56 protein-coding genes (2 of these 56 cut by a window edge) are annotated in these 57,671 nt (G+C 34.7%); 15 read left to right on the top strand and 41 right to left on the bottom strand.

Going from position 1 to position 57,671, the window contains the following annotated elements; translation table 11 throughout:
* The 4 genes from NSU17_RS09245 to NSU17_RS09230 all read right to left on the bottom strand — a co-directional run.
* Positions 1–623 carry the 5' portion of an alpha/beta hydrolase gene (locus tag NSU17_RS09245; protein WP_168412639.1) on the bottom strand. 73 nt of this gene lie to the left of the window's left edge, so the window shows 623 of its 696 coding nt (coding positions 1–623); it begins with the start codon at positions 621–623; its stop codon lies beyond the left edge, outside the window.
* A 117-nt stretch (positions 624–740) separates the two neighbouring features.
* Positions 741–2,105 (bottom strand): UDP-N-acetylmuramoyl-tripeptide--D-alanyl-D-alanine ligase, encoded by a 1,365-nt coding sequence (locus tag NSU17_RS09240; RefSeq protein ID WP_340704852.1) that lies wholly within the window; start codon positions 2,103–2,105, stop codon positions 741–743.
* A gap of 12 nt (positions 2,106–2,117) precedes the next feature.
* Positions 2,118–3,191: a D-alanine--D-alanine ligase gene (locus NSU17_RS09235; protein ID WP_016838318.1), complete on the bottom strand. Its 1,074-nt coding sequence runs from the start codon at positions 3,189–3,191 to the stop codon at positions 2,118–2,120.
* Positions 3,192–3,303: 112 nt separating this feature from the next.
* On the bottom strand, positions 3,304–4,053 hold the full coding sequence (locus NSU17_RS09230) for a hypothetical protein (RefSeq protein ID WP_340704851.1): 750 nt from the start codon (positions 4,051–4,053) through the stop codon (positions 3,304–3,306).
* A 204-nt stretch (positions 4,054–4,257) separates the two neighbouring features.
* On the opposite strand from NSU17_RS09230, the gene NSU17_RS09225 reads away from it, so the two are divergent.
* Positions 4,258–5,454, top strand: coding sequence for an FtsW/RodA/SpoVE family cell cycle protein (locus NSU17_RS09225; RefSeq protein ID WP_340704850.1), 1,197 nt, complete (start codon positions 4,258–4,260; stop codon positions 5,452–5,454).
* Between the two features lie 41 nt (positions 5,455–5,495).
* On the opposite strand, the gene NSU17_RS09220 is transcribed toward NSU17_RS09225, so the two are convergent.
* Positions 5,496–5,627 (bottom strand): Lmo0850 family protein, encoded by a 132-nt coding sequence (locus NSU17_RS09220; protein ID WP_340704849.1) that lies wholly within the window; start codon positions 5,625–5,627, stop codon positions 5,496–5,498.
* Positions 5,628–5,875: 248 nt separating this feature from the next.
* On the opposite strand from NSU17_RS09220, the gene NSU17_RS09215 reads away from it, so the two are divergent.
* The 3 genes from NSU17_RS09215 to cls all read left to right on the top strand — a co-directional run bounded on the left by NSU17_RS09215 (position 5,876) and on the right by cls (position 9,542).
* Positions 5,876–7,042 carry an MFS transporter gene (locus NSU17_RS09215; protein ID WP_340705498.1) on the top strand — a complete coding sequence of 389 codons (1,167 nt, stop codon included), beginning with the start codon at positions 5,876–5,878 and terminating at the stop codon, positions 7,040–7,042.
* A 143-nt stretch (positions 7,043–7,185) separates the two neighbouring features.
* A complete protein-coding gene (locus NSU17_RS09210; protein WP_340704848.1) occupies positions 7,186–7,977 on the top strand; it encodes a YwqG family protein in 792 nt (263 codons plus the stop codon).
* 110 nt (positions 7,978–8,087) lie between these two features.
* Positions 8,088–9,542 (top strand): cardiolipin synthase, encoded by a 1,455-nt coding sequence (gene cls / locus NSU17_RS09205; RefSeq protein ID WP_340704847.1) that lies wholly within the window; start codon positions 8,088–8,090, stop codon positions 9,540–9,542.
* Positions 9,543–9,586: 44 nt separating this feature from the next.
* Here the strand turns inward: cls and NSU17_RS09200 are convergent, their stop codons facing one another.
* From NSU17_RS09200 to NSU17_RS09190, 3 genes are all read right to left on the bottom strand, one after another.
* Complete coding sequence (locus tag NSU17_RS09200) at positions 9,587–10,447, bottom strand: M15 family metallopeptidase (protein WP_340704846.1); 861 nt, start codon at positions 10,445–10,447, stop codon at positions 9,587–9,589.
* A gap of 110 nt (positions 10,448–10,557) precedes the next feature.
* On the bottom strand, positions 10,558–11,316 hold the full coding sequence (gene yidC, locus NSU17_RS09195; protein WP_340704845.1) for a membrane protein insertase YidC: 759 nt from the start codon (positions 11,314–11,316) through the stop codon (positions 10,558–10,560).
* 90 nt (positions 11,317–11,406) lie between these two features.
* Positions 11,407–12,210, bottom strand: coding sequence for a helix-turn-helix transcriptional regulator (locus NSU17_RS09190; protein ID WP_340704844.1), 804 nt, complete (start codon positions 12,208–12,210; stop codon positions 11,407–11,409).
* A gap of 487 nt (positions 12,211–12,697) precedes the next feature.
* Between NSU17_RS09190 and NSU17_RS09185 the strand changes: the two genes are divergently transcribed.
* Entirely contained in the window at positions 12,698–13,348 is a 651-nt protein-coding gene (locus tag NSU17_RS09185; RefSeq protein ID WP_016838328.1) for a LytTR family DNA-binding domain-containing protein, read from the top strand.
* Positions 13,349–13,695: 347 nt separating this feature from the next.
* Positions 13,696–15,216 (top strand): succinate CoA transferase, encoded by a 1,521-nt coding sequence (locus NSU17_RS09180; RefSeq protein WP_340704843.1) that lies wholly within the window; start codon positions 13,696–13,698, stop codon positions 15,214–15,216.
* 346 nt (positions 15,217–15,562) lie between these two features.
* Here the strand turns inward: NSU17_RS09180 and ltrA are convergent, their stop codons facing one another.
* From ltrA to murB, 9 genes are all read right to left on the bottom strand, one after another.
* Entirely contained in the window at positions 15,563–16,825 is a 1,263-nt protein-coding gene (gene ltrA / locus NSU17_RS09175; RefSeq protein WP_340704842.1) for a group II intron reverse transcriptase/maturase, read from the bottom strand.
* 929 nt (positions 16,826–17,754) lie between these two features.
* Positions 17,755–18,057, bottom strand: coding sequence for a hypothetical protein (locus NSU17_RS09170; RefSeq protein WP_340704841.1), 303 nt, complete (start codon positions 18,055–18,057; stop codon positions 17,755–17,757).
* A gap of 82 nt (positions 18,058–18,139) precedes the next feature.
* Positions 18,140–18,418, bottom strand: coding sequence for a GNAT family N-acetyltransferase (locus NSU17_RS09165; protein ID WP_096549804.1), 279 nt, complete (start codon positions 18,416–18,418; stop codon positions 18,140–18,142).
* 53 nt (positions 18,419–18,471) lie between these two features.
* Positions 18,472–19,395 carry a DUF1002 domain-containing protein gene (locus tag NSU17_RS09160; RefSeq protein WP_340704840.1) on the bottom strand — a complete coding sequence of 308 codons (924 nt, stop codon included), beginning with the start codon at positions 19,393–19,395 and terminating at the stop codon, positions 18,472–18,474.
* A gap of 106 nt (positions 19,396–19,501) precedes the next feature.
* Positions 19,502–20,356, bottom strand: coding sequence for a CvfB family protein (locus tag NSU17_RS09155; RefSeq protein WP_340704839.1), 855 nt, complete (start codon positions 20,354–20,356; stop codon positions 19,502–19,504).
* Positions 20,357–20,380: 24 nt separating this feature from the next.
* A complete protein-coding gene (mntR, locus tag NSU17_RS09150) occupies positions 20,381–20,794 on the bottom strand; it encodes a transcriptional regulator MntR (RefSeq protein ID WP_016838335.1) in 414 nt (137 codons plus the stop codon).
* Between the two features lie 128 nt (positions 20,795–20,922).
* On the bottom strand, positions 20,923–21,207 hold the full coding sequence (locus NSU17_RS09145; RefSeq protein ID WP_096549807.1) for a late competence development ComFB family protein: 285 nt from the start codon (positions 21,205–21,207) through the stop codon (positions 20,923–20,925).
* A 214-nt stretch (positions 21,208–21,421) separates the two neighbouring features.
* The gene (locus tag NSU17_RS09140) at positions 21,422–22,195 is read right to left on the bottom strand and encodes an exodeoxyribonuclease III (protein ID WP_340704838.1); all 774 of its coding nucleotides are present in this window, start codon (positions 22,193–22,195) and stop codon (positions 21,422–21,424) included.
* Positions 22,196–22,329: 134 nt separating this feature from the next.
* On the bottom strand, positions 22,330–23,241 hold the full coding sequence (gene murB / locus NSU17_RS09135) for a UDP-N-acetylmuramate dehydrogenase (protein ID WP_340704837.1): 912 nt from the start codon (positions 23,239–23,241) through the stop codon (positions 22,330–22,332).
* A 252-nt stretch (positions 23,242–23,493) separates the two neighbouring features.
* Between murB and NSU17_RS09130 the strand changes: the two genes are divergently transcribed.
* Positions 23,494–24,024, top strand: a complete 531-nt coding sequence (locus NSU17_RS09130) for a YceI family protein (RefSeq protein ID WP_340432474.1) — start codon at positions 23,494–23,496, stop codon at positions 24,022–24,024.
* Between the two features lie 136 nt (positions 24,025–24,160).
* On the opposite strand, the gene NSU17_RS09125 is transcribed toward NSU17_RS09130, so the two are convergent.
* Positions 24,161–24,799 (bottom strand): FMN-dependent NADH-azoreductase, encoded by a 639-nt coding sequence (locus tag NSU17_RS09125; protein ID WP_340704836.1) that lies wholly within the window; start codon positions 24,797–24,799, stop codon positions 24,161–24,163.
* A 119-nt stretch (positions 24,800–24,918) separates the two neighbouring features.
* Positions 24,919–25,623 (bottom strand): DsbA family oxidoreductase, encoded by a 705-nt coding sequence (locus NSU17_RS09120; RefSeq protein WP_340704835.1) that lies wholly within the window; start codon positions 25,621–25,623, stop codon positions 24,919–24,921.
* A gap of 125 nt (positions 25,624–25,748) precedes the next feature.
* Here NSU17_RS09120 and NSU17_RS09115 point away from each other — a divergent pair, with 125 nt between their 5' ends.
* On the top strand, positions 25,749–27,125 hold the full coding sequence (locus NSU17_RS09115) for an FAD-dependent oxidoreductase (protein WP_340704834.1): 1,377 nt from the start codon (positions 25,749–25,751) through the stop codon (positions 27,123–27,125).
* 38 nt (positions 27,126–27,163) lie between these two features.
* On the opposite strand, the gene NSU17_RS09110 is transcribed toward NSU17_RS09115, so the two are convergent.
* From NSU17_RS09110 to NSU17_RS09100, 3 genes are all read right to left on the bottom strand, one after another.
* Positions 27,164–28,090 carry a manganese-dependent inorganic pyrophosphatase gene (locus NSU17_RS09110; protein ID WP_096549811.1) on the bottom strand — a complete coding sequence of 309 codons (927 nt, stop codon included), beginning with the start codon at positions 28,088–28,090 and terminating at the stop codon, positions 27,164–27,166.
* Positions 28,091–28,238: 148 nt separating this feature from the next.
* The gene (locus NSU17_RS09105) at positions 28,239–29,099 is read right to left on the bottom strand and encodes a MurR/RpiR family transcriptional regulator (RefSeq protein ID WP_340704833.1); all 861 of its coding nucleotides are present in this window, start codon (positions 29,097–29,099) and stop codon (positions 28,239–28,241) included.
* Positions 29,100–29,290: 191 nt separating this feature from the next.
* Entirely contained in the window at positions 29,291–30,532 is a 1,242-nt protein-coding gene (locus NSU17_RS09100) for an MFS transporter (RefSeq protein WP_340704832.1), read from the bottom strand.
* Between the two features lie 229 nt (positions 30,533–30,761).
* On the opposite strand from NSU17_RS09100, the gene NSU17_RS09095 reads away from it, so the two are divergent.
* From NSU17_RS09095 to thrB, 3 genes are all read left to right on the top strand, one after another.
* Positions 30,762–31,886 (top strand): IS4 family transposase, encoded by a 1,125-nt coding sequence (locus NSU17_RS09095; protein ID WP_340704487.1) that lies wholly within the window; start codon positions 30,762–30,764, stop codon positions 31,884–31,886.
* Positions 31,887–32,198: 312 nt separating this feature from the next.
* Positions 32,199–33,251 carry a threonine synthase gene (thrC, locus tag NSU17_RS09090; protein ID WP_340704831.1) on the top strand — a complete coding sequence of 351 codons (1,053 nt, stop codon included), beginning with the start codon at positions 32,199–32,201 and terminating at the stop codon, positions 33,249–33,251.
* Positions 33,248–34,165: a homoserine kinase gene (gene thrB / locus NSU17_RS09085; protein WP_340704830.1), complete on the top strand. Its 918-nt coding sequence runs from the start codon at positions 33,248–33,250 to the stop codon at positions 34,163–34,165. Before thrC ends, thrB begins: the two co-directional genes overlap by 4 nt.
* 54 nt (positions 34,166–34,219) lie before the next feature.
* Here the strand turns inward: thrB and zupT are convergent, their stop codons facing one another.
* The 9 genes from zupT to putP form a co-directional block, all read right to left on the bottom strand.
* A complete protein-coding gene (zupT, locus tag NSU17_RS09080; RefSeq protein ID WP_340704829.1) occupies positions 34,220–35,035 on the bottom strand; it encodes a zinc transporter ZupT in 816 nt (271 codons plus the stop codon).
* A gap of 179 nt (positions 35,036–35,214) precedes the next feature.
* A complete protein-coding gene (locus NSU17_RS09075) occupies positions 35,215–35,508 on the bottom strand; it encodes a phosphatase PAP2 family protein (RefSeq protein ID WP_340704828.1) in 294 nt (97 codons plus the stop codon).
* A 477-nt stretch (positions 35,509–35,985) separates the two neighbouring features.
* Positions 35,986–37,014 carry a siderophore ABC transporter substrate-binding protein gene (locus NSU17_RS09070; RefSeq protein ID WP_340704827.1) on the bottom strand — a complete coding sequence of 343 codons (1,029 nt, stop codon included), beginning with the start codon at positions 37,012–37,014 and terminating at the stop codon, positions 35,986–35,988.
* Positions 37,015–37,212: 198 nt separating this feature from the next.
* Positions 37,213–37,980 carry an iron ABC transporter ATP-binding protein gene (locus NSU17_RS09065; protein WP_096549819.1) on the bottom strand — a complete coding sequence of 256 codons (768 nt, stop codon included), beginning with the start codon at positions 37,978–37,980 and terminating at the stop codon, positions 37,213–37,215.
* The gene (locus NSU17_RS09060) at positions 37,977–38,933 is read right to left on the bottom strand and encodes an iron chelate uptake ABC transporter family permease subunit (RefSeq protein WP_096549820.1); all 957 of its coding nucleotides are present in this window, start codon (positions 38,931–38,933) and stop codon (positions 37,977–37,979) included. Before NSU17_RS09060 ends, NSU17_RS09065 begins: the two co-directional genes overlap by 4 nt.
* On the bottom strand, positions 38,923–39,876 hold the full coding sequence (locus NSU17_RS09055; protein WP_096549821.1) for an ABC transporter permease: 954 nt from the start codon (positions 39,874–39,876) through the stop codon (positions 38,923–38,925). Before NSU17_RS09055 ends, NSU17_RS09060 begins: the two co-directional genes overlap by 11 nt.
* A gap of 351 nt (positions 39,877–40,227) precedes the next feature.
* A complete protein-coding gene (locus NSU17_RS09050) occupies positions 40,228–41,715 on the bottom strand; it encodes a peptide MFS transporter (protein WP_340704826.1) in 1,488 nt (495 codons plus the stop codon).
* Positions 41,716–42,060: 345 nt separating this feature from the next.
* Entirely contained in the window at positions 42,061–43,344 is a 1,284-nt protein-coding gene (hflX, locus tag NSU17_RS09045) for a GTPase HflX (RefSeq protein WP_340704825.1), read from the bottom strand.
* A gap of 108 nt (positions 43,345–43,452) precedes the next feature.
* Positions 43,453–44,943, bottom strand: coding sequence for a sodium/proline symporter PutP (gene putP, locus NSU17_RS09040; protein ID WP_340704824.1), 1,491 nt, complete (start codon positions 44,941–44,943; stop codon positions 43,453–43,455).
* Positions 44,944–45,198: 255 nt separating this feature from the next.
* On the opposite strand from putP, the gene NSU17_RS09035 reads away from it, so the two are divergent.
* The 3 genes from NSU17_RS09035 to NSU17_RS09025 all read left to right on the top strand — a co-directional run bounded on the left by NSU17_RS09035 (position 45,199) and on the right by NSU17_RS09025 (position 48,235).
* Entirely contained in the window at positions 45,199–46,362 is a 1,164-nt protein-coding gene (locus NSU17_RS09035) for a class I SAM-dependent methyltransferase (protein WP_340704823.1), read from the top strand.
* 214 nt (positions 46,363–46,576) lie between these two features.
* Positions 46,577–47,197 (top strand): DUF47 domain-containing protein, encoded by a 621-nt coding sequence (locus tag NSU17_RS09030; protein WP_016838358.1) that lies wholly within the window; start codon positions 46,577–46,579, stop codon positions 47,195–47,197.
* 21 nt (positions 47,198–47,218) lie between these two features.
* The gene (locus NSU17_RS09025; protein WP_340433547.1) at positions 47,219–48,235 is read left to right on the top strand and encodes an inorganic phosphate transporter; all 1,017 of its coding nucleotides are present in this window, start codon (positions 47,219–47,221) and stop codon (positions 48,233–48,235) included.
* Positions 48,236–48,268: 33 nt separating this feature from the next.
* Here the strand turns inward: NSU17_RS09025 and NSU17_RS09020 are convergent, their stop codons facing one another.
* The 8 genes from NSU17_RS09020 to NSU17_RS08985 form a co-directional block, all read right to left on the bottom strand.
* Entirely contained in the window at positions 48,269–48,427 is a 159-nt protein-coding gene (locus tag NSU17_RS09020) for a hypothetical protein (protein WP_016838360.1), read from the bottom strand.
* Positions 48,428–48,536: 109 nt separating this feature from the next.
* A complete protein-coding gene (locus NSU17_RS09015) occupies positions 48,537–49,616 on the bottom strand; it encodes an AI-2E family transporter (protein ID WP_340704822.1) in 1,080 nt (359 codons plus the stop codon).
* A gap of 133 nt (positions 49,617–49,749) precedes the next feature.
* Entirely contained in the window at positions 49,750–50,283 is a 534-nt protein-coding gene (locus tag NSU17_RS09010) for a YdcF family protein (RefSeq protein ID WP_340704821.1), read from the bottom strand.
* A 206-nt stretch (positions 50,284–50,489) separates the two neighbouring features.
* A complete protein-coding gene (locus NSU17_RS09005; RefSeq protein WP_016838363.1) occupies positions 50,490–51,209 on the bottom strand; it encodes a YebC/PmpR family DNA-binding transcriptional regulator in 720 nt (239 codons plus the stop codon).
* 141 nt (positions 51,210–51,350) lie between these two features.
* On the bottom strand, positions 51,351–51,815 hold the full coding sequence (locus tag NSU17_RS09000; RefSeq protein WP_016838364.1) for a low molecular weight protein-tyrosine-phosphatase: 465 nt from the start codon (positions 51,813–51,815) through the stop codon (positions 51,351–51,353).
* 49 nt (positions 51,816–51,864) lie between these two features.
* Entirely contained in the window at positions 51,865–52,464 is a 600-nt protein-coding gene (locus NSU17_RS08995) for a lysophospholipid acyltransferase family protein (RefSeq protein WP_340704820.1), read from the bottom strand.
* A 79-nt stretch (positions 52,465–52,543) separates the two neighbouring features.
* Positions 52,544–53,380 carry a putative RNA methyltransferase gene (locus tag NSU17_RS08990; RefSeq protein ID WP_340704819.1) on the bottom strand — a complete coding sequence of 279 codons (837 nt, stop codon included), beginning with the start codon at positions 53,378–53,380 and terminating at the stop codon, positions 52,544–52,546.
* A gap of 28 nt (positions 53,381–53,408) precedes the next feature.
* Positions 53,409–53,594 carry a hypothetical protein gene (locus NSU17_RS08985; RefSeq protein WP_126434383.1) on the bottom strand — a complete coding sequence of 62 codons (186 nt, stop codon included), beginning with the start codon at positions 53,592–53,594 and terminating at the stop codon, positions 53,409–53,411.
* 971 nt (positions 53,595–54,565) lie between these two features.
* On the opposite strand from NSU17_RS08985, the gene NSU17_RS08980 reads away from it, so the two are divergent.
* Positions 54,566–55,498, top strand: coding sequence for an aldo/keto reductase (locus NSU17_RS08980; protein WP_096549833.1), 933 nt, complete (start codon positions 54,566–54,568; stop codon positions 55,496–55,498).
* Positions 55,499–56,145: 647 nt separating this feature from the next.
* Here NSU17_RS08980 and NSU17_RS08975 read toward each other — a convergent pair.
* Together NSU17_RS08975 and NSU17_RS08970 are read right to left on the bottom strand one after the other, a co-directional pair.
* On the bottom strand, positions 56,146–57,069 hold the full coding sequence (locus NSU17_RS08975) for a 1,4-dihydroxy-2-naphthoate polyprenyltransferase (protein WP_340704818.1): 924 nt from the start codon (positions 57,067–57,069) through the stop codon (positions 56,146–56,148).
* A gap of 116 nt (positions 57,070–57,185) precedes the next feature.
* Positions 57,186–57,671, bottom strand: the 3' portion of a protein-coding gene (locus tag NSU17_RS08970) for a GNAT family N-acetyltransferase (protein ID WP_340704817.1). It continues 393 nt past the right edge of the window; the window shows 486 of its 879 coding nt (coding positions 394–879); its start codon lies beyond the right edge, outside the window; the stop codon is at positions 57,186–57,188.

Below are 57,671 nucleotides of genomic sequence, written 5' to 3'. Positions count from 1 at the left end.
TGTTTACCACAAGATGAAAAGTAAATATATTTTTCCTTTGATGAAAGTTTATCGTATAAATATTGAGCGGTTGTATACGGAACGATTCCATCACATTTTCCTTGAACAATAAAGGTTGGTATATTGATTGACTCAATATATGGTTCAACCTGCCGGACGATTTTCATAAATTGTATTGCTGCACTAACAGGTACATTTTTTAGTTTATACTCATATCGCTTAAATAATTCATTATTTTTTAAATGTCCTTCAATGGCTTCTTTTGCAAACTTTTGTAAATCGCTTAATAACTGCTTTGGAGCAATATATTTCACAGCCGCACTAAGCAAAACGATTTTCTTTATAGGATATCGTTTTCCTAAGTATAAAGCGATGACTCCTCCCATGGAAAAACCTACAACATAAACCTTGTCGACTTTTTTAGCTAATCTTTTATAAGCAAGCTCAGCATCAATCAGCCAATGCTCAGCTGTGAAACCTTTTAATGAAAGTGTTTCACCATGACCACAAAATGTGGGGATTTCCACAATCCAATCGGTTTGATTTCGTATGTATTCTGCTAAAGGTTGCACCTCATACGGTCCTCCAGAAAATCCGTGCAACATCAATACACCAACAGACATAAGAAAACACTCCTGTTGCAGAAGAATTCTTAAAAAAAGTGAAATTCACTTCGAACACCATTCGTCCCGTTCTTTTCTGCCGGAGTCTCCATGAATTCCACTTTAATGGCGAATTCTTTATTTATTGAAAGTATTAATTATCGTCTCTAATTTCATACCTCGAGATCCTTTAATTAAAATTAACGAGTCTTTATCGGCATGTTGTTTTATATAATCAACGATTTTCCCGTAGTCATCTTTCGTGTGCAATATTCGCCCAGAAAATCTTGGTGCTATTTTGTGATATAACCATTCCATACGAGGCCCAAATAAACATATTCTTGAAATACGATTTTCATCAATGTATTTAGCTAATTCTTCATGGAATTGTTGCTCTTGATCTCCTAACTCCAACATATCTCCTAAAACTAGCCATTTATCTTTTCGCATCGATGTGGATTGGAGGAATTCAATTGCCGCTTTCATTGATGTTGGTGCTGCGTTGTAAGCATCATTTATAAACAAAACATCTCCAACAGGAACAAGTTGCATCCGCATATCTGTAAGAGATACTTGTTCCAACCCTTTGCGAATTTGTTCATCTGACATTCCTAAAGATTTTGCGACAAGCATAGCACCTAACGCATTTTTCACTTGATGTTTTCCTAATATCGGAATAAAAAATTCGCCGTTTAATTCACCATCAACAATAAAGCGGCTGCCCTTTTCCGTCGTCTCTATTTCTCGAATCATTAAATCATTTCCTTGTTGAAAACCGAATGATTTCGATCTTAATTGGGGAGTAATTTCAATTAATGCTCTCAATAGAGGCTCATCACCGTCATAACATAATACACCTTCTGAATCGAATCCCTTAATAATTTCAAATTTCGCCTTCGCTATACCTTCTCTTGATCCCAAATCTTGCATATGAGCTTCGCCAATATTCGTAATAACAGCATAATGCGGTTTAGCTAATGTGGATAAAAACTCAATCTCGCCAAACCCGCTCATTCCCATTTCTAAAACTGCAATTTCTGTATCTTCATCAAGAGACAATATTGTAAGAGGCAAACCTAGTTCATTATTAAAGTTACCAATCGTTTTTTGCACTTTATAAAATGGTGAAAGCAAACTTGCTAAAATATCTTTTGAAGATGTTTTTCCGTTCGAACCTGTGATTCCAATGAATTTTGCCTTCAGCTCATTGCGGTACATACGCGCCATTTGTTGCAACGCGAGCCCAGAATCCTCTACAAAAAGAAGCGGTACATCTTTTGGTGGATTCGGTTCATCTTTTAACCAAAGGGAACAACTTGCTCCTTTTTCAAAAGCTTGAAGCACATATTTATGTCCATTCGTTTTTTCCCCGCGAAAAGGGATAAATAAATCTCCTTCTTTAATTGTTCTTGTATCAATGGATACGCCGGTTACGATTTTTTCACCATGTTCACCAGCTTCGATATTTAACCAATTTGCAATGTCTTGAATACTTTTTCTCATCATTCATCCCACTTATTCTCTATTAAATTGAAGTTGTTGTTTTTCTTTATGTCGCTCAAGTGCTAATTCGATTAGCTGATCAATTAATTCAGAATAGTTTAACCCACTGTTTTGCCAAAGAAGTGGATACATGCTGACAGGAGTGAAGCCTGGCATCGTATTTACTTCATTTATAAATACTTCATCTCCACATACGAAGAAATCAGCTCTTACTAAGCCGGAACAATCTAAAACTTTAAAGGCACGAATGGCCATATCTTTCATTTTCTCTTCCACTTCTTTTGTAATTTCTGCCGGAATAATTAATTTTGTTGATCCGTCCTTATATTTTGATTCGTAATCATAAAACTCAGTTGTTGGCTTTATTTCTCCTGCTACGGATACTTTCGGTTCATTATGTCCAAGCACAGCCATTTCAATTTCACGGGCTTCAATTCCTTGCTCTACAACTACTTTCCGATCATATTTAAAAGCGATATTAATCGATTTCTCTAATTCTTCTCTGTTCGATGCTTTGCTTATTCCTACGCTAGAACCTAGGTTTGCCGGTTTAACAAACATCGGATAAGTTAATTCACGTTCACACTTTGAAAGCAATGCCTCTTTGTTTTGGTCCCATTCATATCGAATAAAATAAACGAATGGTACTTGATTTAGTCCTGCAATGCTAAACAATTGCTTCATGACAACCTTATCCATTCCAGCTGAAGAGGATAGAACACCATTTCCAACATAAGGAAGGTTCAATAATTCAAGCAATCCTTGTACTGTGCCATCCTCACCATAAGTACCGTGGAGCAATGGAAAAATCACATCAAATTTTGCTTGTTCCTGATTCTCATCCAAAATAAATTCAAGAATGTAGTTTGGTTTACTTTCTTTCTTTGTAAATTGTAATTCTTCAATAGATTCAGCTGGTTTCGTTAACTGAGGACCTCTGCACCATTCGCCATCAATGGTAATATAAATCGGAATTACTTCATATTTATCAAAATCGATAGCTTTGGTTACCGCTGTAGCCGTTATTAGTGATACTTCATGCTCCGCGGATTTCCCCCCATATAATAATCCGATTCGTTTTTTCATTTTTCGACCTCCAACTTTTGAGTAATACTAGTTTATCATGAAAAGATTTAATTCATGAATGCTAAAAAGAAAAAACTCCCTGTCATTTGGCAATACCCTTGGACAGGGAAGTTTACTTCAGTTTAATAAATTCATCATGTTCTTGTTTTAAAATCATTTTTAAATCATTCCATACTTCATCAGGATAATCATAATCGGAGAGTGTGCGAATTTCTAAGCCAAAGTGGTTGTCTGGTTTATCCACTTTATAAAGTGAAATCAAGGCACCTTCTTTAAAATAATTGCGATATGCTTTTAATAATGAGACGTCAATCGTTGGAATTGTTTCCTTCGACTTTCTTCGCCAAAAACCCCCATTTCCTCCGTTTTCTTTTATAATATTATTGATAAGTGTTGAAATGAGAGTCTCAAAATCTTCTAAGTAGCGAAAATAAATTTTCGTTGTTTGATCAGCTGCGGATGAACAATACACATAACGATTTTGCAGGTTCACAAAAAACGGTGTTGTAACAGGTTCCTTTTTATGAGCTAAATATAATAATTCTGCTTGCTCAATGGGAGTAAGCTGATTTACATGCCTTTCGTCAGCAAAATCAACCCAGCACAAATCTTGATTTGTATCATCCACTTTTTTAACAAAGTTTTTTATTTCATCGCTTGGAATATAATCTAGCTGGGTATGCATATTAAATAAACCATCTTCGTAATTGTGTTTTAACAGTAAAACATTTTTGATTGAATCGATTGCTCCAATAAATTGTTTTAATGACAAACCACTAAAAATAACAAAGCGATCAACATCGTTCATATGTATAAACAAATGGTAAAAATAATCATCAACCGTCTTATGTTTTTTAGCCATTCGATCACTCTCCAATACCGCAACAGTTAAGTTTATTATATGATGTAATTATATTTTTTGAAACAATTTCACAAAGGTTTCGTCTTATTGTTGTGTTTTAATCGGATAAAATCATATTTTCGCTATAATACCATATAGAATATGATACAGTATATTGATGAAGAGCTTTGTTGATTGCAATATTATAGAACATAGGTGGACAAAATGGAGAATAACAGAAATTTTGCAGAAAGATTCGATTGGAAACTTGCTGCCATACTCGTCATGTTTTTAATTATTAGTTTAGTAGCTATTTCTTCCGCTCAAACGACAGGGCAATATGGTCAAATAAATTTTGTTTTTAAACAATTACAATGGTACGTGATTGGTTCCTTCATCGTTGCTTTTGTCATGTATTTCGAGCCGGAGCAATATAAAAAAATGTCTTGGTATTTATATGGTTTTGGAATTTTACTCTTATTTGTACTTATTTTTATGCCAGAAGGTCAAGGCCAAATAGGGGAGCCAAAAAACGGAGCAAAAAGCTGGTATCATATACCAGGTATCGGAAGTATTCAACCTTCTGAATTTATGAAAACTTTTTTTATTCTTGCAACCGCAAGACTGATTAGCACTCACCATGAAAAGTATGTAAGTAAAACACTTAAAACAGACTTTTTACTTTTAGGAAAAATTGGTTTGTCATTATTCATTCCGCTTGCTCTTATCATGCAGCAACCTGATTTAGGTTCATCACTAGTATTTATTGCCATTACTGCTGCACTCATTGTTGTTGCAGGAATTTCATGGAAGATTATTCTACCTATTTTTATCAGTGGTATGAGCATTGCCGGATTAATTTTATGGATGGCTTTATATATGCAAGATTTTCTTGCAGAATATTTAGGAGTAAAACCTTACCATTTCGGACGAATATATTCATGGATTGATCCATACTCATATGCAGATAAAGCTGGTTATCATTTAATCACTTCACTCAATGCCATTGGTTCAGGAGAAATTTTCGGCAAAGGATATATGAACCGTGAAGTATATGTAGCAGAAAACCATACCGATTTTATCTTTGCCGTAATCGGCGAGGAATGGGGATTTATAGGTGCTAGTTTCGTCATTTGTCTTTATTTCCTATTAATTTACCATTTAACAAAAATCACACTCACATTAAAAGATCCATTCTGTACATATGTGTGTGCTGGTATTATCGCAATGATTACCTTCCATGTTTTTGAAAACATCGGAATGACAATACAACTACTTCCGATTACCGGAATCCCTTTACCGTTTATTAGTTACGGTGGAAGTTCACTTATGGGAAATGCCCTTGCTATTGGTCTTGTATTTAGCATGAAGTTCCATTACAAAAAATACATGTTCTCAGCAAATGAAGATGATGAATTATAAAAAAATTCCCGCCGATGCGGGAATTTTTTCGTTCAACCAAATCAATATTGAGAAGTAGTTTTTGGTGGTGCTAATACTTTTAACAATTCCAGTCGTGACTTTGTTACAGTTGCAGTTACCCCTAATTTTGATAATTTTGAAGCAATCTTTCTCAAATCCATTTCCTTGCCCATTCCAACCACCTATCCTCACATTATATTATTTACAACGTACAAATAGTGAAAAAAGTTTCGTACAAATATCCTCAAAAAATTTTACCATGATTCTATTCCGTTTAATTTTTCAAAAATGTTACAACTACAATTTTGTCAAATAAAATGCCTTAAAAATTTATGGCATATTGAATTTACTTGTTTTCAAAAATCGGTAAAGTTACAATGTACAGTGTTCATACTAATTTAAAATTTATAAAGGCAGGAACATTATGAAAAAGATTGTTCTATTATTAGCTATACAATTTCTCGTTTATTTGGGATTCGGAATTATTATTCCTGTTTTGCCTGAAGTAATTGTGCAAAACCAATGGGATGAAGTTCATGTTGGCGGGTTATTAACGGTTTACGCATTAGCCAGCTTCTTTACAGCACCTTTTTGGGGACAATTATCTGATAAATTTGGCAGAAAACATTTAATCTTAGTAGGTCTTGTTGGTTTTTGTTTAAGTTTTCTTATTTTCAGCTTATTTATCGATCATTTATTTATGCTATATTTTTCACGCATCGTTGGTGGATTGTTTTCTGGGGCTTTATATACATCTGTCACAGGATATATCAGTGATATATCCACAAACGAGAATCGCAATAAATATATGGGCTTAATGGGCATGTCGATTGGTCTAGGGTTCATTTTTGGTCCTGCGATTGGCGGAGTGCTCGGTGAAAAGAGTTTGCATCTTCCTTTCACTGCGTCAGCAGCTCTAATTGCCATTCTCTTTGTTATCGCACTTATTGGATTAAAAGAACCTGAAAGAAAAGGAGAAGCAAACAAGCGGCAAATCATACCAAAAGGTGCATCCACGCTTTTCCAATATCGCGTTCGATATTTATTTCTCTTTTCATTTTTCGTTACATTTACGTTAGCGGGAGTAGAAGCAACATTTCAATTGTTCCAAATTAATCGCATCAGCATCACTCCCCTTCAACTAGGATATTTATTTATGTTTAGTGGATTTGTCGATGCTTTCATTCAAGGAGGAGTCATTCGACAAATAAAAGATGGTACAGAAACAAAATGGCTGTTTGCAGCTCAAATCGTGACTGCTATCGGGCTACTATTCATTGCTCTAACATCTAGCCTGGTAACGGCCGGCATTGCTCTATGCGTGTTTACAGCAGGTAATGCATTAGCTAGAACATGTGTTGTTTCGCTAACAACTAAAGAATCCGGAGGAAAATACGGTCTCGCTGCTGGACTTTCTTACTCAATGGATAACTTAGGCCGAATTATCGGACCGTTATTTTTCACTGTTTTATTTAAAGTTGGAATGTCTCTAACTTATTACATCTCGTTCATCATTAGTTTGATTATCATCGTATTCATTTTCATTTTCAGTCGTTCAAAAAAATCCCTTCGCACTGAATTTGAATAAATAGCTAATTATCAATAAAAAGGGAGCGTTAAATCCTTCAAGCGCGCCTTTTTCATATTTTAGAAAAGGTAACAACATATTTTTATGCATATATTTACTACAAACGGTTATAAGAATAATAAAAATGTGTTGGAGGATAGAACTTGGACTTTTCATATTTGTTACGATTGCCGTCCCAATTTGAAGGGATTCGTACAAGACTAGAAGCATCATTATTAAAAGCAATAAATATTTTACCTACCATTCAACAAACCAATATCACTGATAGTAAATTTGCTGGTTATCCATATTTACCAAAAACTATGAAGTATCCAAAAGATATAGATGGGAATTATTTAATACTTCTTGCTCAAATAAATTTTGAACAATGTCACTCGTTTCATCCATTTCCGTCACGAGGAATATTGCAATTTTTCATTTCACCTTCATTAGCGAAGTATCAACTGACCGAAGAGATTTTTCAACATTATTTTAAAGTTCGCTATTATCCCAATATATTACCTGAACATGAACTAGTCACAGATTTTTCATTTCTGCCAAACTTTGCATACTCCCCGATAAGAAATGAGATGGCACTCCGATTTAACTATACGATCGAACCAGTTTCTGCAATGGATTATCGATTAACAAAATATATCAGTCACTCAGATTTAAATAAACAGCTTCATGATGGACGTACACTTGAGGAACATTATTTTGAACATTTTTTAGGAGCAGAGCATAAAATCGGAGGATATCCCTACTTCATTCACCAAGATACTAGAACTCATTCAACCCTGTTAAAACGTTATGATACGCTACTATTGCAAATGGTTTCAGATGATGAGCAAAATATAATGTGGGGAGACTCTGGAATCATCAAATTTTTTATTAATAGCAAAAAACTCGCCCATTGTGATTTTACTGATATATATTTGCAGGCTGAACAGTACTAGCTAATGGGCAACCAATCAAGAGGTTGCCTTTTTATATGCCAATAATTTCTATCTAATCAATAAATACGTTATAATAATATATAATTACTGGGGGAGTAGGTGGGTATGGAATGAGCATCATCATTAATTCAATCCCTTTCATTCCTATCTTATTTGCTTTAAATATTATTCTAGCCATTACAATTATCTTTTTAGAAAGAAGAGATGCATCTTCCACTTGGGCATGGATTCTTGTTTTATTTTTCCTACCCTTAATTGGCTTTATTTTATATTTATTACTTGGCAGACAACTACGAAAAAAACATTTATTTCGCTGGGATGGACAAAAAGATATTGGCATCGACAATTTAATCAAATATCAAATCGAAGCCCTTGAAAATGATACGTTTCAGTTTAATGAAAACTACGTTAAAAATTATAAAAATCTTATTCAAATGAATTTAAATACGGGAGATGCCATTCTTACGCAGGATAATCAAGTACGAATTTTTGATGACGGAGTTGAAAAATTCCAATCATTAATCAATGACATATTGAATGCAAAAGATCATGTTCATATTCAATATTACATTTTCAAGCTCGATAATTTAGGGCAAAGAATTTATGAAGTATTAAAGAAAAAAGCAAAACAAGGTGTCAAAATTAGAATCTTATACGATGAAATGGGTTCAAGAAGCATAAAAAAAAGGCACTTTAGAGAATTGATTAAATTAGGTGGAGAAGTTGAAGTATTTTTCCCTTCGATTTTCCCGCTTATTAATCCGCGTTTGAATTTTAGAAACCACCGAAAAATCGTCGTGATTGATGGTCGAATTGGTTACATTGGTGGCTTTAATGTCGGTGATGAATATATAGGTTTAAACAATAAATTTGGCTACTGGAGAGATACCCATTTACGCATAGAAGGCAGTTCAGTTCTTCCAATCCAAACTCGCTTTATTTTAGATTGGAATCAAGCTAGCGAACACAAAATAGAATATTCAGAACGTTATTTCCCTGCCATCCCTAAAAAAGGGGATGTGGCTATGCAAATTATCTCCAGTGGTCCTGATACAGACTGGCCAACAATTAAAAACGCATATTTAAAATTACTCATGGAAGCAAAACGGTATATTTATATTCAAACACCTTACTTTATTCCGGATAACAGCTTCTTAAATGCAATTGAAGTGGCTAGCCTATCTGGAATCGATGTACGCATTATGATTCCAAATAAACCTGACCATTTGTTTGTTTATTGGGCTACCTATTCTTATATTGGGGAATTATTGAAGGCTGGCGCGAAAGTGTATATATACGATAAAGGATTTATCCATGCGAAAACCATCGTAATTGATGATGAAGCAGCTTCAGTAGGAACTGCTAATATTGACGTTCGAAGTTTTAAATTAAACTTTGAGGTGAATGCATTTATTTATGATAAACTTGTTTGCCATGAATTAGCCGAAATCTTTGAAAAAGATATTTTAGATTCTAGAGAATTAACACTGGAACAATACGAAACTCGTTCAGTCATAATCAAATTTAAAGAGTCAATTTCTAGACTGTTAACTCCAATATTATAAAGAATTCGTTTTTCCAAAAAAACCTTTGGAAAAACGAATTCTTTTTATTTATCAATTCCCAAATATTCTTCTAAAGTCACTCCTGAATCTTTTACTTTAGTTGCAAGCTCCACGCCTAAATAACGAAAATGCCAAGATTCATACATATAACCTGTAATGTGCTCTTTCCCTTTCGGATATCTTAATATAAAGCCGTATCTATGTGCATTCTCTGCTAACCATTTACCAGCTTCCGATTGTCCAAACGCTTCTGTAAGCCATAAATCTTCACGGCCTTTTTCACCAATATCAAAGGCTAAGCCTGTTTGGTGTTCGGAATAACCAGGACGTGCACTGTAGCGATCTGCATTCTCTTTGCCATCTCGTTCTACATATTTGTTATAAAGTAATTCCTGATATTCATAAGAACGATATGTACTAAATGCTACTAATTCAAAACCTAATGTTTTTGCTTCTTGGGCCATTAATTCAAAAGCGGCACGAGCTTCTACGTTTTCACCCGGAGCATAATCTTTTGGAAGTGGATATTTTTTATTCGCAATCAGTACTCCTTTAATATAAGTAGGCTCACTAGGCAATGTTTGCCCTTCAATATAACCATTATTCTCTTTGTATTTCTTATCTTCTGGTTGTTGCTGTTGTTGTTTTTGCTGAGGTTCTTCCCCTGCAACTTTTCCTTCATCTTGTAATTCACTGGAATTTTCCAACTCATCTTGTAATGCTTCTGAATCTTCCTTTTCTTCTTTAAGCTCATTTTCTTTCTCTTCGGAAATAGCCTGATCTTCCGTTTTAATTGTTTCACTCACATCGTTCGGATTGCTATTAATCAAAATGATGGAGACAATAGCAATCATCATTATCAACAACATGCCAAGTAGTATATAATTCTTTTTTCTGTTTTTCATAAAATCACCTAATCCCGTCTCATTTCAAAACACGCTCTATTATTTTAACACTATTTTCTCATATTTACTGCAAAAAATAAGTCGAGCCCATTTAGACTCGACTAAACTACTTATTTTGCTTCTTCAACTGGATGCTCAGAATAATATTTTCTTCCTATATAGGTTTGTAAAATTAGCAATATCCCGCTGACGGACCAATATAATGGTAATGCCGCCATGGACGAAATAGAGATGATTACAATCATAATCGGCGAGATATAAATCATCATTTTCATTTGTTGCTTTTGAGCTTCTGGAACTGTCCATAATGAAACTTTTGCTTGTATGAAATAAACAATTCCAGCAATTGCCGTTATAATGAGATCCGGTGTTCCTAAATTAAACCATAAAAATTCGTGAGTTTTTACCTCGTCTGAATAAAGAATAGCAAAGTATAGACCCATGATGACCGGCATTTGAATTAAAATCGGCAAGCATCCTAAATTTAACGGGTTGATATTATGCTCACGGTATAAGGCTAACATTTCCTGTTGAATTTTCATCTGTTCTTCTTTTGTTGTTGCCTTTTTTAATCTTTCTTGGATTTCATCCATTTTAGGCTTAATAACATCCATTTTGGATTTCATAATCGATTGTTGACGATAATTACGCAACATAAAAGGCATCAAAATAAGACGAATGAGAACTGTAATCGCAATAATCGCTAAACCATAACTACCGCCAAACCATTCGCCAAGCGTATTCAACAACCAATCCATTGGCTTGACAAAGGTATGATAAAAGAATCCTTCTTGATTTTCAACTGCTTGGCATCCTGATAACACCAATAACATGATGCCGAAAAGTGAAAACAGCATTAGTTTTTTCATTTTTCCACCTACTATTAAATTCTAACTAAATTGAAGTATACGGAATATACTTTATAATTTCAAACAGCAGGTGTCAAAATAAAAAACATCTTATAATTTTTCTTTTTCAACATTTGCTGTTTCTGGAAGTTCGAATCTAAAAAACTCATGATGCAATTCATCTCTGAAGTGTTTCGGCGTAACTCCGGTATACTTTTTAAAAATTCGAGTAAAATAACTTTGGTTGCAAAAATGGAATTGTTCTGAAATGGATGTAATGCTTTTATTTGTATGTCTTAAATAGTATTGGGATTCTTCTACTCTTCTTACATTTAAGTATTCTACCAATGTAATTCCTACATGTTCGCGGAAAATGCGGGATAAGTGGCTTGTACTAATATGAAATTTTTGCGCAATACTTTCTACTGTTAAATCATTTTCTAATTCATCATTTATGTACATGATTACCTTATTGACAGTTTGATGGCGGAATGTAGGTTGTTTTCGATCCGCAATAAAACTTACATAAAAGTCTATTAACTCATCAGCAAACTGTAAGAACTCTGCATCTTTCATTTTATTTTGAATCATGTCTATACAAGCAACATTAAAGGCAAAAGCTTTCTTTGAAGGCACTTGATTCTCCATAAGTTTTCTTGCAACAATCGAGGAAAGTGTCATAAAATAATTTCTAACTTCTTTAATAACTTGCTTTCCAAAACGAATTGATAAGATATCAATTAGCTCGTGCAATGATTTTTTCGCCTTATCTGCCTCCAAATGGAATATTTCAAATAACAAACGTGATTCAATGGTAAAAAATTCTTCAATCCCGGTGTATTGATTAATACTGTCAATTTCTTGAAAATACCTCTTCGAAATCGTTTCAGAAATTGATTGTTGGTGTAGTTGCATAAAATACCCCATCTTTCTTCAGAATGAAATTTGCATCAAATGTATATATGTCAATAGTTACTATACTAATATAACCAATCATAAAAATGCTATAAATAAAAATTTTTTAATAAGAAATAGGTGCCATTTTGATTAGTTTCATGCTAAAAATCTGTCCTAAAGACCGAAAAAAATTGAAAATTTAAATAAATATTTATAACTAAAGTGAATATTACCATAATTTTCGTTTTTTTTTCAACTACCATTTCCTAATTAAATTACCGATGAATATTATCTTTGATTCACACTATGCAAATGTGATTTCTGTTTTTCAATAATATATATTTCCTAATAAAATAGAACTAGATTTTTCAACAAAATTTTTCATTTACTCAGATGTAAAATGTTCTTATTATGTTATTACATTCTTCTCTATTTCTTTTCTAAAAATATGTAGTAAAATAGAAATTATTAAAATTATAATTGTGGACAAACGAGGTGTTTTAGAGTGGATCCAAAAGAAATCGAAGAAATTATGGATGTCATTAAAGAATTCTTCCCTGAAAATACATCTATCGCTATTTCAGATACTAAAGAATATATATATTACCAGCCAAGTAAACATGTGGACTTAAAAATTAAACCTGGCGACCCAATCAAAGAAGGTTCTGCTGCATATAAAGCAATACAATATGGTAAAAAAATCAACACTTACATTGAATCCGATGTTTTTGGCGTTCCTTACTATGGTATGAGTATCCCTTTAATTACTGAAGGAGAAATTAAAGGGGCTGTCACTGCAATTTTCCCTCAAAAGCCATCACCTTTTTTAACAAACTACATTACAATCAAAGTTGATGATTGCTGGTATCCAATTAAACATAATGAAGTTGTTTATTTAGAAACTCAACTTCGCAAAACTTTCGTAAAAACAATGGATAAAGAAGGATTCCATCGTTTAAATCTAAGCGATCTTGAACTGTTCCTATCCAACGACCATTTTATTCGTTGCCATCGTTCATATATCGTAAACATCGATTATATTGATGAAATTCAACCTGATTCCCATTCAACATTCCTTTTAGTTATGAAAGATGGGACTAGAATTCCTGTAAGCCAAAGATATGCAAGCTACTTCCGTCGTTCATTAGGTTTCTAATATTTCGCTAATGAAAGTGTTTTGCCACATACTTTGCAACATTTTCATCATATAAATTTTTTAAATAATATCGCCGTTTTCCTTTAAGAAAGCGGCGTTTTTTTTATATTAACCTACATATTTATATAGTTTTTAATTTTCTAAAATAATTTTTTGTCGAAAAATCTTGTATTTTCTCGTTCAAACGATAATTAAGCATTTTCATGCAACTTTTGAAGATTGTGTGACAAAGAAGTGCTATTATTAATGTATTCTTGAGCATGGCAACGTTACTCGCTCAATATACTGAAAATTCTTACAAGCTTTTTTCTCTGTTCAACACGAACAACAATAAAGGGGAGGATTATATGAATTCAAACATTGAAAAAAGAATTGGTATACCACAATTAAAAGAACGTATTGTATCTGCCGAAGAAGCAGCTGCCCTTATCCCAGATGGTGCAGTAGTCGGCATGAGTGGTTTTACACGTGCAGGGGATGCGAAAGTTGTTCCAATGGCTCTTGTTGAACGAGCAAAAAAAGAACAATTCAAAATTGATGTATATACTGGTGCTTCGCTTGGACCTGAAGTAGACCATTACCTTGCAGAAGCTGGCGTTATTCGTAAACGTGGACCTTACCAAGGCGAAAGAGCAATGCGTAATTTGATCAACAAAGGTGACATTCTATATGTAGATGCACACCTTTCACACAATGCTGAGTTAGTACGTCAAGGAATTATCGGTCCAATTCAATATGCAATTATTGAAGTTTGTGCAATTACTGAAGATGGATTACTTATTCCAACTACATCTGTAGGTAACACACCAATTTTTGCACAATACGCTGAAAATATCATTCTTGAATTAAATATTTCCCATCCAGAAACTTTAATTGGTATTCATGATATTTATGTTCCCGGTCCTCAAGGTGAGCGTGAACCAATTCCTTTAACAAATGCAAACCAACGAATCGGTGAAAAAGGAATTCGCGTTAACCCAGAGAAAATTAAAGCAATTGTCATTTCTGAAGAACCAGATGCTCCTTCATTAATCGTTGATCCAGATGAAGAAACACAAAGAATGGCAGATTTATTATTAGACTTCTTCCGTTCTGAAATTAAAGCTGGACGTTTAACAAACCAATTAATGCCGATTCAATCTGGAGTTGGATCTGTAGCAAATGCTGTTTTAGACGGCTTTAAAGAATCTGAATTTGAAAATTTACAAGTTTACTCTGAATGTTTACAAGATGCTGTATTTAATTTGATCGACGCTGGAAAAGTAAACTTTGCATCTGCAACATCCATTACTTTAACCGCTGAAGCACAGCAAAAAGTATATGGCAACATTGAAAAATATATAGATAAAATTTGCTTGCGTCCTCAAGAAATTTCTAACCACCCAGAAATCGTTCGTCGCCTCGGATTAATTTCTATTAACGCTGCACTTGAAGTGGATATTTACGGTAACGTGAACTCTACTCACGTAGCTGGAACAAAAATGATGAACGGTATCGGTGGTTCTGGAGACTTTGCTCGTAACGCTCGTCTAACTATTTTCGTAACAAAATCTTATGCAAAAGGTGGAGCAGTTTCATCCATCGTTCCAATGGTTTCACACCATGACCACACTGAACATGATGTGGACATCATCGTAACTGAACAAGGTATCGCTGACTTACGTGGTCTAGCGCCAAAAGAACGCGTGCCGTTAATCATTGAAAACTGTGCGCATCCAGATTTCAAAGATCAACTTTGGGATTATTATCATCGAGCAGTAGAAAAATACGGAAATGTTCAAACTCCTCATATTTTAGAGGAAGCATTAAGCTGGCACGTGAACCTATTGAAAAACAACACGATGAAAAAAGAAGTAGAAATAAAATAATGTTTGATTTTATTAATGAGGCTGGGACATAACTAATAAAGTGAACGAGCTGCAAAAAGATTTTTTGTAAAAAATTGATTGGAGTGACGGGGCGAGTTTCTGTCGCGCACGCTTAGTCGCAAAGCGGAGCAAGTTCAAGGAAGTAAATTCAAAGCTTTCCTGCGACGAGCCCTCTCGAGACCCCGCAGGAACGAAGGATTGAATCAGAGAAGGCTCGAGCCGGGCCCGCGGAAAGCGTCCCTGGAACGGAAATCAATTTTCTTCAATTATCAATCGAGTAGGAGGGAGCGATTAACTCCCGTCCTCTCACACCACCGTACGTACGGTTCCGTATACGGCGGTTCAATTAAGATAATTGACGCAAGTTTTCATAACGAGCTTCAAGACTTTTCAGCCCTTGGTTTCTCCAATAGGAGTTACCAAGGGTTCTGTGTAATATTGGACTATTTGAAATACGCCAATAACTCTTCCGAGTATTTCCCCATTCATACGCTTGCCATTGTGGTACGCCAAGTTGAATAAGGTTGCGTATCTTTGTTTTCGGTTTCTTCCAGTTCTTCCATAGACACATTCGAAGTCTTCTACGAATCCATTTATCTAATCCAAGGAATATAGATTTGGTGTCTGCTAACGCAAAATATCCACACCATCCCATTAGATATTGATTCAGTTTCTGAATGCGGTATTCCATCGGGTAGGGCATCTTGCGTGATGTGATTTCACGAACTTTATTCTTCATTCGTTTAAGGCTTTCTTTTGCGATACGAACCTTTGGCTCTTTATGATAGGTAAAGCTAAATCCTAGAAACTTACGTTTCCATGGACGGTCGACCGCTGATTTCTTTTCATTTACTTTCAGTCGTAGTTTTCCTTCAATAAATCGCTGGATACTTGCCATTGTGCGAAGTCCTGCTCGTTTACTTTTCACGTAAATGTTACAGTCATCCGCATATCGAACGAATTTGTGTCCTCTTCTTTCCAATTCTTTATCTAGTTCATCTAGTACAATGTTAGATAGTAGCGGACTTAATGGTCCTCCTTGTGGAGTTCCTTCTAATGTGCTTGACACCACACCATTAATCATGACTCCCGATTGTAAATACTTACGAATCAATTTCAGTAATGGTTTATCTTGGATTCTCTTCGCGAGTGTACCCATTAATCTGTCATGGTTGACCTTATCAAAGAATTTCTCCAAGTCCATATCTACGACCCATCGATGTCCATCTCTTATATATTCTTTCGCTTTCCTCACCGCATCATGAGCACTTCGGTTTGGTCGAAATCCGTAGCTGTTTTCAGAGAATGTAGGGTCATACACTTTTGAAAGTACTTGGGCGATTGCTTGTTGAATCAAACGGTCTGTTACGGTAGGGATTCCTAGTAAACGAACACCGCCGTCAGGTTTCGGGATTTCGACTCTGCGGACTGGCATTGGTTCATAAGTTCCCTTGAGAATTGCCTCCTTAATAGATAGCCAGTTTTCGACTATGTGCTGTCGTAGGTTTTGTACGGGCATCATATCTACTCCGTGGCTTCCTTTATTCTGTTCTACACGTTTTAGTGCTTGAAGCATGTTCTCCCGTGACAGGATTTGATTCAAAAGCATCGTTATTCTCCTTCCGTGAATAGCTGTTCTCTTTATGCCAGTGGTCACTCCACCCTCCAAGAGGTCCCCCACGGGATTCACCGCTTCCTTCCTCAAGTGAGGTACTACGTTTTCTGTGTTCATCATGACTCACTGAATGCCAAGGGCTATTCTCTCTTAATTGTTCGGTCCTTCTTAGTAGTTCTAAACCAACTAATACTATGACCTCTGCTGACTTCTGACGGTTCAGCTACTTATCACTAAGTAGGTTATGAAGAGTACTTCACATATCCGCCAGACCTCCCCGGGTAAGTACATGCACTTTCACACCATCTATCCGCCTCATTTACTCGATATGACCTTCGACAGAAAGAGCTTTGTTTTGTTTCGCAAACTCACTCAATCATACCTAGCCTTATATGAGGTTCGTGTTCCTCGGACCGGTGTTTTGCCTCCAGCTTCCTTCAGATTCCGCGTCACCACGGACACCCTTGCTCTTGGCTAACCTCTACTTCTGTCTTCGGGGTTCGGGACTTACACCCTATAGTTCATGTACATGCCGGGCGCACAAAAAACACCATTTTCTCCCGTGAGAAAATGGTGTTTTTTATCTTTTGTCCCAAGCTCATTTTTTTAGAACATTACATCAATCGAATACGTTCAAAGCTTCCACATATTAAGAAAATTTCCAAACTATCAATATGTATTATGATGGGCTTTAAAGAAAACAGATTGATAATAAAGCCTAAACAATTGCAAGGTTGGGACAATAACACCGCGCTAAATAAAATGGCCGATTGGGGGGTGTCTAGAAAGCCGAAAATATTCTAGACATCCTCAAATTATTTATGATTTGCTCCTGTGGTAGTCAAAATAAGTTTCCACAATTCTCGTCGCTACTACGACCATTTTTCTTTTGAGTTCGTTATCCCAACCTTGCACTAAAATAGTTATCTAACTTCTTGATTGTTTTCGTTATAATAAATAACCGCCGTTTGTAGTCCACTTTCTGCAATCATATTGTTTTCTCTAATTTTTGTTTCAGTATCATCTGCAGCCGTTTCAGCAATTTCTTTTAAATCATTATGATTATTTTTGCTATAACGCTTTTCACCAAAGTCCGTTTCCTTCGAAAATGTTGTCCTCATATTTTTTATCATCTTCTTCGTTTTATCTCGATTTTCTTTTTTGCTGAGAAATGCTGCTACACCTGCTACAAATGCAGTCAATACAACACCTTTCCCTTTTGCCATGGAAATAACTCCTTTCATTTTCTTTTCTTACTGACAATAAAAAAGTGACATAAAAACATAATGTTCTTATGTCACTTATCTTTTACGCTTTTACATCATCATATACACCGCTACGAAACTCATTCACGACGTATGAGCATATAGGATTCATTTTATATTGATGTTCCCTCGCATATTCCACTGCCCGTTCTAATAATTTTTTCGCGACACCTTGCCCGCGAAGCTCTGGCGAAACGAAGGTATGCGTCATATCCATTACTCCATCATGCTGATTCCACGTAATTTCCGCTAACATTTTCCCATCTTTTTCATACTCAAAAGCAAAGTAGTTCGTCCCTCTTTCAACAAGTTTGAATTCCATAAACATTCCACCCCTTTTTGAATTAGTATATCATAGGGAACATGCATTGTAATTTAGTTTGCTTCCTGTTCTTCAGAAGAAGAGAACCATGAGGAAATTGTTTCGATTAATTTGCTAAAGAAGTTTTTCACTTTTTCCCAAAATCCTTCATCATGCAGAAGATTTCCAAACTTTTCTTCAATCTTTGAACTGATGTTTGACAATTGATCAGCCCATTTTGAAAAATCAATATCCAGCTGTCGAATTCGGTCCATTAAATCAATCAACATTTGTCTATCGGCATCACTTAGCTCAATTTGTAATTTTGATAATTGATCAGTTACAATTTGCTCCACTTCTTCTCTCGTTTGTGGATCGATTTCAGCAATTTGCTTTTTAATCTCCGTTAATAACTGCGCAACTTGTTCATCGCTAATATTTGTGTTATCAGCAAGTTCTGTTGCGACATATAATTCTTCGTTTGCAACATCTGTTCTTTCAATATCTAATGTTTCTCCTGTTTTTACTTCATATGCTTTGTAAATTCCAACAAGGGCTGAATGTCCCGTTACTGGCTTTGGAGCGGCTACTTCCACCATTGCATCTTCTAGGCCCGCCGTCAACATGGCATTCGCATACATTTCAGATGTCACTTCTGTTATATTTTCCGGCGTTACGATGCTGACAGTAAGACCTTTCCCATCCTCTTCACGAGTAATTTTGGCTGAAGAATACATGCGAGCATTTGGATTACTATTACTAATGTATTTTACTAAGTCTTGACCCGAAACGATGATTTCATCTACTTCTTGTTCTTCATCTACTCTTAATACTTCCCGTATCATTTCTTTTTCGGATTCAGAAAGATTGGCTCCATATACAACAATTGGAACACCAAGTTTTTCATTAATCGCTTTAGGTGCTGCAAATGCTTGTCCGGGTATTAGCGTTATGAACCCTAATAATACCGCAGCAATAATCGACATCCATTTCTTCATTCATCATTCTCCTTTCAAACCCAGCTTTCAGGTTTGCTAATAATTAGTACGAATAAAAAACACAAAAGGTTTCTGTACTGTCCTTTTGTGTCTATTCATAGAAGCATTAAATGATTTCTGTCCAACCATCTTCTTGTTTTACTTTTTTTTGTTTCATGAGCACACCTAAAGCTCGTTTAAATGCACCTTTACTCATATCAAACATTGCATAAATCTCTTCCGGAGTCGACTTATCGCTAAAAGGCATCTTTCCTCCTACACTTTGTAGGTACTCATAAATCTTCTCAGCATCATTGCTGAGTCTTTCGTGACTGCGAGGTAGCATGGAACCATTCATTGTTCCATCTTCCTTGACAGCAATAATCCGAACTTCTACGTCTTGCCCTAGCCTTGGTTCAGATTCCATTTCACTATGGTGTACAAATATTCGATAAGGATAATCTATACCTAATAAAAACGAACCTACTGGCAATAGCCGATAAGCTCGAGCCATTATATTTTTATTAAACAATTTTTCAGAAGCCTCTTCGTACAACTCACTTACCTTTTCTTCTGTTATGAGACGCCCAAACAATTCGCCCTTTCGATTTGTATACAACGTAATAAATAAATGATCTCCTGCCTTAGGCCATAAAGAACGAATTTTTGGTAAATCTTCTGCTTTCACAAGGGCTTCCCGAGTTGAGCCGATATCTACAACAGCACCTTCATTCGAGATTTTTAATACCTTTGCCCATCCATATTCTCCTTGAATAATATGCGGTACCATTGTTGTCGCTAATAACTCCCCACGGCGATTCGCATATAAAAATACCTTTATACGATCTCCTACTGTGAGAGGGGTAGCTGCTTCAGAACTATTAAGTGGGATTTCTAGTTCACCATTTGTCAGTATCCACCTTGAACCAGCTTTCTCTAGGACTGTTAGCTCTACTACTTGACCAGCTTTTAAATCTTTCATTATTGCTTCCCTTCCGCCAATAAATTATGGTTGTTGTTTCATTTTTTCAAGCTTTTTTACAATTTCCTCATCTTCTTCTAACAATTGAACTAAATCTGCGATGCGATCGATTGAATTCCAACTTAAATGATGTTCAATCCCTTCCACATCTTCATAAATCTTATCTTCATCAACACCAATGAGTCTTAAAAATTGCTCAAGAAGTTCATGTCGTTTAACAAGTCGCTTCCCAAGCTTTTCTCCCTTTGGTGTAAGTGTTAACCCTCTGTATTTTTCATATACCAAATAACCGTCTTTATCTAGTTTCTGCACCATTTTTGTTACGGAGGAAGGTAAAACCGATAAAGCTTCAGCTATGTCAGACACCCGGGCATATCCTTTTGTTTCAATTAATAAATATATTTGTTCGATATGATCTTCCATACTAGGTGTTGGCATAACACGACCCCTCACTTTCGTCTATCATATTCAGTTTACTACAATGTAACTAAAAAATGTAACTTTTAACGGCAAAAGAATCAAACAAAAATGTCCAAAAAGTTTAGTTTTCAACTTTTTGGACATCATTACTCTACATGGCCACTTCTTTTGCCCACAGCATGAATGGCACGTATGATTTCCTTATTAATGTTTTCTATATTTCTTGAGTCCTTTAATTCTTTAAACGCTTCTTCTCGAGCATTTAAAGAAACTACATAATATGTAGGCAAATTATTTAACACATTTGCCACTATATTTAATTCGCATTCTTCACAATTACAGAATGTTTGATATTCCACACTTCGTAAAAAATAACGAACAAGTCCGCTTACTATCTCTTCCATTACATTTACTAATCTAAGTTGTGACATACATTTGTTTCCCTCCGTTCACTTTTATTAAGTAATACTATAAACGGATAGGACTAAATACTCAATAGTATCAAGTTATTTTTTTCATAGAAATCCCTATAAATACAATTTCATCTTGTAGAATTGTTTCAAAATTTGCTATTTTTATTAACATTTTTACATCCCCCTTGATGTTATATCTTTAGTAGGACTATTTATTATTAATAATTTCCTATTATTTACGAACTAATAAATTTTCATTTAATTCCAAAATAATTGGACAGTGGTCACTTCCTAAAATTTCAGAATGTATTTCACTATTTATGATCGCATCGACAATCAAATCTGAAACGATAAAATAATCGATACGCCATCCAATATTCCGTTCTCTTACTTTATTCATATAGGACCACCAAGTATATGCATCTGTTCGGTTTGGATATAAATATCGAAACGTATCAGTAAAACCTTCTGATAATAATCTTGTCATTTTTTCCCTTTCTTCAAAGGTAAATCCAGAATTTCCGATATTGGATTTGGCATTTTTTAAATCAATTTCTTGATGAGCGACATTTAAATCTCCACAATAAATAACAGGCTTCTTACAATCTAACGCTTTCAAATAATCGAATAAATCATCTTCCCATTGCAATCGTTTATCCAATCTTGCTAAATCCCTCTGTGAATTTGGTGTATACACATTTACTAAATAAAATGAATCGTATTCTAATGTAATAATTCTGCCTTCTGATTCAGAATCCATTTCTCCGACTCCATATTTTACTGAGAGAGGTTTATACTTCGTAAAAACTGCTGTTCCTGAATATCCCTTTTTCTCTGCATAGTTCCAATACTGATAATATCCTTTTAGCGGCAGCTCTACTTGTCCCACTTGACATTTCGTTTCTTGAATACAAAAAAAATCTGCATCCATTCTATTAAAGTAGTCTAAAAACCCTTTCTTTAAACAAGCTCGTATTCCATTAACATTCCACGAAATAAATTTCACTTTCCCACCTACTACGTATGAAAAATTTAAAGAAAAACAAAATAAGGGAGAAGCAACCTTTTTAATGAAGGTTGCTGCCTCCCTATGAATAATAAAGATTCAATTGGGAAATTTCCAATGATTTATCTTGGACATTAATCTTCTCCAACAATTTTCACTTCAAGTTCTAGCTCAACACCAAATTTTTCTTTTACAACTTTTTGGACCATTTTGATTGTTTCTATATAATCCGTCGCAGTTGCGTTTCCTTTATTAATAATAAACCCGGCATGTTTTGTAGAAACTTCTGCTCCGCCAATCCCTTTTCCTTGAAGACCGCAATCTTGAATTAATTTTCCAGCAAAATAACCTGGTGGGCGTTTAAATACGCTTCCTGCTGAAGGATATTCTAACGGCTGTTTAGATTGTCGTTTATAAGTCAAATCTGCAATTTTTGCATCAATTTCTTCTTTATTACCTTTTTCTAGTCGGAATAATGATGAAAGCACAATATAGTTCTTCTGAGCTATAATGCTTTTTCGATAACCTAATTCTAATTCTTCTTTTGATAATACAAGACGCTTTCCTTCCTTAGTTAGTACTGTGGAATGAACGATGATGTCATTGATTTCTCCACCGTAAGCACCGGCGTTCATCGCCATTGCTCCACCTACTGAACCTGGAATTCCGCAAGCAAATTCTAAGCCTGTTAAACTTGCTTCTGCTGCTTTTTTGGAAACATCCATAATAAGTGCTCCACTTTGTGCGTACACTTCGGTTCCTTCAATTTTTATTTGATTGAGTTTCGATAAATTCATCACAATTCCACGAACGCCACCGTCACGAACAATCATGTTAGAACCATTTCCTAAAATTAACAACGGAATTTGATGGCTATACGTATACTGTACAATTGCCTCAACTTCCTCTTCCGTCTCCGGCATGACTAATATATCAGCATTTCCTCCAAGTTTTGTCATTGTATATTTTTTTAACGATTCGTTTATTTTTATATTTTCTTTATTTGTAACCCCAGATAAATCCTTAACCCATTGTTCAATTGTCATAAAAGCATATTCCTTTCCTGTATTAAACCTTGTATCTGTAATTGTATACTTTTTGACAAGCAAATATATGCTTTAATTGCAAGAATTTTACGATTATTTTCCAACTTTTCAAAACATAAATCTTTCCTCGATAAGTGTACCATGTTTTTCATTAGTTATAAAAGTTTAGACTATAAATATTACTTCCAAGTATTGTCTCTAACATTATAATAAACTATTATGAAAATAAGAATGTTGAAAGCAGGTGAAAAAATGAAAAAGTTTGCTGTAGATTTTTCCCACTCTTCCATCACTTTTTCTGTAAAACATATGATGATAGCAAATGTAATAGGCCATTTTAATTCTTATCATGCGGAAATCGAAGCAGATTCAATTGAGGATTTAACAAATGCAAACATTAGTATAGAAATTGATGTAGCCAGTATTTCAACAAACGATTTATTGAGAGATCAACATTTAACTTCAAACGATTTTTTTTATGCGGATAAATATCCAAAAATCACTTATAACGTAACAAGCATAGAACAAATCGATCATAATAAATTTTACATACATGGTGATATGACAATAAAAGAAGTAACAAAACCTGTGATCTTTGAAACGACTTATAAAGGACATGTTAAAAGCCCTTGGGGACAAGATACGTATGGATTTTCAGCAGCAGCGAAAATCAACAGAAAGGATTTTAACTTAACTTATAATGCAAGGTTAGAATCTGGAGGACTTCTAATTGGAGAATTAGTAGATGTTAATGCGGAATTTGAAATTTATCCAATACTATAGTGTTTTATAAATCTAAATCTATTTAAGAAACATAGTGGATTAGATAACCATTTTTAATAAATTCATATTGAAGCGTCCATACATTTATATGCAATAAAGGGGTGCCTTGAAATCACTCCAGGCACCACTTTTTCTATTAAACTACTACTGGTACTAGTTTTTGAACAGAAGCTTTTACTTGTTCTAAACCTGCTTCAATTATTTCATTTGCTCGATTTGGTTCAGCGTTATGGCCTTCAATAATCACTTCATCAAGAAGCTCCATTCCCGCAATATTACCAAGAACATTTTTAATATAATTTACACTCATTTCCATCGGTTGAGCTTCTGGTGATGAGTAATATCCACCTCGTGCGTTCAAAATGACGAATTTTTTATCTGTTAATAACTGTACTAGTTGCCCTTTTTCATTATATTTAAACATAAATCCTGCTTGATAAATATAGTCAATGAATGTGTGTAAAGGTGCAGGAATTGTTAAATTCCATAATGGGAAAGCAACAACGATTACTTCTGCTTCTTTTACTAAATCCATCGCTTTTTTCTTCGCAGCTAGTAAACGAGACTCTGATTCCGTCAATTCTTTACCTTCATTTTGTTTTGCCAATGCATCGAATAATTGTTGACCGAAATATGGCATATCTTCTTCGAAAACATCGTATATTTTTAGATTAATATTTTCAATTTTCTTCGCTTCTTCAATATATGTTTCAAACATTTTTGTTGAAATCCCGTCTGGACGGTTATTTGCTTTAATTACTAACACATTTTTCATGATGTATATATGCTCCCTTTCTTTAATTTAAAACATCTCAAATTCAAGATTCACAAAATCAAGTATAAAAGGGGGGATTCATTTTATCAAGCAAATAACACTCATACTTTTGACTGAAATTAAATATCGCAATGTCCGTCCGAGCAAATATCTCCGTCTCCGCCGAGCATTTGTAATGATGGTTTTAATCCTTTTTCTTCAGCTACTTTCTTTACTGTCTGATTAAATAACTCTTGAGGTTGTGCTCCTGAGATTGCATATTTGTTTTCAAATACAAAAAATGGAACACCCCGAATACCGTACATTTGAGCTTGTTGAATATCTTTTTCGACTTCTTCAGAAAATCGATTGCTCTTCAATATTTCTTCTACTTCTTTACTCTCAAGTCCAACTTCTTCTGCCAATTTGATTAACACATCTTCTTTTCCAATAGCTTTCCCTTCAATGAAATACGCATGGAATACCCGTTCACTGAACTCTATACCTTTTCCTTTTGAATAAGCCCATTTTGACAATCGATGAGCCTTTAAAGTATTTGCTGTTTTTAGTTCATCAAAATTATATTGAAGTCCTACTTCATTCGCCCGCTGTACAACACTGTTTGTCATTTTCTTTACTTCATCAATCGGCATCCCATATTTTTTTGATAGATGCTCATAAATGGACTCATCCGAATCTTCTAATGTTGTAGGATCTAATAAAAAGCTTTTTAATTCTACTTCCACTTGTCCAATATACCCTGTATCTTGAATTGCTTTCTCCAACTGCTTCTTTCCGATATAACAAAATGGACAAACGAAATCTGACCAAACTTCTACTTTCATTTCTTTTCCTCCTTTTTCGCTATTTTACTTGTATCATCTTAAAACAACAAAATATATGCTCCTACTGAATAATGTAATGATTTTTTTTACATACTCGTAAAAAACACATTTTTAGGGGGATTTTCATGCAGAATTCGCTTTGGTTACATAATGTAACCCCTTTATCTTTAACATCATTATCCACTTCCCTGAACTGCGATGTATGTATAGTTGGCGGTGGATTAACGGGGGTCTATACTGCCTATCTTCTTGCAAACAAAGGGATAGATGTTGTTTTGCTAGAAGCGAAATCTTCTGTTGCGTATGGTACAACAGGTCACTCTACGGGAAAACTAACTCCCCAACATGGTGCAGTTTATGATTTATTACTAAACACTTTTAATGAAGAAGAAGTGCGCACCTATTATGATGCCAATGCAACGGCTATTGAAAACGCACTTCATGATGCAATAGCGGATACATTCCAACGAGTTGATTCTTATTTATATGCAACAACAGAACAGGGTGCGGAAAAAATCCAGAAAGAAATAGAGGCTTACAAGAAAATAGGTATACAAGGAATCGAAACAACTGATACTGAACTGCCTTTTGATGTGATCACTGCATTAAAAATGGAAAATACCTATCAAATCCATCCGATGAAATTTACGAATCATTTTGCAAAATTAGCATTAAAAGCGGGAGCAAAACTATTTGTAAATACAAGGGTAACAAAATTAATTATTGATGAAAATCGCCTTTTAACGGAGAATCATTTTGAAGTAAACTTCAAATCCATAGTGCTTGCAACCCATTATCCAATCGAGGCGATAAAGGGGCTGCAAATTGCAAAATTATCCATTGACCGTTCTTATTTAATGGCAACGAAAACTTCGGAGATATTGAAAGGGCAATATTTATCTACCGATCAATCTTCTCGAACAATTCGAACAGCTTTAATTAATCATCAACCATACTTTATTTTCGGCGGCAGCTCCCATGTTGCAGGTGCTGTTCAAAACACACAATTTTATTATGACATGTTAGAAAAAGAGCTTATGTCTACTTTCGATTTGCCTAAACCTGAATATTTATGGAGTGCTCAAGATCCAAATACGGCTGATTATATTCCATACGTAGGTCGCATTTCAGAAAGTGAACCGAGTATATATATTGCTACTGGTTATCGGAAATGGGGGCTTTCCAACTCGCTTGTTGCAGGTGAAATTATTTCAACACAAATTACTGAGGGACAGCACCCTGCCCAATATCTTTATAGTCCTTCGAGAAATATGTTCGGGAAAACTTTTATGCGAATGTTAAAGGAAATTGGCTTTACAGTATCGAATCTCGCAGAAGGATATTTAATGCGAATAGAAGCTCCAAAATGCACCCATTTAGGTTGTAAAACACAATGGAATGAAGCGGATGAAACTTGGGATTGCCCTTGCCATGGTTCACGATTCGATAAGTTGGGTAACGTCATTGAAGGTCCAGCAGTATATCCACTATCATTGGAATAAAAAATGGTGTCAAGGATTTCCTTGAACACCGTCTTTTTTTAACTTAATGCATCTGTTAACACAGGAACTACTTGTTTTTTACGTGAAACTACTCCTGGTAAATCGAATTGGTTATCCACTAATTCCTTACCGAATGCTTTTGCTGCATCTAGAGCAGCATTTCCTGCAACTATCGCTACGGAATCGTTGTTTAAAATATCAGTAATAAAGAAGAAGAATAAGTTTAAACCTTTTTCTTCAACATTCTTATTCAGTAAACTTACTAATTCTTCTTTACGGTTTAACACATCATTCACATCAACTGCGTTCACTTGAGCAACAACGGATTTCACTGTACCAAACGTAAATTCTTTCGCATCTAAAGAAAGTAAATCTTCTAAAGATTTATCTGAAAGATCCGCACCAGCCTTTAGCATCGAAAGACCGTATTCTTCCGCATTCACTCCTGCAATTTCAGCCAACTCTTTACCTGCTTGTACATCTTCTTCCGTGCAAGTAGGAGATTTGAATAAAAGCGTATCAGAAATGATGGCAGAAAGCATTAATCCAGCAATGTTTGAAGGAATTTCAACATTTTTTTCTTTGAAGATTTTATTTAAAATCGTTGCCGTACATCCAACTGGTTCTGCGCGATAATATAACGGATCAGCTGTTTCAAAATTTGCAATACGGTGATGGTCAATAACTTCTAAAATTTTTACGTTTTCAATTCCGTCTGCAGATTGTTGGCGCTCATTGTGGTCAACTAAAATAACTACACCAGTTTCTTCTGCAACATTTGAAATAAGTCTTGGTGGCTCGAAACCGAACTTTTCTAAAGCATATTTTGTTTCATTATTAATTTCACCAAGTCTTACCGCTTCTGCATCTACTCCGAGTTGCTGTTTTAAATAAGCATAAACGATTGCGGATGTAATCGAATCTGTATCAGGGTTTTTATGTCCGAAAACTACTACTTTGCTCATTCAAATAGTTCCTCCTAAATTTGTGTATAGTCCGTGTCTATTTTATCATAACTTCCTTATAATAGAAAAACGTAACATATAACATAAAATTTATGAAAAACAAAAAAGTTTTTGAAAAATTCAAAGTTTTACGAATATTTAAGTATCACTATTTCATTGTTAACGTTCTTTTTTCTAAAAAATGGAGACGATCATCTAATTGAGCATTTAAATTTAAAAACTTTTTATAATAATTTCTATTATGTAGAGTCATACCTTCGACGAGAGCGTGTACAAGGGAATTAGCTGCGGTATTTGCTTCGAAAGCAATTTGTTTTTGAGCCCCTGCAACAAAACTGATATTTGCATAATCACGTACAGGGGATATGGAAGAATTTGTTATAGCAATAATTTTGACCTTTTTATTTTTCGCTAATTTAACAATTGTTAATATATCTTCTACTACCGAATCTAAAGCGATTACAAACAATACTGAATCTGTATCCATTCTATTTATTTGATTTACAATATCTTCAACATTAAATTTGATTTGAGTAACCTTTTTTCCGAAATTTTCTAACATTGAAGTTAAATAACATGTAGATGGAGCACACTGTCTATAACCCAACGTATAAATGATCCCTGCTTCATGTAAATAAATTGTGGCTTTTTCAAAGCTTTCTGCATCAATGCATTGTATTGTATTTAAAATACTTGTTACATCCCGATTCATTATTTCACTGAATAAATATTCATGTTTTTTTCCAATGGATAATTGTTCGCCAGCCGAAACATGTTTCGATTCTAATAAATCCTTTCGAATTCTATCTTGCAGTTCACTATAGCCAGATAAATCCATTGCATAACAAAACCGAATCACTGTTGACTCACTTACACCGATAATTTTTCCTACTTCAGAGGCAATATGAGTAGCGACTACATTCGGATTTTCTATAACAAATTGCGCTACTTTACGTTGTCCCCTTGAAAGTCGGATAAAGCGTTTCTTCACTTCATCACAAAAGCCCATTTTCTTAATGAATTCCTCCTTCATGAAATTACTATAATGTATGCAATATTATAAAGAGTAGGTTAGCATGTATAATAAGTGAATACAATGAGTTTTCAGAAAAATTTTTAAGAGTAACTATGCAAATATTCATTAAATTGTCAAATTTATGAAGGAAGCTTTTTGTTCTCGAAAAGCTTCCTTCATGAAATTTACTCTAGTTCTATTTGTTTTGTTTCTTTTCCTAAAAAAACAACTGCCGCTACTCCAATTACAATCGAAATGCAAAATACAGCAAAAATAAATCCGAAATCAAATCCTGCCGTACGCAACCACCCTACAAGCAAAGGACCAAAAATGCCTCCAATCCGTCCAATTGCTGCTGCCATCCCTGCGCCAGTTCCACGAATTACTAATGGATATTGTTCCGGTGTATAAGCATACAAAGCTCCCCAAGCACCTAAGTTAAAGAAGGATAAAAGAATACCTGAAATTAAAAGCACTGTAATGGATTCTGCTTGTCCAAATACATATGCACTTGCAGCTGTTCCTAATAAATAAGTAACTAATACAAATTTTCGCCCAATCTTTTCTACAAACCATGCAGCAGTAAAATAACCTGGCAGTTGAGCTAGGGTCATAATCAAGACATATTTAAAACTAGAGATTAAGCTGAATCCTTTTCCTACCATAACACTTGGAAGCCATAAAAACATTCCATAGTAAGAAAACACAACGGAAAACCACAGAACCCAAAGCATAAGGGTAGACTTCGCATATTTTTTTGACCATACACCACTAATATTTTGAAAAATAGTGCGTTTTTTCGCCTCAGGTTTTGCGGCAAATTGAGGAGAGTCAGGTAAATGCAAACGAATAAATACCGCGTATAATGCTGGTATAGCTGTTATGATTAATGCCACTCTCCAACCGGCAATTGGCCATATATCACTTGGAATAACAAAGTAAGCAATGATTGCAGCTAACAACCATCCAAATGCCCAAAAACTTTCTAACAATACAACTACCCGGCCACGTTCTTTAGCTGGTACACTTTCTGAAACCAATGTAGAAGCAACAGGAAGTTCACCACCAAGTCCCATACCAATAATAAATCGTAAAATTAAAAACGCAGCTAATGTCGTTGTAAATGCCGATATACCACTTGCAATGGAGAAAACCAATAGTGTTACAATAAAAATGGTTTTTCTTCCTATTTTATCTGCCATCAATCCGAATAGAAAAGCTCCTACGGCCATCCCAATAGAATTGACACTTCCAATCCAGCCCATTTCATTGGAGGAAAGACCCCAATCTACCGCTAGCGCTGCAATAATAAATGAAAGTATTCCGACATCCATTGCATCGAATAACCATCCGACACCAGCAACCCCCAACAATTTATTGCGAGAGATGGTCCGGGTTTTCTTGGATTGCAACAACTTATTATCCATCTGTTATTTCACCTGTCTTTACAATTTAGATGATACTATTACATTAAACCCATTCACTATTATTAGCAAGTATTATATTTAATTTATTTTTGTACACTAGCGTCGCATTAAAATAATTTAACACCTTCAAACAAACCGAATTTTCTGAAATATAATCCAAACAAAAAAAAATCCTTTATAATGGTTGGGTGGTAGTAAACCATCCAAATCCAAAATAAAGGACAATCGCATGGATAAGTCTACACGAAAAACATCATTTGAACAATGGTTTTCACCGATTAATCGTCCATTATTTGACGACCTAGTGAAAACACATCAATTAAATCACTATACCAAGAAGCTTTATATGGCTTCATTTATGAAACTGCTTTTGTATGCCCAACTCCATGAAACCGAGAGTTTACGGGCGTTGAGTGACGCTGTCTTTTTAGAAGAATTACAACGAGCAACGGGATTGGAATCGATTAGTTTTTCACAGTTAGGGAGACGAATCAACGCCATTCCAACGGTTTTCTTTCAATCGATTTTTCTTGATTTAGTGGCTCAAATTCATGAGAAAACACATTTTCAAAAGCGAAGAAAGCTGACAACGCCTTTGAAAATCATTGATTCGAGTACATTACCGCTTAATTTGACCAATCATAAGTGGGCAGAGTTTCGAAAAACAAAATCAGGAGTAAAGCTTCACTTACGACTTGTTTTTATGGAAAAAGGACTCTCCTATCCAGATAAAGCCGTACTCACGAATGCCAACGAACATGATCGTGGTCAACTAGAAGTATTCGTGGATGACAAAGAATGCATGTACGTGTTTGATCGTGGTTACTTGGATTATGGGCGCTTTGATCAAATGACGGAAGATGGCTATTTCTTTGTGACCCGTTTGCGTAAAAACGCTGTTGTCCGAGTGTTAGAATCCTTTTCGTTACCAGAAGATTCACCCGTATTCTCTGATGAAATGGTTGTCATTGGAACACCACAAAATCGTTCTGAAAACGTGTTTCGCTTACTCAAATTGCATGACACAAAAGGAAATGAGCTTCATTTACTGACAAATCGTTTAGATTTAAGTGCAGTTGAAATCGCTGAAATCTACAAGTCACGCTGGGCGATTGAACTGTTCTTCAAATGGATGAAGCAGCACCTGAACATTAAAAAATTCTACGGTCACAGTGAACAAGCCGTCCACAACCAAGTGTACGTTGCGATGATTGTGTATTGTTTAAATGTATTAGCACAGCTGAACGTAAATAGTGACCGAAGTTATTTACAAATTAGTCGTTATCTAAAGGCATCTTTATGGAAATCGGCTCACATTTGGTTACGAAAAATCGAAGGAAACGGCGTCCCATAAAGGTTTGCCAGTCGTTGTTGCACAAGTCATAGGTTATAGTAAAAAAATGGATGTTTACTACCCTCGCTTAGGTGTTTTCGTTTTTTCTCTAAAGTCCAGAAAAAATAAAACTGAAAATTCAGACATCATTTATGCGACGGTAGTGATTTTTGTAATTATTTATCTTATTGTTTAATAAAAATGATAAAATAATTTGTGTATATAATATTTTAAATTTTTCGTTTTCTATTGAAATATACTATTATTGTGCGCTAAAATGTCTTTTATATAAAAACAGATGTTCATCTAGCGAAAACAAAAGGAGATATTACTATGTGGAAAGGTCTTATCGAAGAATATAAAGAATTTTTACCTGTGACAGAAAAAACACCTACATTAACTTTGAATGAAGGAAATACTCCTTTAATTTATTTAGCAAATTTATCTAAAAAACTAGGCATAGAATTATACGGAAAATATGAAGGATTAAATCCTACTGGCTCTTTCAAAGATCGTGGAATGGTCGTTGCAGTAGCAAAAGCTGTGGAAGAAGGAGCAAAATGTGTTATTTGCGCATCTACTGGTAATACATCTGCTGCTGCTAGCGCTTATGCTGCTCGCGCAGGTATTCAATCCATTGTCGTTATTCCAAAAGGAAAAGTCGCTCTTGGGAAATTAGCACAAGCTTGTATGTATGGTGCAAAAATCATTGAAATTGATGGAAATTTCGATGATGCTCTTTCAATCGTTCGTAAAATTGGTGAAGAAGGAAAAGTAACGCTCGTAAACTCTGTCAATCCGTACCGTATCGAAGGACAAAAAACTGCTGCCTTTGAAATTGTCGATGCTTTAGGAAAAGCCCCTGATTATTTATGTATTCCTGTTGGTAACGCAGGTAACATCACTGCCTATTGGAAAGGCTTTAAAGAATATAATGAAGCAAAAAACAGTGGTTTACCTAAAATGTATGGCTTCGAAGCGGAAGGAGCAGCAGCCATTGTAAAAGGTCAACCAATAGACAATCCTGAAACAGTTGCGACAGCTATTCGCATTGGTAATCCTGCGAGTTGGAAATTCGCTGAAGCGGCTCGCGATGAATCAAATGGAATAATCGACTCCGTTACTGATGAAGAAATCATTGCTGCATATAAAGAAATCGCAAAAAGTGAAGGAATTTTTGTCGAACCAGGTTCAGCTGCTTCCCTTGCTGGTGTAGTCAAATCCGTAAATAACGGAAAAATTGAAAAAGGTAGTACAGTGGTCACTGTATTTACGGGGAACGGGCTAAAAGACCCTGATACTGCTATGAATGTATCGACTGTGGAAGTCGTTTCTTTGAAAAATAACATGGAAGAAATTCGAAACTACATTGAGGGTTTAGTATGAGTAAAAAATGGCAAGTTACAGTTCCAGGAAGCACTGCAAATTTAGGCCCGGGATTTGATTCTATAGGGCTTAGCCTATCACTTTATTTAAAGTTAACTGTTTCTCCTCAAGACGAATGGGAAATTGTCCATTTATCAGAAGGATTACCTAAAAAATTTGAAATAAAAGATCACTTAATTTATAAAATTGCTCATGAAACTGCAAAACAATATAATAGAGAAATGCCTAGCTGTCGTATCGAAATCACAAGTGAACTGCCTTTTGCTCGAGGAATTGGCAGTAGTGCAGCAGCAATTGTAGCAGGAATTGAAATTGCAAACCTCCTTTGTGACCTTCAATTATCTGTGCAAGATAAATTAAATCTATCTTCACAGTTTGAAGGCCATCCAGACAATGCCACTGCTTCTGTATTAGGTGGATTAACCATTTCAACAATGGATGAAGCAGGCAATGTTGATACAATTCACATCCATGACCTTGAAGCATCATTTGTATTATTTATTCCGAATGTAAAGTTAAAAACTTCTGAAGCAAGAGATGTGTTGCCAAAAACATTCCAAAGACCATATGCCGTCCAAGCAAGTGCTGGTGCAAATATGCTCGCAGCAGCATTAGTATTAAAGGATTATGAACGCATCGGAAAATATATGGAATCTGATTTATTCCATGAGCCATTCCGTGCAGAACTTATCCCTTATTACCATGAAATTCGCAAGGAAGCAAAAAAAGCTGGAGCGTATGGTACTGCATTAAGTGGTGCTGGACCAACAATGATTTCAATAATTCCAAATTCCATAGGTCAACAATTTGTTGCAAAAATGGAGGAATTATTCCCGACACATAAAATCATTCTGACAAAACCAGATCAATGTGGCGTTTATGTTGAAGAAATATCAAGCGTTTCTAAAGCATAATAAAACAGGAGTTGTTCGAAAGTTCCCTACTTCAGAACAACTCCTGTTATACTTTTATGACAACAAAATTAAACTTATCGCCATTACCGCCATTCCCACAACCACCCCGTATATAGATGAGTGGGTCTCATCATATTTTTTCGCAGCTGGCAATAGTTCATCAAGAGAAATAAACACCATAATTCCTGCAACTGCTGCAAAAATTATTCCAAACATAATGTCATTTAGAAACGGCATCAATATTAAAAAGGCAACGAGTGCACCAATCGGCTCTGCAAGTCCTGAAAAAAAGGAAAGTTTAAAAGCTTTCTTCTTCTTACCAGTTGCATAAAATATCGGTATAGCTACAGCAATCCCTTCAGGTATATTATGGATAGCAATGGCAATGGCAATAGCAATTCCCACACTCGGATCGTGTATTGCTGACATAAAAGTCGCAATCCCTTCAGGAAAATTATGAATACCGATAGCAAGTGCCGTAAATATTCCTACCTTCATTAAATTAGCTTCATCTAATTCCTTAGGTGATAATTCTGCTTGCATAACATCCTCTACTGTTTTTACTTCATGAGGATTTGTTTTTTTCGGAATCAACTTATCTATCATAGCGATAAATAGCATTCCTCCAAAAAATCCGATCACCGTCATCCAATACCCTTTCGACTCTCCTAAAGCAACCGTTAATGCATCTTTCGCTTTAAAAAAAATTTCAATTAATGATACATATATCATTACGCCAGCTGAAAAACCTAAAGCAGCAGATAAAAACTTTTTATTCGTTCTCTCGGTAAAAAATGCTATAAGCGCACCAAGTCCAGTTGCTAACCCTGCAAATAAGGTCAGACTAAATGCTAATATGATGTTACTCATTCGAACATCCTTTCTTTTAATATCCTAATATTATTATATACGCAGAACTTTCCTTCGTGCAACTTTTTTTACCTTATCTATATTTTGTGGATTTAGAAAACTTATTTCAAAAAAATAAACGCTATATCAGCGTTTAATACTTTCAGACAAAAAAATACCAATACAAAACCATGTAAATCCTAAACTCCAGCCATTACATCTGTTGCAAAATGATTTTTCTCCGCCACTCTTGCTAATCCTGTCAATATAGCTAACACCAATCCTCCAATCCAATACCACAACTTACTTTTATGATTTTTTGTAAATTCAGACAATAAATAAGCTATGGTGAATAAATACAATAACCCCATCATAGCATGACCAGATGGAAAGCTATACGATGCCATTTGATCTGCTATTTCTGGTCGTGGACGTGCTACCCATTCTTTTACGAAATGATTGATCAATCGGCCAATCGGAATCGTAAGAATCACAAAAAGCATTCCTCTGTAATTTTTGAACTTTAACCATAAAATGAATAATACAATAATAGCGATTAAATCTATTAGTGAAATTTCACCAAAATAGTGGAAAAAGCTGAAAAACTTATTACCTTTTAATAATAATTCCATGTTTTGATCAAATGAAACGATAGTAGAAGTGTCATTAGTATAGCGTAAAATAATAAAGGGAATAAATGAAACAGTCCACTAATGTAAAGTAATACACGATTATTCATCAACTTCTCCACCTTAAAATATTAAAAATCACCCTTATGAAAGCTTAATAATAACAATAAATTTACTTATTAACATATTGTGCAATTTAGATGTTATTCAGTCGAAAGTATATTATACAATAATAACAGTAATAATGGATTCATTTCATCACATTTGCAAAATCAATGTTAACAGACAAAAAAATGATCACCCAAAGATGTATTGGGTGACCATGACTGGACAAACGATTTATTATTTTAATTCATTTAAAATTTCATCAATTTTCGCAAGTTCAGATTGTAAGCCTCCACCGCTTAAATACCAAAGCGCACCATCTAAGTATACGATTTTACCGTTTTTATAAGCTTGTGTTTTTTGGATAATTGCGTTTTCCATGTCAGCTTCGATGTTTGATTGTCCACCTACAGCTGCAGTACGGTCAACTACAAATAATACTTCTGGATCGAATTCTAAAATCGCTTCGAAACCAAAGTTTGAACCGTGAGATGAAGCTTCGATATCTTCAGTTACTGGAGTAAATCCATAAATATCATATACATAACCGAATCGTGAATTTGTAGCAAAGCCAGATAATTTACCTTCGTTATACATTGTAACTAATGAAGTTTTGTATTGGCTTGCTAATTGTTTAATTTCTTCAAGTTTTGAATCGAATTTCGCTAAAAATTCTTTCGCTTCTTCTTCTTTATCGAAAATTTGTGCTGCAATATCTACTGATTTTAAGAATGTGTTCCAGTAATCATCTTGAGAAGTACCAACGAAAATTACGTTTGGAGTAATCTCTTTTAATTGGTCATAGAAAGTTGCTTGACGACCAGAAATGAAGATTACGTCTGGTTGTAATTCAGCAATATCTTCAAGTAATGGGCTTTTTAATGAACCAACACTTGCATATTCGTCAGCAGCAAATTTAGAAAGATGTTCTGGTAATGTACCATCTTTTGCAACACCAACAATTCCTTCAACACCGAGAGCATCAAGTGTATCTAGGAAACCATAGTCAAATACAACAATTTTTTCAGGCATTTTTTCTAAAACAACATCTTCAAATACAGTAGTTGCACCAGTTTCTTCGTTTTTGCTTTCTGAAATTGTAGATGTAATTGTCATTGGGAATCGGCCATCTTCTTGAGCTTGTCCCTGTGTATTTCCTTCATCTGTATTTGAGCCCGTATTTTGTTCTGCCTCTTTGCCACCGCATGCAGCTAAAACAAATACAAGCATTGTTAGAATAACTGCGAATAATTTCCAGTTCTTCATTATAACTTTCTCTCCTATTCCTTATAATTTTAATATGTTTTGATATTGATAATCATTATCAATAACTGACTCTAATTATAATTATTAGCTTATTGTTCGTCAATAAGTTTTTTTACATTTTTTATTAAACGATTAAAAAATATTACATTTTAAAATGATTTAGAAAAGCATACAAGCTTTTCTAAATCATTCTTATGATTACGTATGAGAATTAAAATATACGCAAATGCGGCAACCATTTTGTTCTTGCACTGGAATATTCATATCATAAATTTCTCGTAAAGATTCTGAGTTAATAATCTCCTCTGTCGGCCCATTTTTCACAACTTTACCGTCTTTTAATGCCACAATATAATCTGAATAAACTGAAGCAAAGTTGATATCATGCAATACAATTACAACCGTTTTATTCAATTCATCAACAAGTTTGCGCAATATCTTCATAATTTGCACAGAATGCTTCATATCCAAATTATTTAATGGTTCGTCTAGAAGAATATATTCAGTATCTTGAGCAATAACCATTGCAATAAAAGCTCGTTGTTTTTGCCCACCAGACAATTGATCTAAAAATTTATCTTCAATTCCCTTCAAATTCATGTATTCAATCGCTTGGTCCACATATTGCTCATCTTCAGGTGTAAGTCTTCCTCTTGAATATGGATAACGTCCAAAAGACACAAGTTCCCTTACAGTTAATCGAACGTTAAGAAAGTTTGATTGCCTAAGGATTGAAACTCGTTTAGCAAATTCATTAGACTTCCAATTTTTTACGTTCTGTTTGTCCAATAACACTTCGCCAGTATCAGCATCAATTAACCTGCTAACCATTGACAACAATGTCGATTTACCAGCACCATTCGGTCCAATAAAGGAAGTAATAGCCTTTGGTTGAATCGATAATGATACATCACTTACAACTGGTTTATTACCATACTTTTTCGTCAACCCTTTAATTTCAATCATCCTTGTGCCCTACTTTCCTTTAGTAATAAGTATATAAAGTAAATACCACCAATAAAATTAATAATGACACTTAAAGTCGTTTTCATTTCAAAAATATGTTCAACAATAAATTGCCCGCCGACTAACGCAATAACACCAATTAAACCAGCTCCTAATATGAGAACTGAATGCTTGTACGTTACAAAAAATTGATAGGATAGATTTGCAACAATCAATCCAAAGAATGTAATTGGACCAACTAATGCTGTTGATGTTGCAATAAGAACTGAAGCTAAAATTAATACATTCATCACTAAACGATCGTAATTAACACCTAAATTTATAGCATTGTCTCGGCCTAATGTAGCAACGTCCAATTGATGTAGCATTCTAAAACCTATAATGAAGGCAGAGATTAAAATAATACTTGCAACAAGTAACAGTTGAACTTTAATTTTAATAAAGCTTGCGAAAAGTACGTTTTGTAAACTCAAGTATTCAACTGGATCAATTAATACTTGCAAGAATGAAACGGAGCTACCTAAGAATGTTCCGATAATCATTCCGATTAATAAAAGCAAATAGATTGGATATTTGTCTGCTCTAAATAATGTACGGTATAACAAAATAGCAAATATGATCATAGCGGCGAGCGCCGCGAAAAAGTTTAAATATTGATTGACTACCCAGATTGATGCAGATCCTGCAAAGAAGAATATAAGGGTTTGCACCACTTCGTACATGGAGTCAATTCCCATAATCGATGGTGTTAATATTCGATTGTGCGTAATTGTTTGGAAAATGACCGTTGAATAAGCGATTGCAAAACCAGTAATCACCATTGCTCCAACGCGCATCATACGTCGAGGGAAAGCATAATCGAATCCACCTTTAATATCGTAAAATCCATAAAATAAAATACAAATGATTGCAATAATCGCTAATATTATTAATTTCACAACATTATTTCGCATATGCTCTCCCCCTAAACAACATAATTAAGAAGAGCAAACTACCAATTACTGCAACTGTTACATTGACCGGTATTTCGTATGGATAAATCACTACTCGACCAATAATGTCGCAGACTAATAAGAAAACAACTCCCAGTACAATTGTATGTGGAATCGTTTTACGTAAGTTGTCCCCCATATAGATTGACACAATATTCGGAACAACCAAACCTAGAAAAGGTATTACACCGACTGTTAAAACAACGGTCGTAGAAATGGTCGCCACAAGAATTAAACCGAGGTTCAACACAGCTTTGTAACTTAAGCCTAAATTTTTTGCAAAGTCTTCACCCATTCCGGCAACCGTAAATTTATTCGCATATAAATAAGCCAAGATAATGGCAGGAACACTTACATATAACAGCTCATAACGTCCTGAAATAATGAGTGTAAAACTACCCATTAACCAAGTATTTATGTTTTGAATCAAATCCCCTTCATACGCAAAAAACGTCGTAATGGAGGATAAAATATTTCCATACATAATACCGATTAACGGTACGAAAATCACATCTTTAAATTTGATGCGGTCTAAAATTTGCATAAATAAAATCGTACCTGCAAATGCAAACACAAAGCTAAAAATTATTTTTTGCATATATGCAGCTTGTGAGAATAACAAAATTGAAATAAGGATCCCTAACTTAGCTGCATCTAGAGTACCTGCTGTCGTAGGTGATACGAACTTATTTCTACTTAAACTTTGCATAATTAAACCAGCAATACTCATTCCTGCACCCGCTAAAATAATGGCAAGTAATCGAGGAACCCTACTAATTAGAAATATTTGAGTTTCTTGTGATTCCCAGTTTAGTAAATCAGTAGGTTTTATATCGATTGCTCCAATGAATAGCGAAATGAATGACAGGATGATTGCTGCTACTATCAACATCCATAGTCTCATTTTTGCTCCCCAATTTTCTCTTTTCTGTACTCATTAATGAAAATGATTCTCATCACCAAGTACAATATCATTATAAAGAGAAAAACTATAAAAATCAAATACAATTGAGAATGAAAATCAAATGAATTTTAGCGTTATTTCTTATTTTATATACCATCCTGACTGTATATTCTTATTTTCCACACAATAAAAAAGAGGGGGGCTAGAAAACATATACTTTCTAAGCCCCCTCACCTTGTCATAATTATGATTTATTTAAAATCTCTACTCCTTGCGGTAGTTGAAACACTTCTACCTATCTATCCCATCGCAAAGGAGCCGTTTCAAAATATCAAACGGCTCCCCTTCCTATTATTTTACGCCTCTCATTGCTTTAGAAATAATCGGAGTAAATAGTAATATGATGACACCAAGAATAATGGATAATCCACCAAGTGCACCAAAATAAACAATTTCCGTAACGGCTTCATAAATTCTTACTAGCTGTGCATTGATTGCTTGTGCAGCCGCGCTAGTTAAGAACCAAAGCGACATTGTTTGAGAAGCAAAAGCTTGTGGAGCAAGTTTTGTCGTTGCCGATAGCCCCACTGGGGAAAGCAATAACTCCCCTATTACAACTAAGAAAAATGATAATACTAGCCATAACGGACTTACTAATTCTGTTCCACCAGACAGTTTTGAAGGAATCATCATCACTAAGAATGAAGCACCTGCAAAGAACAGTGCAAAGGAAAACTTCAGTGGTGTTGAAGGTTGACGATGACCTAGTTTTACCCACATCCACGCAAAAACTGGAGCAAAAAGAATAATAAATAATGGATTTAACGATTGGAACCAAGAAGCTTTTAATTCAAAGCCGCCAACATTTAGATTTGTTCGCGTATCTGCATAAGTTGCCAAAATTGTTGCACCTTGCTCTTGAATTGCCCAGAACATTACTGCGGCAATAAATAAAGGAATGTATGCTAACACACGAGATTTTTCATCTTTTGTCGTTTTTGGACTTCTATACATGATGATGAAAAATGCTGTAGGAATTAGTACACCTAAAGTTGTAATAATCGTACTAAATACACCCATTGTTAAATTGCCAGTTGCATACAAACCGCCTAATACAACAACAATCGCTAAAATAATGATTGTGAAATTCAAAATCGCTTTTTTCTTCTCGGCTTCATTTAATGGGTTTGGAACTTGAAGACCTGCTAAGCCCAAATTTTTCTTTTGCGTGGCTATGTAAATAATTAAACCGATTAGCATTCCAATACCTGCTAAACCGAATCCTAAATGGAAGCTATAAGTTTCCCCTACAGTCCCAACAATAAACGGAGCTAAAAATGCTCCCATGTTAATACCCATGTAGAAAATACTAAAACCAGAGTCGCGACGGCTATCTTTTTCTGCGTATATCTCGCCGACAATTGATGAAACATTCGTTTTTAATAAACCTGTACCAATAATGATAAATACCATTGATATAAGGAGACCCGTTAAAGCAAGTGGAAGAGCTAAAATGAAATGCCCGATCATGATGAGGATTCCGCCATAAAACATTGTCTTACGAGGACCCCAAACTCGGTCAGACAACCATCCACCAATAATACCAGACATATAAACTAAAGAACCGTAGATGGCCATAATGGAGTTTGCAGTTCCGCGTTCAAGCCCCAATCCACCTTCATGTAATTCATAGTACATATAAAAAATTAAAATGGCGCGCATTCCATAATATGAGAAACGTTCCCAGAACTCAGTAAAAAATAGTGTAAATAATCCTTTAGGATGTCCAAAAAAGCCTTTCTGGGGGACAGATTTCACAATTTCTTCTTTAGATAACATATCTTTCCCTTCTTTCTGTTATTTTACTTTTTATTTTTTTCTGAAAATTTCATCACTTTTGAAGCGACCACAATATTTATTTTTAAATAATTTCCATAGAATTTTCAATATATCTGTATAATGTTTAAATTTTAAGTTTATTTGATATTTTTCAAAATTTCCTATCATTTTAACTGTTTAATGTCTCTATAACCACCGTTTTTATTATTTTGGTATAACAATTTCGCTAATTTACTATCCTCTGAAAAGTTTTCTTCTTAATTTGTCACCTGTTATGTAGTTTGGAATGTATCAAGTCTATACATACCAAAAAAGCGAGGGGAATTTGATTCCACTCGCTTTCTGCTATTTCTTGACTACAAAGTCTTCAAACTTTTTATAATCTGATTCTTTCAATTCTACTATTAACTTTGTTCCCGCTTCTTCATACTCTGTTGACTTTACTGAAGCATTCTCGTTTAAATAGGATACGATATCCCCCCGGCTGAAAGGAATGAACATTTCACAAGTATAATAATTGGAAAAAAGATGTTTACGAATACATTCAACTAACTCATTCAATCCTTTGCCTTCTTTCGCGGATATCCAAAGGTCTTCTCCGTAAACTTTTGGGTAAGCAATATTGGCTAAGTCACATTTATTATAAAGGTAAATGGTTGGAACATTTTCTACTCCAATTTCTTTTAATGTACGATTCGTAACATCCATCATAAACTTATATTCACTGTTAGAAACATCCACTACATGTAACAATAAATCCGCATCTCTCGCTTCTTCTAATGTTGATCGAAAAGCTTTTACTAATTGGTGGGGAAGCTTGCTTACAAATCCAACGGTATCAGTTAGTAAAAATTGTTTTTTATCCGGTAATTCAATTTTTCGCACTGAGGTGTCTAGCGTTGCGAACAGCATGTCCTTTTCAAATACTTCTTTGTCCTCTTGCCCAAATTTTGCAAGCATTTGGTTCATAATTGTTGACTTCCCTGCGTTAGTATACCCAACTAGTGACACTACAGGAATTTCACTTTTACGTCGCTTTTTTCTTTGCGTTTCTCGTTGTTCTTTAATTTGTTCTAGTTCTTTTCGCAACTTTGTAATTTGGTCTTCAATTTTCCGTCGATCGAGCTCTAGTTTTGTCTCACCAAGTCCTCTATTTCGAAGACCTCCACCTGTTGCTCCAGCTTGTCTTGATAAAGAAGAATGTAATCCAACTAATCTAGGCAACATATATTGCAGCTGTGCCAATTCAACTTGCAATTTAGCCTCTTTTGTTTTTGCTCGGCGGTCAAATATATCTAAAATTAACGTTGTTCGGTCAATCACTTTGCAATCTAAATCACTTTCTAAATTTCGGATTTGCGAAGGAGATAGTTCATCGTTGAATATGACTAAGTTTGCACCAACTTCATCAAAAAAATTTTTAATTTCTACTACTTTTCCCTTTCCTACATAATGAGATGGATTAACGCGCTCTAAATTTTGAGTTACTTGCCCTACCACTTCGACGTCAAGGGCTTCCGCTAAATTTTCCAATTCTTCCATTGAATATTCAAAATTTGGGTCATTTAAGTTGACACCCACTAATATTGCTTTCTCTTTAATCATCTCTACTTCTTTTAACTGAGTCATAATCCTTCCCTCCGAACAATGGGTCTTATCCCGTTATTATACAGTATACCCTGTGAAAGAAAAAGAAAGACCCACAACACAAAGTTGTGGATCTTCCTCGATAACTCATTATTTTTCCTTTTCAGCTTTTAAAACCTCTAATGTTTGATTGAATTCTTCTTCAATTTCTGGATTTTGTTTATACGTAATCATACTTACAATAACTGCTACAACTAAGTTAGAGAAGAATCCAGGAACCATTTCATAAATCATGCCTGAAAGAGTAGCGGATTGACCCCAAACGAATGCTACAATAGCACCAACAACCATTCCGCTTAATGCACCAATGTTTGTTAACTTTCTCCAATATAGAGCAAGGATAATAATTGGACCAAAGGATGAACCAAATCCAGCCCAAGCAAATCCAACTAAATCTAAAATTGAGTTGTTTGGATTCCAAGCTAAAATCATTGCGACAATAGCTACAATCAATACCGCTACACGTCCAGCTGTCACATAGTGCTTATCGGTAGCATCTTTTTTGAACAACGCTTTATAAATATCCTCAATTAATGCAGAGGAAGTAACGATTAATTGAGATGAAATCGTACTCATAATTGCCGCTAAAATGGCTGCAAGTAAAACACCTGCAATAAATGGATGGAATAAAATTTGTCCCATTACAATGAAAATCGTTTCTGGGTCATCAAGTGTCATTCCGTTTTGTTGGAAGTAAGCAACACCCACTAGCGCCGTACACATCGCACCAACCAAACTTAAAATCATCCAACCGATACCGATACGACGGGCACTTTTCATTTCTTTTACTGTATTAATCGCCATGAAGCGAACGATGATATGTGGTTGTCCGAAATATCCAAGACCCCAAGCAACAGAAGAAATAATTCCTGCAGCTACTGCTGTTGATGGTAATAAACTTAAATGCTCAGGATTTACAGCAGTGATAGCAGTTCCTGTTTCACCTAATCCTCCTGTAATGAAAACGCCTACAAGAGGAACTAAAATTAAAGCGAAAAACATAATTGTTCCTTGTACTACGTCTGTATAACTTACCGCTAAGAATCCACCAAATAATGTATAAATGATAACAACTGCACTTACAAGGATCATCCCAGTGTGATAATCAAATCCAAATGAACTTTGGAAAAACTTACCACCAGAAACCATACCAGAAGAAACATAGAACGTGAAGAATACAAGAATAACGATTCCTGATGCAATTCTAAGTAATTTCGTATTGTCACGAAGTCGGTTATCTAAAAAGCTTGGGATTGTAATAGAGTCTTTGGAAATTTGCGTATAAACACGTAAACGCGGTGCGACTAAAACATAGTTTAAATATTGTCCAACTGTTAAACCAATCGCAATCCACGCTTCTACTAAACCTGCTGCATAAATGGCACCAGGTAACCCCATCAATAACCAACCTGACATGTCGGCTGCTCCAGCACTTAGAGCGGTTGTAATTGGCCCTAATCCACGCCCACCTAACATGTATTCCTTTAAGTTAGATGTTTTTTTGAATGCATACCAACCAATTAATAACATTGCAATCATATATAATATGATCGCTAACATTTGGAAAGCATACTCACTCATAAAATTCTCCTCCTTGTTGTTACATACTTAAAATATGTCGAAATAGAGAAAATAATGTCGATTTCTAAGAAATCTTTTATAACAATACTTTAACATAGGGATAGGTTTTTGGATATAATATTTTTTTGGAAAATTCTCTTTTTGTATAATTTTCCGTCAACATGGTTTACAATTTTCCCGACCTTTTCTATAACAATAATGTATTATGTGTTAAACTATTGTCGATTATCCTAAAACGAAGAAGGTTTGATATCCATGGAATTTACTGATATGAAACAACAATTGCTTGAGCATATTTTTAATAAAAAACTAATATCTGCAACCATTAGTCAACCAAGGAAAAAAGCAGATGAATTGAAAAGAGTTAAATTAAAGCCAGTTGAAATAAAGGGACAATACCATATTCAACTGGAATATCAATATGAAAGGATATTAAAACATAAAAATATCCTATTAGAAAATTTCCATCCCTATTTGGATGAGTTGCTACAGCAATTTAGACAATTTCACGGGCAATTCACCGATCGCTTAATTCAAATCCAATTATCTAAAAAGAATAAAGTCTTTTGGAAAGAAGAACAAACAGAAATGAAAAAAGAGCTGTCTTTAGCCCATAACCGTAAAAAGAATTACTTGCTGAATGAAACAACTCCTTATCCATTCTTAGTGCGGCTTGGGGTTCAAACTCCTGATGGAAAAGTCAAAAAGCAAAAATATGACAAATTTCGACAAATTAACCGATTTCTCGAATTTATTGACGATTCCTTAGATTACTTACCGACAAATCGGCAAATTCGGATTATCGATTTTGGCTCAGGGAAGTCTTACTTAACCTTTGCCTTATATCACTATTTGAAAATTGAAAAAGGATTAGATCTTAAAGTTACAGGACTAGATTTGAAAAAAGAAGTAATCGAAGAGTGTAATAATATTGCAAAAGATTTACATTATGACCATTTAGAATTTATTATAGGAGATATAAATGATTATGATGAAGAGACTTCTGTCGATATGGTCGTAACATTACATGCTTGTGATGTGGCGACAGATATGGCACTGGCTCGAGCTGTAAAGTGGGGAGCAAAAGTCATTTTAAGCGTACCATGCTGTCAACATGAATTGAACCGTCAATTAAACGCCCCGCATTTAGAAATCATGACACAACACGGATTAATCAAAGAACGTTTTGCCGCTCTCGCAACCGATTCAATTCGTGCAGAAATTTTAAAATTAGTCGGATATGAAGTACAGTTAATGGAATTTATCGATATGGAGCATACACCTAAAAATATATTGATACGTGGTTTTTATACTGGAAAGAAACCGGGCAAAAACGAATTCGAAAGATACAAAGCTTTTATTGAATTCTTATCAGCAAAGCCATTTTTGCAAAAGGAACTTGAAGAATACTTATCATAAAGTCAATCCATAATAAGCATATTAATATGGCACTGCCAATTAATATGCTTATTTATATTCCTTATTTTCAATACAATAACTAATTATTACCAAATAAATATTACAGGAATGTAAATTTTGTTATTTTCCGCATTTACATTCTATAGTTTTTGAATTTTTTTTGCTATCATAATAAAGGTTTTAAAACTAACGTATATCAGGGGGCATTACTTTCATGTTTAATCCAAAAAAATCAGATCCATTTTTTGTGTCATTACACAAAATTGCTGAAAACATGCGAGATGCAGTTCACTTTGCTAACGACTTTAATATCGATTCAATTGCTGATTTAAAGGAATTAAGTATCAAAGTTAAAAAATTTGAAACGGATGGTGACAATTTAATACACGAACTTATCGTCATGTTAAATAAGTCATTTATGACACCAATCGAAAGAGAAGATATTTTAGCATTAGCTATTAAAATGGACGATGTATTAGATGGTATAGAGCAATGTTTTGCTCACTTAGAGATGTTCTCCATTCCAGAATTAGACGAGTCAATGCGCACATTTTTAAAATACATAACAAGAAGTGCAGATGAAATTGTATCAGCAATCGACTTGTTAAATAAAAAAGATTTAACTTCAATGAGAAATCATATTATTTTAATCAAGGACTATGAACGCGAATGTGATGAAGTATCCCGTTCATCCATTAAACAACTATTCTTAAATGAAAAAGATCCAATCCGTTTAATTAAATATAAAGATATTTACAACCAATTGGAAGATATCGCTGACCATTGCCAAGACGTAGCAAATACACTAGAAACAATTATCATGCGCAATGCATAATAACGGAGCGGAGTTTTAGATATGGATGCCATTTTAATCATCACAATATTAATCGTTATATTTGCGCTCGCATTTGACTTTATTAACGGATTTCACGATACAGCAAACGCGATTGCTACGTCTGTTTCTACTCGTGCACTGCCACCGCGTACAGCTGTAATGCTTGCTGCTATTATGAACTTCCTTGGAGCAATTTCTTTTGTAGGAGTAGCAAAAGCAATTGCTAGCGATATCGTAGACCCATTTTCACTGAATCAAACGCCAGATGATACAACGGGATCTGTCGTTATTTTAGCAGCACTTATTTCTGCGATTACATGGAACTTACTTACTTGGTATTTTGGAATTCCGTCTAGCTCTTCTCATACATTAATTGGTTCCATTGCTGGTGCAGCAATTGCTGCGGCGGGATTTGATATTCTTAATTATAAAGGTTTTATGGGCATTTTAGAGGCGTTAATTTTCTCTCCATTTATCGCTTTTGGTGTCGGATTTTTATTCATGACAATATTCAAGTTGTTGTTTAAAAATTTGAACCTTTATCGTACCAATAAAGGATTCCGTACGATGCAAATCTTTACCGCAGCATTACAGGCTTTCACTCACGGTACGAATGACGCCCAAAAAGCGATGGGAATCATTACAATGGCTTTAATCGCTGCCGGCATCCAATCAGATAACGATGTACAAGATTGGGTACGAATTGCCTGTGCGCTTGCAATGGGATTAGGAACTTCCATCGGAGGATATAAAATCATTAAAACGGTTGGTACAAAAATTATGAAAATCCGACCTGTTAATGGCGCTGCAGCCGATTTAGCATCTGCTACTGTTATTTTTGGAGCAACCTTAATTCACTTACCGGTATCAACAACTCATGTTATCTCTTCATCCATTATGGGTGTGGGATCTGCTCAACGTGTAAAAGGTGTTAAATGGGGAGTAGCTCGTAAAATTGTTTTAACTTGGATTATTACAATGCCAATTTCAGCAGTAATTGCTGGTTGTGTTTATTTCATATTGGATTTATTCTTCTAAATAAAAAACACGAGCTATAAACGCTCGTGTTTTTTATATTGTATTATTGGAATGACTCAATTCAAAAGGCAGAATACTTTGGTTTATAGTTGGCTCATAAGTGGCATAAAAGATTGTAATGGCAACGATAACCAAAATGCTAACTAAAAGCATAATACTTACAAGAATGATAGCAGCTCTCTTTCCGCTCATACAAAATCCCCTTTTTTCTAATAATCGCTCTCTCATAAAAATGCCTTTTCTAAGTATACAATACAAGATTAAAAAAAACAGCTTCCCTTTAAGTGTATACCGATTTATATTATAACGTTTTCGTTGCAGTTTCCTTAATTTTCTTCCGCTCCTCATAGATATTCTTTATAATTACTTTTAATACTGCATAAGTTGGAATACCAATCATAATTGCAATAAAACCACCTATATTACCAGCAGCTAATACTACTGTTATAACCGTTAACGGATGGATATCTAAAGATTTTCCCATAATATTTGGGGTAATTAAATTGCTTTCCAATTGTTGCGCAACAAGGGTAATTACACATACCCAAATCACCAAGACTGGATCTTGAATAATGGCGACAAGAATTGCTGGCGCCAACGAAATCCATGGACCGATAAACGGAATCATATTCATGAAAAAGGAAAAAATTGAAAGTAATAAAGCATATTCAAGTCCTATAATTAAGTACCCTATAAACATCATCGTTGCTAAAATTAAACTCACAAGTACTTGTCCCTGTACATAGGTTTTTAGTGCTTCATTGATGTCTTCTAACGTATTCTTTACCCATATACGACGCTCGCCGGTAAAAATCTTGTAAATATTTGGTGCAAATTTTTCATGATCCTTTAACATGAAAATATAAAAGAATGGTACCAAAATTAAAGTAAAAATTGTAGAAACAGTACCGCTAACAAAGTTTACAATGCTTTTACTACCTACAACGACAATGTCTTGAATAGAACTTGTTACAGAATCAACGAAGTTTTCAACTTGAGGAGGTAAATTGTCTTTGTTTTCTAGAATAAAATCCGTTGCTTCCATTATTTTATCGCCAATATTTGGAGAATTTTGCACTAAGCGGTTCACTTGTTCAACAATCGGATTTCCGACAATTAACAATAATCCCGTTACTAATCCTGCTAATAGTAATACAATCGTTGAAATACTTGCCCATCTAGGAAGCCCCTTTTTTTCTAGCCAACGTTGGAAAGGCTCTGATATGTAAAAAAGGACGCCACTTAATAACACTGGAATAAAAATTGTTTTGATAATAATAACAATGGGATTAAAAATCCAATGAATTTCTATTACATATTTAATAATTAATAAGGCAATTAATAATCCAATTCCCACTTGAAACCATAATTTTTTTGTCATCGTTCATTCACCCCTACCCAAGTTTAACACTTCCTGAAAATTGCTATACAAATCTATTTTCGTTTATAAAAAAATCAATAAAGAATGATGTAATTGCGAGCATTTTCCTATCATTACAATTCGGTTGGAAGTTTTATTTTCCAAGGATTAATGTTTTTATGAGAGCAAACTGTTCACGAATATGTAACTTCTGCTCAACAATTTTTGGTGTTTTTGATGCAACTATGTCCACTTCTAAGTCCAGTTTATTTGCTAATATTTTTGCACGTGCACAGTGAAAATCGCTTGTAATAAGCGTAACGTTTTTTGTATTGGTTGGCAGTAATTTTTTTGAATATAGCAAATTTTCGTATGTAGACGTTGCTTGTTCTTCACGGATAATTCGATATTCTTCAATTCCTGATTCCACTAAAAATGTGTACATTGCTTCAGCTTCACTAATCGGTTCGTCCAATCCTTTCCCACCAGAAACGATGACGTTTACATGAGGATAGGATTTCAAATACTCTATCGCCTCTTTCAAACGATACTGCAAAGTTAAGCTTGGTCTTCCATCCGATTCTACTTTCGCTCCTAATAAAATCGCATATTCATAAGTACCATCTGCAACCGGTATTGGCTGTTTCATGGTTTTATAGGACCAAGTAAATAATGATACACTACTCACTATTAAAATTCCTAATATTATTAAAAAACTTTTTTTCATATGATCACCTTAAGATTTTCTCTTAGTACTTACGTTTAAACGATTATAAAGTTCCAAAATTATACTTTAGAAACGTGGAATTTTTCTTTGAAAATCCAGTTCCCCAAAAACTGACAATGAAAAAGACCGTGACACTCAACATGTTACGGTCTTTCCTTTATTGAATATTAATCTTCTAAATCTGCGTTATGATATACACGTTGTACATCTTCAAGATCTTCTAATGCATCAATCATTTTTTCAAATTTCACTTTGTCTTCCCCAGTTAGTTTTACTTCAGTTTGTGGAAGCATTGTTAATTCAGCTACTGTAAACTCTTCAATACCTGCTGCTTTGAATGCTTCTTGAGCAACATGGAATTGATCTGGCTCCGCATAAACGATTGTGATTCCCTCTTCATCAAACACATCACGTGCATCAATATCCGCTTCTAATAAAATTTCTAATACTTCATCTACTGACTTACCTTCAATTCCAAATACCGCAGTAGAATCAAACATATATGATACCGAACCTGTTACCCCCATATTTCCTCCGTTTTTGCCAAAAGCAGCACGGACTTCTGAAACAGTACGGTTCACATTGTTTGTTAACGCATCAACAATCACCATTGTTCCACCGACACCGAAGCCTTCGTAACGAAGTTCATCATAATCTTCTCCGCCAGCACCTTTCGCTTTTTCAATGGCACGATCAATAATATGTTTAGGTACATTATATGTTTTTGCTCTTTCTAATACTGCCTTTAATGCCTGATTTAATTCTGGGTCTGGTTCACCTTTTTTTGCAGCTACATAAATTTCCTTACCGAATTTTGCATAAATTCGGCTGGTGTTTTTATCTTTTTCTGCTTTTTTATCTTTAATATTATTCCATTTGCGACCCATTAGATTCACTCTCTTTCCTATTCAAAATATCAGTAAAATTTCATTCTGACAAATACGACTGTATCATTATACACCATGATTTCTTTGATGAAAATAATCGCTACTTGATTTTTTTGTAAAATGCCTTTATAATATCAAACTTTAATCTTCCATCTCTTCTATTATTTTGCTCAATAATGCTTCGCAACCATCTACAACTAAGTCATATGTCTCTTGGAAATCCCCCGTATAATATGGATCTGGAACGTCTTTTTTGTGTGAAGTTAAATCAAGAAAACGGAAAATTTTTGGATGTTCCGTTTGACCTAATATTCTACATATATCCCTTATATTACTTTCATCCATACCAACAATATAATCAAACTTTTCAAAATCATCTTTTTTCAATTGCCGCGCAGTGATTCCTTCTGTGGAAATATTATATTCTTTTAATTTGTTGGAAGTACCGTAATGCGGCGGTTCTCCCACGTGCCATGAACTTGTTCCAGCAGAATCCACTTCGATTTTATCTTCTAATCCTCTCTTTTTTAGCAAGTCTCTAAATACTGCTTCAGCCATTGGCGAGCGGCAAATATTTCCTAAGCATACGAAAAGTACACGTTTCATCATAACAACCCCTTTTGAAAAAGCACCTTCCGTTGACGGAAAGTGCTAATTATTTTCCATTTGTTCGTTTTATTTCTTCTGTTAACCTTTGAAGCTCTTTTTCTAAAAAGGCAGTGTATTCATCCCGCGCTTCTTTTCCAGCAGGAACGGTAAAAGGTTTACCATATATTAAATACCCTTTTTGTCTTTTTATTACTTCCTTTATATTTTTTGGACCAATATAGGCTGCTGGAACAATTTTCGATTTTGTAAGTTGAGCAATAGTAATCGCTCCTTGTTTTAACTCTGCGTTATTTGTTGTACGAGTACCACTCGGAAAAATTCCAACAATTTTTCCTTCTTTTAGAAGTTGACGAGGTATTTTAATCACGCTCGGTCCCGGATTTTCACGATCGACAGGAAAAGCGTTCAGTTTTTTAATCAACCAACCTAACACTTTAATATCAAATAGTTGTTTTTTTGCCATAAAATGTATTTGTCTAGGATATATGGAAAGACCTAGGTTTAAAATATCAATATATCCATTATGTGTACACGCAACGATGTATCCCTCATTCTTTGGTAAATTTTCCTTACCATATACCTTCGCTTTTGATCCATTTATTGTTAAAAACACGTTAACTACTCTAGCTCCGAAATCGTATAACACTGTTGATTCCTACCCTTAAATTTTTTTATTCATTCTTATTTTAAAGAAAACATCCCTTTCTTTCAATCTCATCACAAACTTACACTTCTCCCACTAATATATCCAAATCAATCGTCAATTCCTCTAAAGATATATCATGGGTTTCTGCATGCCATCCTAGAGGAGTCATTTCAATTAATTTAGGAATTAGTTCCTTTTTAATAGGCACTTTATAAGTAACTCTTTGTTGTGACACGTTCATAAATTGCTCATGAAATCGAAAGACAGTTTGCTCGTTAGAATAAAGCTCTTTTTTTGAGTTTGCAAATACTTGTTTTCTTAATTCCATTAAATATTCGGATTGGGGAACTACTTTAATCAATTTTCCCCCTTGCTTTAACAGGCGTTTAAACTCACCATAGTTTGCTGGCGATAAAATATTCAATATTACGTCAAATGATTGTTCACGAAAAGGACTATCTGCTAAATCTCCAACGCACCAAATTTTCCGGTCATAATATTTTGCCGCAGTAATAATTCCTTCTTTAGCAATATCAACCCCTACACCAACTACCTCATCATTTAATTGCTCACAAATACGAGCCAAATGGGAACCTTCCCCGCATCCAGTATCTAAAATTGTCTTAACTGAATTTCCAATGATAGTTGCTACTTGTTTATGCATTTCATTGAACAAACCGCTATCAATTACAACTTTACGAGATTCAAATAAATTTTTCGTATACATAGAACGGACAGGTTTTGTCAAAAAATTCACATATCCTTGTTTTGCAATCGTAAAGTTATGACGATTACTACAGAAAACCTCTCCGTCATGATGGACATCCATTTCATTATTACAAATCGGACAAGAAAACAATCTGCTATTTTCTTTCATAAATTCTATGCTGTTTTGCCGTTTTGAGCGCTTTCCCATTGTTATTTCCTTTCAATATACTGTGATATTAATGATTAGTAGTTGCTTGATCCATGTTCATTTTATAAGAAGGTTGATGAATATTAACAAATTGTTCTAGTGAATGATGAATTTTTTGGATATCCTCTACTGTATGTTTTTTATCAGTTCGTTTTTTCCAAAAACGCTTTAATTCATTTACTTTTATTACTGGCACATTATTTGATTTCGTCATAATTTTTTTAATGAACAACTATCTGTAAATAGAACGATTGAATGATGTTACTCATTATTCTACCAAATGCACCTTGTATTGGCTATGATAACCCGTTTGAATCGAATCTATTTTTTGCCTTTATTGTTTGGTGAATAATATCGAAATTTCCTAGGAAATATTGTCGATTCAATTTCTTTAAACTCTTTCTTTGTCGACCGTGACTTTTTCTTCCCTTAAGCAACTAATTTTATGACAGGATAAAAAGGAAATTATCAGTCCTTAATTTTTTTCAATATTATTCGACACTTTAATTCACATACATTTTATACTAATGATTACTCGGAGTAATGCGACAAATTGTTTTATTAATATATAAACTTAATTGATTTACTGCATATCTTTTCATTTTATATACTTTTTTTGAATAACATTTAGATTTCGACAGCTCCTTATCTCAATAAAGGTAGATTGTTAACTTGGTTGATATTAATATTCATTTCATTTTCGTTATTGTTAATGTTATCTTCTATTTTATTTAAATATCATGATTAAGATATTATTTTTGTTTTGAAACATACCCATTCTATTGTTTTCGACAGTTCCATTTCTTTTTGTAAACCTTAGTATATAAAAAAGCAGTTGGTAATATGCCTAATCCATTTTTATCACTATTTTGACTTTATCTAACGGAGTAACGAGAAATTATACGCAAATTTTTACAAGAACCGTCAAACCTACTTTCTTTTTTGATAACCTTGTTTACAATAAATCCAAATCGAATCCTCAATATACCTATTTTTCCAATTCAAATATCTATTGGCATTCAGTAATTCGACATGCAACAATTTTACACTCTTATATCGACATAATCCCTTTTAGTTCAGCAGCTAATATTCCCTGTTACTGCTTATTTTCTCTTAATCTTGTAAATTTCTTGTAATTAAAACCAACTCCCTGTAAATTAATAAGTAATAAGGGGGCATGATTTTGTGGAGAAATATGTGCGATTAGGAAAATCGGAGCTTTATGTGAACCCTATTGGATTAGGAGCGAATGCAGTCGGTGGACACAATATTCACCCTCATCTAAGTGAAGCAGAAGGAAAAGAGCTTGTTCGTGTTGCTATCAAAAACGGAATCAACTTCATTGATACGGCATATTTGTATGGATTAGGCCGTTCAGAAGAACTCATTGGAGAGGTCTTAAAAGAAATGGGCAACCGAGATGAACTGATCATTGCAACAAAAGTCGGAGCTAAAATGGTTGATGGCCAACGAGTTATAGACAACTCTCCTTCATTTTTAAAAGAACAAGTGGAAAAAAGTTTGCAACGCTTAAAAACAGACTATATTGATTTACTTTACATTCATTTTCCCGATGAGCATACACCAAAGGATGAAGCGGTTGGAGCATTGAAAGAATTAAAGGATGAAGGAAAAATTCGAGCAATCGGTGTTTCTAACTTTTCATTAGCACTATTACAGGAAGCGAATAAAGATGGCTATGTGGATGTGGTTCAAGAACACTATAACTTAATTCATAGAGATGCTGAAAAAGAGCTGTTTCCATACACACTAAAACACCAGATTGCTTTTATCCCATATTTTCCTTTAGCTTCTGGCTTGCTTACAGGAAAATATACAAAGGATACTGAAATACCTGAATATCGTCAAAAATCTCAGTTCTTCCAAAAAGAAACGTATGAGAAAATCGTAGAAAAAGTGGAACGATTACGCACAATCGCCCAATCGAAAGATGTAGAGGTTGCAAATGTCGTTCTTGCTTGGTATTTGACACGAGAAGCCATAACTGCCATCATTCCAGGAGCAAAATGTGCTGCGCAAGTATTGAACAATTTAAAAACAGCCAAAGTATTATTGAGCGAAGAAGAAATTCAAGAAATTGATGAATTATTTAAATAATATGAGGAGTGCACGCCAACAAAGAGCGGATAAGTTAATTTTCTAGCTCACTCTTTGTTGGCTATTATTTTGTTAGATTTGACTATTATCCTTAGTAGCTTGACTATTATTGGCTAAATTTCGACTATTATCGTATTCTCCAAGAGGCGTTTTTAGATGATTGACTAATAAGTTGAAGAGTGTGACTATTATCTTCTGTAGTTTGGCTATAACTGATTCGATTTTGACTATTATCATAAATTTCAAGAGCAATTTTTGTTTGATTGACTATTATGTTCACAAATTTGACTATTATGCTTTATAGAATGACTATTATTGTCATGGATTTGGCTATTATTCCCCCACGAGAATAACAATCATGAATCAGTGTTTCCCCAAACTGAAAAATAATCCATCTAATTCAAGTACAACTGCTCCACCAACTGAAATTCCAGCATTTCTTTATTACAATAAAAAATGCTACTTTCCCTATATTCCCTATTTCCCTTATTTAGGACTTGTTTTTATTCAATAAACAGTTCGGATTTTTGTAAACTAAATTTACAATATTATTTTAGTAAGATAAAAATTTTAAAAAAATATCGCCTCCAAAAGGAAGCGATTCGTTCGAATGGGCAAGGCTTTAACATAAACCTTCATTTATCCCACTAAAATATATATCCTAGTAACAACCCAGCTGATAATAAAAAGCAGAAAATTGTGTTCGTCATGGCTGTTGATTTCATGGCAATAGGCATAAACTGCATTTCGCTTTCGCCCTTTTGAAAGCCTCGAATAGCGTCTATAGGTTTTTTTACGCTTAACAGCACTACTAGCGCCCAAGGACTGATGCTTCCCGTCACCACTAATCCGACAATCCAAAGATAGGAGATGATAAAACCGATTGCTAGTAATCTCACTGCATTGGTTCTACCGATTAATATGGCAAGCGTCTTTCTTCCGCCTCTTTTATCTTCCTCAATATCTCGAATATTGTTAGCCATGTTGATTCCGCCTACTAATATCCCTGATGGAATGGAAAGGAGTACTGAAAGCAGCGTGACTTCACCTGTTTGAATAAAATAGGCAATTAACACGAAAGCAGTTCCCATTAAAGCTCCTGCAAATAACTCACCAAAAGGGGTATAGGCAATCGGCAGCGGACCACCAGTATATAAATAACCTACCGCCATTCCAAACAATCCGATGACTACTAACCACCAACTAGAATTCGAGCAAATATATACACCAACAATCCCAGCAAAAACATATAAAAGAATCGCTACCGCCAATACATTTTTTGGCTTCAAGCCGTGGCGAACGATTCCTCCACCAATGCCAACCGATTCTTCCGTATCAAGCCCTCGCTTGAAATCGTAATATTCATTAAATAAATTTGTCGCAATTTGAAGTGCCAAACACGCAATCATCATCGCCAGAAATAGCAACCAATCGATCTTTGTATCATACAGTGCCATTACCGTCCCTAAAATGACCGGCGCAAAAGTTGCCGTTAACGTATGTGGACGAGTCATCTGCCACATAAGCTTTAATGATGAAATTTCCTGATTCTTTTCCATAACTGGTTTCATCCTCTTTCTATCATTCATGAAAATAATTATAACAAATTCAAATGATTCACAGGTACTTATGAAATGACATGAAAAGAAGCCCACAATTTTATTGTGGACTTATATTCATTAGGCAATCAAGATTCCCCATACGCATAAAAATCTATTTGAATTGTCTTCTGGAATCCAGCCTTTTGATAAACTGATAAAGCTTGTTCATTTTCCATCTCTACTTGAAGGAAAATTTGTTTTGCTCCGCTTCGATAAGCAAAGTCTTTCACCCAGTTCAATAAAGCTGTCGCAATCCCTTTTCGTTGATGGAGGGGATGTACTGCTAAGGAAGTAATCCACTGGTTCATTTCTTCCTTTGAAGTAGTTACAGTTCCGACAACTTCCCCATCCTTTTCTGCAACCCAAATCACTCTTCCTGGAACTTTTGTATTCAATTCAATGAGTTCGATTGTTTCTTCCCTGAGGTCGCCAAATGTTTCTCTAAATATTTCAACAAGGGGTTCCAAATCCGTAGATTCGTTATACGGTCTTATATATATAGAATCATTCATTTCAACCATTTCCGCTTGCGCTTCAAAAGTCGCTTCCGAAAAGCTATATGTATATCCGTA

Origin of the sequence: Ureibacillus sp. FSL K6-2830 (genome assembly GCF_038004145.1) — a bacterium.
GTDB classification, from domain to species: Bacteria; Bacillota; Bacilli; order Bacillales_A; family Planococcaceae; genus Ureibacillus; species Ureibacillus thermosphaericus.
This window is presented reverse-complemented; position numbering and strand designations above follow the sequence as displayed.

Bases quoted from the DNA above. Each gene is read 5' to 3' on its own strand.
- NSU17_RS09240 (WP_340704852.1), bottom strand. From the start codon at position 2,105: ATGAGAAAAAGTATTCAAGACATTGCAAATTGGTTAAATATCGAAGCT.
- NSU17_RS09235 (WP_016838318.1), bottom strand. From the start codon at position 3,191: ATGAAAAAACGAATCGGATTATTATATGGGGGGAAATCCGCGGAGCAT.
- NSU17_RS09230 (WP_340704851.1), bottom strand. From the start codon at position 4,053: ATGGCTAAAAAACATAAGACGGTTGATGATTATTTTTACCATTTGTTT.
- NSU17_RS09225 (WP_340704850.1), top strand. From the start codon at position 4,258: ATGGAGAATAACAGAAATTTTGCAGAAAGATTCGATTGGAAACTTGCT.
- NSU17_RS09220 (WP_340704849.1), bottom strand. From the start codon at position 5,627: ATGGGCAAGGAAATGGATTTGAGAAAGATTGCTTCAAAATTATCAAAA.
- cls (WP_340704847.1), top strand. From the start codon at position 8,088: ATGAGCATCATCATTAATTCAATCCCTTTCATTCCTATCTTATTTGCT.
- NSU17_RS09200 (WP_340704846.1), bottom strand. From the start codon at position 10,447: ATGAAAAACAGAAAAAAGAATTATATACTACTTGGCATGTTGTTGATA.
- yidC (WP_340704845.1), bottom strand. From the start codon at position 11,316: ATGAAAAAACTAATGCTGTTTTCACTTTTCGGCATCATGTTATTGGTG.
- NSU17_RS09190 (WP_340704844.1), bottom strand. From the start codon at position 12,210: ATGCAACTACACCAACAATCAATTTCTGAAACGATTTCGAAGAGGTAT.
- NSU17_RS09180 (WP_340704843.1), top strand. From the start codon at position 13,696: ATGAATTCAAACATTGAAAAAAGAATTGGTATACCACAATTAAAAGAA.
- ltrA (WP_340704842.1), bottom strand. From the start codon at position 16,825: ATGCTTTTGAATCAAATCCTGTCACGGGAGAACATGCTTCAAGCACTA.
- NSU17_RS09170 (WP_340704841.1), bottom strand. From the start codon at position 18,057: ATGGCAAAAGGGAAAGGTGTTGTATTGACTGCATTTGTAGCAGGTGTA.
- NSU17_RS09165 (WP_096549804.1), bottom strand. From the start codon at position 18,418: ATGGAATTCAAACTTGTTGAAAGAGGGACGAACTACTTTGCTTTTGAG.
- NSU17_RS09160 (WP_340704840.1), bottom strand. From the start codon at position 19,395: ATGAAGAAATGGATGTCGATTATTGCTGCGGTATTATTAGGGTTCATA.
- NSU17_RS09155 (WP_340704839.1), bottom strand. From the start codon at position 20,356: ATGAAAGATTTAAAAGCTGGTCAAGTAGTAGAGCTAACAGTCCTAGAG.
- mntR (WP_016838335.1), bottom strand. From the start codon at position 20,794: ATGCCAACACCTAGTATGGAAGATCATATCGAACAAATATATTTATTA.
- NSU17_RS09145 (WP_096549807.1), bottom strand. From the start codon at position 21,207: ATGTCACAACTTAGATTAGTAAATGTAATGGAAGAGATAGTAAGCGGA.
- murB (WP_340704837.1), bottom strand. From the start codon at position 23,241: ATGACAATTGAACAATGGGTTAAGGATTTATCTGGGGTTACAAATAAA.
- NSU17_RS09130 (WP_340432474.1), top strand. From the start codon at position 23,494: ATGAAAAAGTTTGCTGTAGATTTTTCCCACTCTTCCATCACTTTTTCT.
- NSU17_RS09125 (WP_340704836.1), bottom strand. From the start codon at position 24,799: ATGAAAAATGTGTTAGTAATTAAAGCAAATAACCGTCCAGACGGGATT.
- NSU17_RS09120 (WP_340704835.1), bottom strand. From the start codon at position 25,623: ATGAAAGTAGAAGTTTGGTCAGATTTCGTTTGTCCATTTTGTTATATC.
- NSU17_RS09115 (WP_340704834.1), top strand. From the start codon at position 25,749: ATGCAGAATTCGCTTTGGTTACATAATGTAACCCCTTTATCTTTAACA.
- NSU17_RS09110 (WP_096549811.1), bottom strand. From the start codon at position 28,090: ATGAGCAAAGTAGTAGTTTTCGGACATAAAAACCCTGATACAGATTCG.
- NSU17_RS09105 (WP_340704833.1), bottom strand. From the start codon at position 29,099: ATGGGCTTTTGTGATGAAGTGAAGAAACGCTTTATCCGACTTTCAAGG.
- NSU17_RS09100 (WP_340704832.1), bottom strand. From the start codon at position 30,532: ATGGATAATAAGTTGTTGCAATCCAAGAAAACCCGGACCATCTCTCGC.
- NSU17_RS09095 (WP_340704487.1), top strand. From the start codon at position 30,762: ATGGATAAGTCTACACGAAAAACATCATTTGAACAATGGTTTTCACCG.
- thrC (WP_340704831.1), top strand. From the start codon at position 32,199: ATGTGGAAAGGTCTTATCGAAGAATATAAAGAATTTTTACCTGTGACA.
- thrB (WP_340704830.1), top strand. From the start codon at position 33,248: ATGAGTAAAAAATGGCAAGTTACAGTTCCAGGAAGCACTGCAAATTTA.
- zupT (WP_340704829.1), bottom strand. From the start codon at position 35,035: ATGAGTAACATCATATTAGCATTTAGTCTGACCTTATTTGCAGGGTTA.
- NSU17_RS09070 (WP_340704827.1), bottom strand. From the start codon at position 37,014: ATGAAGAACTGGAAATTATTCGCAGTTATTCTAACAATGCTTGTATTT.
- NSU17_RS09065 (WP_096549819.1), bottom strand. From the start codon at position 37,980: ATGATTGAAATTAAAGGGTTGACGAAAAAGTATGGTAATAAACCAGTT.
- NSU17_RS09060 (WP_096549820.1), bottom strand. From the start codon at position 38,933: ATGCGAAATAATGTTGTGAAATTAATAATATTAGCGATTATTGCAATC.
- NSU17_RS09055 (WP_096549821.1), bottom strand. From the start codon at position 39,876: ATGAGACTATGGATGTTGATAGTAGCAGCAATCATCCTGTCATTCATT.
- NSU17_RS09050 (WP_340704826.1), bottom strand. From the start codon at position 41,715: ATGTTATCTAAAGAAGAAATTGTGAAATCTGTCCCCCAGAAAGGCTTT.
- hflX (WP_340704825.1), bottom strand. From the start codon at position 43,344: ATGACTCAGTTAAAAGAAGTAGAGATGATTAAAGAGAAAGCAATATTA.
- putP (WP_340704824.1), bottom strand. From the start codon at position 44,943: ATGAGTGAGTATGCTTTCCAAATGTTAGCGATCATATTATATATGATT.
- NSU17_RS09035 (WP_340704823.1), top strand. From the start codon at position 45,199: ATGGAATTTACTGATATGAAACAACAATTGCTTGAGCATATTTTTAAT.
- NSU17_RS09030 (WP_016838358.1), top strand. From the start codon at position 46,577: ATGTTTAATCCAAAAAAATCAGATCCATTTTTTGTGTCATTACACAAA.
- NSU17_RS09025 (WP_340433547.1), top strand. From the start codon at position 47,219: ATGGATGCCATTTTAATCATCACAATATTAATCGTTATATTTGCGCTC.
- NSU17_RS09020 (WP_016838360.1), bottom strand. From the start codon at position 48,427: ATGAGCGGAAAGAGAGCTGCTATCATTCTTGTAAGTATTATGCTTTTA.
- NSU17_RS09015 (WP_340704822.1), bottom strand. From the start codon at position 49,616: ATGACAAAAAAATTATGGTTTCAAGTGGGAATTGGATTATTAATTGCC.
- NSU17_RS09005 (WP_016838363.1), bottom strand. From the start codon at position 51,209: ATGGGTCGCAAATGGAATAATATTAAAGATAAAAAAGCAGAAAAAGAT.
- NSU17_RS09000 (WP_016838364.1), bottom strand. From the start codon at position 51,815: ATGAAACGTGTACTTTTCGTATGCTTAGGAAATATTTGCCGCTCGCCA.
- NSU17_RS08990 (WP_340704819.1), bottom strand. From the start codon at position 53,380: ATGGGAAAGCGCTCAAAACGGCAAAACAGCATAGAATTTATGAAAGAA.
- NSU17_RS08985 (WP_126434383.1), bottom strand. From the start codon at position 53,594: ATGACGAAATCAAATAATGTGCCAGTAATAAAAGTAAATGAATTAAAG.
- NSU17_RS08975 (WP_340704818.1), bottom strand. From the start codon at position 57,069: ATGAAACCAGTTATGGAAAAGAATCAGGAAATTTCATCATTAAAGCTT.